Origin of the sequence: Klebsiella sp. KTE92 (genome assembly GCF_000398905.1) — a bacterium.
In the GTDB taxonomy this organism is placed as follows: Bacteria; Pseudomonadota; Gammaproteobacteria; order Enterobacterales; family Enterobacteriaceae; genus Klebsiella; species Klebsiella variicola.
On record NZ_KB976100.1, the window covers coordinates 2,651,241 to 2,707,877 of the forward strand.

The 56,637-nt window shown below is 57.0% G+C and carries 54 protein-coding genes, 1 pseudogene and 1 riboswitch (2 of these 56 running past the window's edge); of the genes and pseudogenes, 23 read left to right on the forward strand and 32 right to left on the reverse strand.

Annotation, left to right across the window (positions count from 1 at the left end; all coding sequences use genetic code 11):
- A protein-coding gene (locus A1WC_RS12900) for a DUF6904 family protein (RefSeq protein ID WP_001567369.1) crosses the window boundary here: on the reverse strand, positions 1-125 show its 5' end (the start). It extends 508 nt beyond the left edge of the window; 125 of the gene's 633 nt are visible here — the first part of the coding sequence; it begins with the start codon at positions 123-125; the stop codon falls past the left edge of the window.
- Positions 126-314: 189 nt separating this feature from the next.
- Between A1WC_RS12900 and A1WC_RS28525 the strand changes: the two are divergent.
- The 4 genes and pseudogenes from A1WC_RS28525 to A1WC_RS12885 all read left to right on the forward strand — a co-directional run.
- Positions 315-579: pseudogene (locus A1WC_RS28525) on the forward strand (ISNCY family transposase); the annotation flags it as partial.
- Positions 580-983: 404 nt separating this feature from the next.
- A complete protein-coding gene (locus A1WC_RS12895; protein ID WP_012541719.1) occupies positions 984-1,439 on the forward strand; it encodes a MarR family winged helix-turn-helix transcriptional regulator in 456 nt (151 codons plus the stop codon).
- A 15-nt stretch (positions 1,440-1,454) separates the two neighbouring features.
- Positions 1,455-2,633: an efflux RND transporter periplasmic adaptor subunit gene (locus A1WC_RS12890; RefSeq protein ID WP_016161038.1), complete on the forward strand. Its 1,179-nt coding sequence runs from the start codon at positions 1,455-1,457 to the stop codon at positions 2,631-2,633.
- A gap of 10 nt (positions 2,634-2,643) precedes the next feature.
- On the forward strand, positions 2,644-4,182 hold the full coding sequence (locus tag A1WC_RS12885; RefSeq protein WP_016161039.1) for a DHA2 family efflux MFS transporter permease subunit: 1,539 nt from the start codon (positions 2,644-2,646) through the stop codon (positions 4,180-4,182).
- Between the two features lie 183 nt (positions 4,183-4,365).
- On the opposite strand, the gene A1WC_RS12880 is transcribed toward A1WC_RS12885, so the two are convergent.
- The 6 genes from A1WC_RS12880 to A1WC_RS12855 all read right to left on the reverse strand — a co-directional run bounded on the left by A1WC_RS12880 (position 4,366) and on the right by A1WC_RS12855 (position 11,315).
- Complete coding sequence (locus tag A1WC_RS12880; protein WP_016161040.1) at positions 4,366-6,045, reverse strand: dipeptide ABC transporter ATP-binding protein; 1,680 nt, start codon at positions 6,043-6,045, stop codon at positions 4,366-4,368.
- Positions 6,042-6,905, reverse strand: a complete 864-nt coding sequence (locus A1WC_RS12875; RefSeq protein WP_012968221.1) for an ABC transporter permease — start codon at positions 6,903-6,905, stop codon at positions 6,042-6,044. The genes A1WC_RS12880 and A1WC_RS12875 overlap by 4 nt, the downstream gene beginning before the upstream one ends.
- Positions 6,898-7,860 carry an ABC transporter permease gene (locus A1WC_RS12870; protein WP_016161041.1) on the reverse strand — a complete coding sequence of 321 codons (963 nt, stop codon included), beginning with the start codon at positions 7,858-7,860 and terminating at the stop codon, positions 6,898-6,900. The genes A1WC_RS12875 and A1WC_RS12870 overlap by 8 nt, the downstream gene beginning before the upstream one ends.
- Positions 7,838-9,448 carry an ABC transporter substrate-binding protein gene (locus A1WC_RS12865; protein ID WP_016161042.1) on the reverse strand — a complete coding sequence of 537 codons (1,611 nt, stop codon included), beginning with the start codon at positions 9,446-9,448 and terminating at the stop codon, positions 7,838-7,840. Before A1WC_RS12865 ends, A1WC_RS12870 begins: the two co-directional genes overlap by 23 nt.
- Positions 9,449-9,825: 377 nt before the next feature.
- Positions 9,826-10,470, reverse strand: a complete 645-nt coding sequence (locus A1WC_RS12860; protein WP_016161043.1) for a TenA family protein — start codon at positions 10,468-10,470, stop codon at positions 9,826-9,828.
- Positions 10,470-11,315 carry a BtpA/SgcQ family protein gene (locus A1WC_RS12855; protein WP_004176161.1) on the reverse strand — a complete coding sequence of 282 codons (846 nt, stop codon included), beginning with the start codon at positions 11,313-11,315 and terminating at the stop codon, positions 10,470-10,472. The genes A1WC_RS12860 and A1WC_RS12855 overlap by 1 nt, the downstream gene beginning before the upstream one ends.
- 26 nt (positions 11,316-11,341) lie before the next feature.
- On the opposite strand from A1WC_RS12855, the gene A1WC_RS12850 reads away from it, so the two are divergent.
- The gene (locus tag A1WC_RS12850; RefSeq protein WP_016161044.1) at positions 11,342-12,214 is read left to right on the forward strand and encodes a PfkB family carbohydrate kinase; all 873 of its coding nucleotides are present in this window, start codon (positions 11,342-11,344) and stop codon (positions 12,212-12,214) included.
- 1 nt (position 12,215) lies between these two features.
- Here A1WC_RS12850 and A1WC_RS12845 read toward each other — a convergent pair whose 3' ends face one another.
- On the reverse strand, positions 12,216-13,169 hold the full coding sequence (locus A1WC_RS12845; RefSeq protein ID WP_012541714.1) for a substrate-binding domain-containing protein: 954 nt from the start codon (positions 13,167-13,169) through the stop codon (positions 12,216-12,218).
- 345 nt (positions 13,170-13,514) lie between these two features.
- On the opposite strand from A1WC_RS12845, the gene A1WC_RS12840 reads away from it, so the two are divergent.
- The 7 genes from A1WC_RS12840 to A1WC_RS12810 all read left to right on the forward strand — a co-directional run bounded on the left by A1WC_RS12840 (position 13,515) and on the right by A1WC_RS12810 (position 20,219).
- Positions 13,515-14,537, forward strand: a complete 1,023-nt coding sequence (locus tag A1WC_RS12840) for a LacI family DNA-binding transcriptional regulator (RefSeq protein ID WP_004190069.1) — start codon at positions 13,515-13,517, stop codon at positions 14,535-14,537.
- A 380-nt stretch (positions 14,538-14,917) separates the two neighbouring features.
- Positions 14,918-15,664 (forward strand): ATP-binding cassette domain-containing protein, encoded by a 747-nt coding sequence (locus A1WC_RS12835; protein ID WP_074186512.1) that lies wholly within the window; start codon positions 14,918-14,920, stop codon positions 15,662-15,664.
- A gap of 18 nt (positions 15,665-15,682) precedes the next feature.
- Positions 15,683-16,684, forward strand: coding sequence for an ABC transporter permease (locus A1WC_RS12830; RefSeq protein WP_016161045.1), 1,002 nt, complete (start codon positions 15,683-15,685; stop codon positions 16,682-16,684).
- 3 nt (positions 16,685-16,687) lie between these two features.
- Complete coding sequence (locus tag A1WC_RS12825) at positions 16,688-17,767, forward strand: phosphotriesterase family protein (protein ID WP_012541711.1); 1,080 nt, start codon at positions 16,688-16,690, stop codon at positions 17,765-17,767.
- A gap of 14 nt (positions 17,768-17,781) precedes the next feature.
- Positions 17,782-18,537, forward strand: a complete 756-nt coding sequence (locus tag A1WC_RS12820) for a glutamine amidotransferase (protein WP_008804865.1) — start codon at positions 17,782-17,784, stop codon at positions 18,535-18,537.
- The gene (locus A1WC_RS12815; RefSeq protein ID WP_016161046.1) at positions 18,537-19,679 is read left to right on the forward strand and encodes a M20 family metallopeptidase; all 1,143 of its coding nucleotides are present in this window, start codon (positions 18,537-18,539) and stop codon (positions 19,677-19,679) included. Before A1WC_RS12820 ends, A1WC_RS12815 begins: the two co-directional genes overlap by 1 nt.
- Positions 19,680-19,790: 111 nt before the next feature.
- Entirely contained in the window at positions 19,791-20,219 is a 429-nt protein-coding gene (locus A1WC_RS12810; protein WP_016161047.1) for a cell envelope integrity protein TolA, read from the forward strand.
- 104 nt (positions 20,220-20,323) lie between these two features.
- Here A1WC_RS12810 and ahlK read toward each other — a convergent pair whose 3' ends face one another.
- Entirely contained in the window at positions 20,324-21,118 is a 795-nt protein-coding gene (ahlK, locus tag A1WC_RS12805; protein ID WP_164481337.1) for an N-acyl homoserine lactonase AhlK, read from the reverse strand.
- Positions 21,119-21,278: 160 nt separating this feature from the next.
- Between ahlK and A1WC_RS12800 the strand changes: the two genes are divergently transcribed.
- The gene (locus tag A1WC_RS12800) at positions 21,279-22,166 is read left to right on the forward strand and encodes a LysR family transcriptional regulator (RefSeq protein ID WP_016161049.1); all 888 of its coding nucleotides are present in this window, start codon (positions 21,279-21,281) and stop codon (positions 22,164-22,166) included.
- Between the two features lie 41 nt (positions 22,167-22,207).
- Here A1WC_RS12800 and A1WC_RS12795 read toward each other — a convergent pair whose 3' ends face one another.
- Positions 22,208-23,110: a LysR family transcriptional regulator gene (locus A1WC_RS12795; protein WP_016161050.1), complete on the reverse strand. Its 903-nt coding sequence runs from the start codon at positions 23,108-23,110 to the stop codon at positions 22,208-22,210.
- A gap of 103 nt (positions 23,111-23,213) precedes the next feature.
- Between A1WC_RS12795 and A1WC_RS12790 the strand changes: the two genes are divergently transcribed.
- Complete coding sequence (locus tag A1WC_RS12790; protein ID WP_016161051.1) at positions 23,214-24,422, forward strand: MFS transporter; 1,209 nt, start codon at positions 23,214-23,216, stop codon at positions 24,420-24,422.
- A 57-nt stretch (positions 24,423-24,479) separates the two neighbouring features.
- Here the strand turns inward: A1WC_RS12790 and A1WC_RS12785 are convergent, their stop codons facing one another.
- From A1WC_RS12785 to A1WC_RS12750, 8 genes are all read right to left on the reverse strand, one after another.
- Positions 24,480-25,100 carry a LysE family translocator gene (locus A1WC_RS12785; RefSeq protein WP_016161052.1) on the reverse strand — a complete coding sequence of 207 codons (621 nt, stop codon included), beginning with the start codon at positions 25,098-25,100 and terminating at the stop codon, positions 24,480-24,482.
- A gap of 185 nt (positions 25,101-25,285) precedes the next feature.
- Positions 25,286-26,392, reverse strand: coding sequence for a PTS fructose transporter subunit IIC (locus A1WC_RS12780; RefSeq protein WP_016161053.1), 1,107 nt, complete (start codon positions 26,390-26,392; stop codon positions 25,286-25,288).
- Positions 26,393-26,434: 42 nt separating this feature from the next.
- Positions 26,435-26,746, reverse strand: coding sequence for a PTS fructose transporter subunit IIB (locus tag A1WC_RS12775; RefSeq protein ID WP_004179922.1), 312 nt, complete (start codon positions 26,744-26,746; stop codon positions 26,435-26,437).
- 56 nt (positions 26,747-26,802) lie between these two features.
- On the reverse strand, positions 26,803-27,273 hold the full coding sequence (locus tag A1WC_RS12770) for a PTS sugar transporter subunit IIA (protein WP_012968206.1): 471 nt from the start codon (positions 27,271-27,273) through the stop codon (positions 26,803-26,805).
- Between the two features lie 113 nt (positions 27,274-27,386).
- Positions 27,387-28,067 carry a D-allulose 6-phosphate 3-epimerase gene (alsE, locus tag A1WC_RS12765; protein WP_012968205.1) on the reverse strand — a complete coding sequence of 227 codons (681 nt, stop codon included), beginning with the start codon at positions 28,065-28,067 and terminating at the stop codon, positions 27,387-27,389.
- A 23-nt stretch (positions 28,068-28,090) separates the two neighbouring features.
- Positions 28,091-29,353, reverse strand: a complete 1,263-nt coding sequence (locus tag A1WC_RS12760; RefSeq protein ID WP_012968204.1) for a PTS ascorbate transporter subunit IIC — start codon at positions 29,351-29,353, stop codon at positions 28,091-28,093.
- Positions 29,354-29,383: 30 nt separating this feature from the next.
- A complete protein-coding gene (locus A1WC_RS12755; protein WP_012968203.1) occupies positions 29,384-29,650 on the reverse strand; it encodes a PTS sugar transporter subunit IIB in 267 nt (88 codons plus the stop codon).
- A gap of 11 nt (positions 29,651-29,661) precedes the next feature.
- Entirely contained in the window at positions 29,662-30,099 is a 438-nt protein-coding gene (locus A1WC_RS12750; protein ID WP_016161054.1) for a PTS sugar transporter subunit IIA, read from the reverse strand.
- 217 nt (positions 30,100-30,316) lie between these two features.
- On the opposite strand from A1WC_RS12750, the gene A1WC_RS12745 reads away from it, so the two are divergent.
- Positions 30,317-31,369 (forward strand): LacI family DNA-binding transcriptional regulator, encoded by a 1,053-nt coding sequence (locus A1WC_RS12745; RefSeq protein WP_032691394.1) that lies wholly within the window; start codon positions 30,317-30,319, stop codon positions 31,367-31,369.
- Between the two features lie 36 nt (positions 31,370-31,405).
- Here A1WC_RS12745 and A1WC_RS12740 read toward each other — a convergent pair whose 3' ends face one another.
- Positions 31,406-32,326 (reverse strand): LysR family transcriptional regulator, encoded by a 921-nt coding sequence (locus A1WC_RS12740; RefSeq protein ID WP_016161055.1) that lies wholly within the window; start codon positions 32,324-32,326, stop codon positions 31,406-31,408.
- 104 nt (positions 32,327-32,430) lie between these two features.
- Between A1WC_RS12740 and A1WC_RS12735 the strand changes: the two genes are divergently transcribed.
- Together A1WC_RS12735 and A1WC_RS12730 are read left to right on the forward strand one after the other, a co-directional pair.
- The gene (locus A1WC_RS12735) at positions 32,431-33,096 is read left to right on the forward strand and encodes an SDR family NAD(P)-dependent oxidoreductase (RefSeq protein ID WP_016161056.1); all 666 of its coding nucleotides are present in this window, start codon (positions 32,431-32,433) and stop codon (positions 33,094-33,096) included.
- A gap of 124 nt (positions 33,097-33,220) precedes the next feature.
- Complete coding sequence (locus tag A1WC_RS12730) at positions 33,221-33,859, forward strand: hypothetical protein (protein WP_016161057.1); 639 nt, start codon at positions 33,221-33,223, stop codon at positions 33,857-33,859.
- 42 nt (positions 33,860-33,901) lie between these two features.
- Here A1WC_RS12730 and atzF read toward each other — a convergent pair whose 3' ends face one another.
- From atzF to A1WC_RS12695, 7 genes are all read right to left on the reverse strand, one after another.
- On the reverse strand, positions 33,902-35,698 hold the full coding sequence (gene atzF / locus A1WC_RS12725; RefSeq protein ID WP_016161058.1) for an allophanate hydrolase: 1,797 nt from the start codon (positions 35,696-35,698) through the stop codon (positions 33,902-33,904).
- Positions 35,695-39,300, reverse strand: a complete 3,606-nt coding sequence (gene uca / locus A1WC_RS12720) for an urea carboxylase (protein ID WP_016161059.1) — start codon at positions 39,298-39,300, stop codon at positions 35,695-35,697. Before uca ends, atzF begins: the two co-directional genes overlap by 4 nt.
- 166 nt (positions 39,301-39,466) lie before the next feature.
- Positions 39,467-40,102 (reverse strand): urea amidolyase associated protein UAAP2, encoded by a 636-nt coding sequence (locus A1WC_RS12715; protein WP_008804848.1) that lies wholly within the window; start codon positions 40,100-40,102, stop codon positions 39,467-39,469.
- A gap of 10 nt (positions 40,103-40,112) precedes the next feature.
- Positions 40,113-40,841: an urea amidolyase associated protein UAAP1 gene (locus tag A1WC_RS12710; protein WP_016161060.1), complete on the reverse strand. Its 729-nt coding sequence runs from the start codon at positions 40,839-40,841 to the stop codon at positions 40,113-40,115.
- A gap of 4 nt (positions 40,842-40,845) precedes the next feature.
- The gene (locus A1WC_RS12705; protein WP_012541697.1) at positions 40,846-41,622 is read right to left on the reverse strand and encodes an ABC transporter ATP-binding protein; all 777 of its coding nucleotides are present in this window, start codon (positions 41,620-41,622) and stop codon (positions 40,846-40,848) included.
- On the reverse strand, positions 41,619-42,434 hold the full coding sequence (locus A1WC_RS12700; protein ID WP_008804845.1) for an ABC transporter permease: 816 nt from the start codon (positions 42,432-42,434) through the stop codon (positions 41,619-41,621). The genes A1WC_RS12705 and A1WC_RS12700 overlap by 4 nt, the downstream gene beginning before the upstream one ends.
- Before the next feature lie 24 nt (positions 42,435-42,458).
- On the reverse strand, positions 42,459-43,517 hold the full coding sequence (locus tag A1WC_RS12695; RefSeq protein WP_016161061.1) for a putative urea ABC transporter substrate-binding protein: 1,059 nt from the start codon (positions 43,515-43,517) through the stop codon (positions 42,459-42,461).
- Positions 43,518-43,573: 56 nt separating this feature from the next.
- Positions 43,574-43,672: riboswitch (guanidine-I (ykkC/yxkD leader) on the reverse strand.
- A 446-nt stretch (positions 43,673-44,118) separates the two neighbouring features.
- On the opposite strand from A1WC_RS12695, the gene oxlT reads away from it, so the two are divergent.
- The gene (gene oxlT, locus A1WC_RS12690; protein WP_012968194.1) at positions 44,119-45,417 is read left to right on the forward strand and encodes an oxalate/formate MFS antiporter; all 1,299 of its coding nucleotides are present in this window, start codon (positions 44,119-44,121) and stop codon (positions 45,415-45,417) included.
- Positions 45,418-45,454: 37 nt separating this feature from the next.
- On the opposite strand, the gene A1WC_RS12685 is transcribed toward oxlT, so the two are convergent.
- A complete protein-coding gene (locus A1WC_RS12685; RefSeq protein ID WP_172437973.1) occupies positions 45,455-46,033 on the reverse strand; it encodes a GNAT family N-acetyltransferase in 579 nt (192 codons plus the stop codon).
- Positions 46,034-46,063: 30 nt separating this feature from the next.
- Positions 46,064-46,666, reverse strand: a complete 603-nt coding sequence (locus tag A1WC_RS12680; RefSeq protein WP_016161063.1) for an HAD-IB family hydrolase — start codon at positions 46,664-46,666, stop codon at positions 46,064-46,066.
- A 153-nt stretch (positions 46,667-46,819) separates the two neighbouring features.
- On the opposite strand from A1WC_RS12680, the gene A1WC_RS12675 reads away from it, so the two are divergent.
- Positions 46,820-47,398, forward strand: coding sequence for a TetR/AcrR family transcriptional regulator (locus tag A1WC_RS12675; RefSeq protein ID WP_012541693.1), 579 nt, complete (start codon positions 46,820-46,822; stop codon positions 47,396-47,398).
- Here the strand turns inward: A1WC_RS12675 and A1WC_RS12670 are convergent.
- On the reverse strand, positions 47,374-48,474 hold the full coding sequence (locus tag A1WC_RS12670) for an iron-containing redox enzyme family protein (protein ID WP_016161064.1): 1,101 nt from the start codon (positions 48,472-48,474) through the stop codon (positions 47,374-47,376). The two genes, A1WC_RS12675 and A1WC_RS12670, sit on opposite strands and share 25 nt — an antisense overlap.
- Positions 48,475-48,677: 203 nt before the next feature.
- Here A1WC_RS12670 and A1WC_RS12665 point away from each other — a divergent pair, with 203 nt between their 5' ends.
- A complete protein-coding gene (locus A1WC_RS12665) occupies positions 48,678-49,592 on the forward strand; it encodes a DMT family transporter (protein WP_012968187.1) in 915 nt (304 codons plus the stop codon).
- 40 nt (positions 49,593-49,632) lie between these two features.
- On the opposite strand, the gene A1WC_RS12660 is transcribed toward A1WC_RS12665, so the two are convergent.
- Entirely contained in the window at positions 49,633-50,865 is a 1,233-nt protein-coding gene (locus A1WC_RS12660; RefSeq protein WP_016161065.1) for an MFS transporter, read from the reverse strand.
- Positions 50,866-51,141: 276 nt separating this feature from the next.
- Between A1WC_RS12660 and A1WC_RS12655 the strand changes: the two genes are divergently transcribed.
- A complete protein-coding gene (locus tag A1WC_RS12655; RefSeq protein WP_016161066.1) occupies positions 51,142-52,749 on the forward strand; it encodes an FAD-NAD(P)-binding protein in 1,608 nt (535 codons plus the stop codon).
- Positions 52,750-52,856: 107 nt separating this feature from the next.
- Entirely contained in the window at positions 52,857-53,957 is a 1,101-nt protein-coding gene (locus A1WC_RS12650; protein WP_012541688.1) for an NADH:flavin oxidoreductase/NADH oxidase, read from the forward strand.
- Between the two features lie 232 nt (positions 53,958-54,189).
- On the opposite strand, the gene A1WC_RS12645 is transcribed toward A1WC_RS12650, so the two are convergent.
- Together A1WC_RS12645 and A1WC_RS12640 are read right to left on the reverse strand one after the other, a co-directional pair.
- Positions 54,190-54,678, reverse strand: coding sequence for a hypothetical protein (locus A1WC_RS12645; protein WP_025712450.1), 489 nt, complete (start codon positions 54,676-54,678; stop codon positions 54,190-54,192).
- A gap of 87 nt (positions 54,679-54,765) precedes the next feature.
- Complete coding sequence (locus A1WC_RS12640) at positions 54,766-55,671, reverse strand: LysR family transcriptional regulator (protein WP_162493318.1); 906 nt, start codon at positions 55,669-55,671, stop codon at positions 54,766-54,768.
- Between the two features lie 174 nt (positions 55,672-55,845).
- Here A1WC_RS12640 and A1WC_RS12635 point away from each other — a divergent pair, with 174 nt between their 5' ends.
- Positions 55,846-56,637, forward strand: partial view of an NAD(P)H-dependent flavin oxidoreductase gene (locus A1WC_RS12635; RefSeq protein ID WP_008804833.1) — the 5' portion only. It continues 186 nt past the right edge of the window; the window shows 792 of its 978 coding nt (coding positions 1-792); the start codon lies at positions 55,846-55,848; its stop codon lies off the right edge, out of view.

Here is a 56,637-nt window from a genome sequence, read left to right on the forward strand (position 1 = left end):
TTAACTTTAATCAGTGGGCTTTCATCCACGATGTAATGAATGAGTTCATGTAATTCATTCAGGGCTTCTGAATCTCCCCACAGTATAAAACCTGCATTGTTCGGCGTTAACTCGTATCGAAGCATGGGCTCAATCATCCTGTTGTTTCAGTCGGAGGAAAGTCTATCAGTAAAGAGAATGAGAGATCAAAGTGGTCATTTTAATTGAGCTGGATAACGGACATTTCAATTGAGCCTTGACACATATTATGGTGGCTAAGTTGTAAGGTTTTCTCCTGGATAAGTTACTCGTAGATTCAGCATCGATAGATTCTGATGACGGCTCATGCGGCGGAGTTTTTTGCTTTGGATAAAGTTAACCGACTCAAAGTTATTAGGACGTTATCGTTCGGCGTCTGACTACACTTGATGGCCACACAGCGCCTGAGCATATCTGACAGCCTGTGCCGATGCCTTCTGTCGCGTTACCGTGAATCTGGCCCGCTGGGTATGGCTAGCCGTCGTCGTTGAAAACCCAGCAATAACCAACGACCTGATGGTCTTGCCCGGTACGCACTCAATATTATCCGCTTGAGATATCTGACAGACACTGCCGACGGTTGTTGGAGCGCTATCGTGAACATGGGCCGCTTTCACTTGTTAACCGTCGTCGTAGCCAGCCTGGCAACCGGCAACTGAGAACGTGTACTGCGTACTATCCGCGAACATTACGCTGATTTTGGTCCGACAGTACGCCAGCTGATGACACAGACTGCTTTATGGAACCCTGGCAAGTTACGGCCGCGCGTACATCAATCACGCCTGCGTCGGGCCTGTACCCCAGAGCGCATCCAAATTGATGTCTGCGGGCATCACGGGTTCGAGTGATCGTAATTCGCTTATCGCCCTCCTCCATTTGTCAATATGTGTGCTTTCTGTTGACCTAATTTGACAATTGGTGACCAGGCAGTAATTATCATGTTAATTACTGACCAGGCAGCTATCATGAATACCCCAATCGACTCTTCCCATAAAAACCTGCATCTGGGTTTGCTGTTCCATCTGGCAAACCAGTTTAAGGACCTGCTTATCGGCCATTACTTTGCCGACAGCGGCATTACCGCACCGCAATTTAAGGTATTGATTAATATATTTAAAGGTAACACCAGCCCGGCAGAAATCTGCAAGAGCCTGCAGATGGATACCGGGGCAATGAGCCGTATGGTTGCACGTATGGTGAAGAACGACCTGATCGAGCGCCGCCCGAATCCGCACGACAAGCGCCAGGTGATCCTGGCCCTGACGGCAAAAGGTCAGACGCTGTGCAATACGTTTCAGAATGAAGCACTGAATACCATCCTCGCGGACTTAACGGCGCGTCTGACGCCCGAAGAATCCCGGCAGCTCGCAGATATTCTTATCAAAATGCTGCCCGATGAATTCACGGCCCCCCATCGCTAATTAAGGTCACCGGTTATGTCTATGGAAAATAACGCGCCTCCCTCTGACAAGCGCCCAGGCAAGCGTACAAGAAACTTCGCCATTTTATTACTGATCCTGATCCTCGCGGCAGGAGGCTGTCTGGCCTGGTATCTGCTTTACGCCCGCTATTACGAGAGCACCGACGATGCTTACGTCAACGGAAATCAGGTCACCCTGACACCGCAAATCACCGGTACCGTGACTCAGGTGACCGTGGATGAAGGCGATTATGTCGAAAAAGGCCAGCCCCTGGTTCTGCTGGACCCAAGCGATACCGCCATCGCCCTGCAGCAGGCTGAAGCCAATCTCGCCAGCACAGTGCGTCAGGTGCGTGGCCTCTACAGCACCGCCGACAACTACCGTGCACAAGTAGCTGCCAAAAAAGTAGCCCTGCAAACAGCGAAAAGTGACTATGTGCGCCGGGAAAAAATTGTCAGTTCCGGTGCCATTGCGGTGGAAGATCTGGCGCACTACCGTGATGCCGTGACCAGCGCGCAAAGCGATTTACTGGCTGCCGAGCAAGCGCTCAAAACCAATCAGGCGATGGTTGATGACACCGTGGTGGATAACCATCCTGAAGTCAAAACCGCCGTTGCGACGCTGCGCCAACGCTATCTCGATAACTCCCGCAGCACCATTGTTGCGCCCGTCAGTGGTTACGTCGCTAAACGTGCTGTGCAGCTCGGGATGCGTGTCACCTCCGGCACCACGCTGCTTGCCATCGTGCCGCTGAATGAAGTGTGGGTGGATTCCAACTTTAAAGAGAGCCAAATGCAGGACATGCGCATTGGGCAAAAAGTAGAGCTGAATGCGGATCTCTATGGCGATAACGTGAAATATCACGGCACCATCGAAAGTCTCGGCATTGGTACCGGTAGCGCATTCTCACTGTTGCCAGCCCAGAACGCCAGCGGCAACTGGATCAAAATCGTCCAACGCCTGCCGGTACGCATCACGCTTGACCCACATGACATGCAGAAGCATCCGCTGCGTGTGGGTCTGTCGATGAACGCTGAGGTGGATATCCGCAATCAGGGTGGTCACCTTCTGCCACAAAAAACCGTCGAACAGCCGCGATTCCGTACCGATGTGTATGAAACGCCAATGGAAGCAGCCGATAAACTGGTGGCGAAAATCCTTCATGACAACACCAGCGCTGTAGCCCAGCGCTAAGAGAGAAGCTATGTCAGAGCCGAAGGCAGCCTTTACGCCCCCCAGCCTGTTCCTGGCGACGCTTGCCCTGTCGCTGGCGACCTTTATGCAGGTGCTGGACTCCACCATCGCCAACGTGGCGCTGCCGACTATCTCCGGCAACCTGGGCGTTAGCGCCGATCAGGGGACATGGGTTATCACCTCTTTTGCGGTGTGTAACGCTATTGCTCTACCGTTGACAGGCTGGTTTACCCGCCGATTCGGGCAGTTGCGGTTGTTTATCGCCTCGGTGATGTTCTTTACCCTGACGTCATTTCTGTGCGGCTTCGCCCACAGCATGACGGAGCTCATCATCTTCCGTGCGCTGCAGGGTTTTTTCGCCGGGCCGATGTTCCCGATGTGTCAGACGCTGTTGCTGGTTATCTTCCCGCCGATGAAACGCAGCATGGCGCTGGCGCTGCTGTCGATGGTGACCGTGGTGGCGCCTATCGTGGGACCCATCACCGGCGGCTGGCTTACCGATAACTACTCCTGGCCATGGATCTTCTACATCAACGTGCCGATTGGGATTTTCGCCTCCATCGTGGTCTGGTCGCAGCTGCGCATGCGTGAAGAAACAACGCAGTCATCGCCTGTCGACTATATTGGCATCGCGCTGTTGGTGCTTGGCGTGGGCCTGCTGCAGGTGGTGCTGGATAAGGGCAACGACGAAGACTGGTTCTCTTCTACGCCCATTATCGTGATGTCTATTGTCTCGGCGATCAGCCTGATTTGCTTTGTGATATGGGAGCTGGACGAACGTCACCCGATTGTGAACCTGCGGCTGTTCAAAGACCGCAACTTCGCCATCGGCACGTTGGCGCTGATGCTGGGCTATGCCGCGTTCTTTGCCATCAACATTATTCTGCCGCAGTGGTTGCAGACCCAGATGGGCTACACGGCTATCTGGGCCGGTCTCGCCGCTGCGCCGATGGGCTTCTTACCACTGGTGCTGACGCCAGTCATCGGACGTTACGCCACCAAAGTGGATTTACGAATTTTATGCTCAGTGTCATTCCTGACAATGGGGGCATCCTGTCTGATGCGCGCGCAGTTCAATACTGACGTGGATTTCCGCACCATCGCCAGCGTGCAGATGTTTATGGGGATTGGCGTGGCCTTCTTCTTCATGCCGCTGACCACCATTGTGCTGTCGAATCTGCACGGTAACGAAGTGGCGGAAGGCTCAGGACTGGCCACGTTCTTTCGCGTACTCGGCGGCTCCTTTGCCTCATCGTTAACCACATGGATCTGGCAGCGACGTGAAGTTTTCCACCACGCGAATCTGACCGAGAGCGTGACACAGTACAACCCAGCGGCTATGGATTACGTAAATAAGATGGGTGGCCCGACGCAGCAGCATCTTGCGATGATTGACCAGGTGGTTACCCAGCAGGCCTACATGATGTCGACAATCGACTATTTCTGGGTGCTCGGCTGGGGCTTTATGGCGCTGATTATCATTATCTGGTTCACCCGCCCGCCGTTCGTGAAATCGGGTATGTCAGGCGCCCCCGCAACAGGTCACTAAACTGAAATTCACACAGGCAAACTTCGCTACGAGCACTGCGTACGGATGGCTCTATCGAGCGCCGGGCCAGTGGCTCTTCCCTGCCCTCTATCACGCAAGACCGCCTGGAATGGGCTCTGGAGATGATAAGAGCGTTGAATAACATTGACCCCATTTCTGATAACGGTGTTTAACGTTTACTGCTCAGTTATATCGCAACGGCGTCTGCCCAACAGCTGATAACAATTGTCGAGTCCACGGGTGGCGTGGTGCCCGAAAAATTTGATCCACACTGCCGCTTTCGACTACCTCGCCGTCTTTCATCACTGCAATACGATGACTCATATGCTGCACCACGCCCAGATCATGAGAGATAAACAGCATTGACAGATGCAAACGGCGTTGCAGCGCTACCAGCAAATCCAACACTTGCGCCTGGGTGGTGACATCCAGCGCCGACACCGGCTCGTCGCAAATCAGAATATCCGGCTCGCAGGCCAGGGCCAGGGCCTGGGCGATGGCGATACGTTGCCGCTGCCCACCGGAAAGCGTGGCCGGACGTCGCGTCAGCAGATCGGGACTTAAACCAACCAGCGCCAGCAACGCCTGCGCACGTGACAACCGGTCCGCGGCTGTGAGCGTCGTATGCAGGCGCAGAGGCTGTTGCAGCAATTGCGCCACGTTATATTGCGGATTAAATGAACCCAGCGGATCCTGCACAATCGTCTGGATACGCGCCCGCAACGGCTGCCGCTGACGTTCTGTCAGCCTGCTCCATGGTTGCCCAGCGAGAAGGATCTCGCCCTGTTGCGGTGCCTGCAGCGCCAGCGCCAGTTTGCCTAGCGTGGTCTTGCCGCTACCGGATTCGCCCACAATGCCCAGCGTTTCGCCCTGCGCGACCTCTAACGTCACCTGATTGACGGCCTGCAAGCGACGGCCATCTGGCAGAACATACGCCAGTGATACGTTATCGGCAGCCAGCACGGGTGTGGTGCTGTCGGTACTGATGTTCTCCCGCACTACCGTTTGACCCAGCGGATCGTTTCCTGTTAACCACTTCCCACGCGTACCGGCAGAGGGAATGGCCGCCAGCAGACGGCGGGTATAAGGGTGTTGCGGCGCATGCAGCACCTGTCGCACCTTGCCGCTCTCCACCGCTTTGCCCTGCCGCATCACCACCACACGGTCGGCAATATCCGCCACCACCGACAAATCATGGGTGATCAGCAGCACGCCATGCCCGGCATCCGCCAGGGCCCTGAATACATTCAAAACTTGTTTTTGTACGGTGGCGTCCAGCGCGGTAGTAGGTTCATCGGCAATGAGTAATCGCGGCCCCGCCGCCAGCGCCGATGCGATGAGCGCACGTTGGCGCAGGCCACCGGAGAGTTCATGTGCATACTGCGCCATCCGGTTATGCGGATCGGGGATGCCGGTTTGCGTTAACAGCTCCGCCACGCGTTCGCGAACTGCCGTCCCCCGTTCCAGGCGGTGCGTCAACAACGGCTCCGCGACTTCCTGACCAATCCGGCGCAGCGGGTCAAGCGAGGTCAGTGCATCCTGCAAAACAAAACCAATTTCGCGCCCGCGTAGTTGCTGCCAACGGCGGGCATCGCACGCCAGTAAATTCTGCGACAGGCCATCGTGCCCCTGCAATATCAGGGACTCGGCGCGAACAGCCGCTCCGGCCCCCGCCAGCCCGACTAATGTCCGGGCCGTGACGGATTTACCCGAACCGGACTCGCCCACCAAAGCCAGGACTTCACCGGCATGCACGTCAAACGATAAGGCGTTAACCGCCTCAATCACCCCCTGCGACGAGGGGAAGCTGACGCTCAGTTGCGCCACCTGTAACAGCGGTTGCTGGAAGGTCTCTGTAGTCATGCGATCCCGCCTTTGGCAATAAGGGTTTGAACACGTCGGCCCAGCAGCGTAATGGCAATCACCGACAGCGCGACAACGCTGGCGGGCAGCAGGCTGACCCACGGGGCGCTATCGAGAAAATTACGTCCCTCAGAGAGCAATGCGCCCCACTCCGCCGTCGGCGGAGTCACCCCAAGTCCAAGGAAACTGAGGGCCGAGGCGGATAATATGGAATAGCCTATCCCCACCGTTGCCAGTACCAGCAGCGGGCGCAGCGTATTGGGCACAATATGGCGCAAAATAATCACCATTGGCGGCTCACCCAGCGCCACCGCATGCTGCACATACCCCGATAACCTGACCTGCAACACTTGCGCGCGCACCAGCCTGGCATAGCCAGCAATGCCGGCCAGTCCGACCGCCAGCAGGGTATTCTCTGGCCCACGCCCCAACACCGTGATAGCCAGCAGCGCCAACAGCAAATCGGGGAACGCCAGCATAATGTCCAGTAGCCGTACGAGTAACTGCCGTACCGCCCTGGGCGCAAGACCTGCCAGTGTCCCCAGCACAATACCGCCCGCGCTGGCAATCAGGGTCGCGCCGACCCCAATGCTCAGCGACAGCGAGGTGCCATACACCACGCGGGTAAACACATCACGCCCCAACTGGTCAGTACCGAACCAGTGTCTGAGGTCCGGCGGCTGCAAAATCGCGCTGAAATCCATCTGTTCGGGGGTGTACGGCGTGAATAGCGATGGAAAAAACACCGCCACCACGAGCAGTAGCACCAGTAACAACGGAATGCTGGTACCCGGCGCCAGCCACGGGTTACGATAGCGCCCCCCGTCGCGGCGGGCCACCCGCAGTAAAAGATCACTCATCAGCATGCCCTCGCAGACGTAGACGGGGATCGATCAGTAAATAAAGGGTATCAATCAGCAGGTTAATCACCACAAACAACAGCGCGGAGAACATCACCACCCCCAGCACCAAGGGCATGTCGCGGTTCTCAATCGCACCGAGAGTGATTTGTCCCAGTCCCGCCCGGCCAAATACCGTTTCGGTCAGAATTGAGCCGCCTAATACGCTGGCCAGCAGCGTCCCCGTCAGCGTCGACACCGCCAGCAAGGCATGGCGCAACGCATGCCGTAAGCGCAGCGCAGTTTCACTCACCCCACGCGTACGGACGGTCATGGCGAACGGCTGCGAAAGCGCCTCCTCCAGCCCATCACGCAGCACCTGGCTGAGTGTCGCAGCCAGCGGCAGGCTGAGCGTCACCACCGGCAGCACAAGGGCGATCCAGCCATCGTTACCGGTCACCGGAAACCATTGCAGTTTGAAACTGAAAATGCTCAACAACACGATGCCGATCCAGTACACCGGTGTGCTAAGCAGCATCAGCTCCAACCCGGCAAGCAGAGACCGCAGACGCGGATGACGTCCGGCTGTCAGTAATGCGTTAAATACCGCCAGTACCAGTGCCAGCGCCAGGGCGCTGACGGCCAGCGGCACCGTCTCTTTCAACGCTGCGCTAATCACCTGCACAACAGGCTGGCGATACTGGTAACTCACGCCAAGGTTGCCCGTCAGCGCCTCGCCACAGTAGCGCAAATATTGCCACCACAGTGGCTTATCCAGGCCGAACTGGCGGGTCAGCGTCTCGCGAAAACTATCATCCACAACGCTGTTGGCGCTGCCTATCAGAATTGCCACAGGATCGCCGGGGATCAGTTTTACCGCAACAAACGTCAGCGTTGCCGCGCCCCACAGCACGGCGAAAATGGTCAGCAGGCGCTTGCCTGCTGCCAGCAGCTTAGCGTTGGATCCAGACATCATAGAAATTCGGCTTCGCGTTCGTGGCCCAGCTAATGCCCTGCACCTGTTTGGCTTTCCCTAACTGATATGCCGGGATGTAAATTGGCACCGCCCAGGCCTGATCGATAATCTGGTGCTGGATGGCATAGTAGATGCGTTTACGCTCGGCTTCGCTGGCACCGACAGCGGTTTCCAGTTGGCTATCCAGCGCTTTAACGCGGCTGAAGTTGTTCCCCTTCGGCGGAATATAGTTGGAATGGAAAACGGTACGCAGGATGTCCGGCTCCGGGCGAACAAAATAGTTCGAGATAATGTCGTACTGGTTAGCCGCCGTGCGGCTGCTGAGAATGCCTGAATCCACCGGATCGAGTTTCAGTTCAAAACCGGCTTGTTTTACCTGGTATTGAATTGCCTGGAACAGCGTCACGTCAGCGGCTTCGACATCGTTTGAAGAGTAAGTAAATTGCACAGTAAGGCGTTTACCCTCCTTGACCCGGTAGCCTTCGCTATCGGTTTGCTGCCAGCCGGCTTCATCCAGAAGACGGCGGGCTTTTTGCAGATCAAACCCCCACTGGCTGGCAATAGCCGGATCGTAATCCAGCGTAGCGGGTCCAAGAATATTGTCGGCAGGTTTCAGGATGCCAAAGAACGCGGCTTTAACGGCAGTGGTGCGATCGATGGCGCTCTGGAAGGCCTGCCGTACTTTCAGGTCGCTGAAGATCCCTGTGTCGCTATTCAAATAAAGCACGCGTGGAACGCCTGGGTTTTCCCTGGTGATCACATCCAGCTTCGGGTTATTTTTTACCTGCGCATAATTCACCGGCGGAATGGCATCGATCACCTGTACCTGCCCGCTATTCAGCGCGCCAAGCCGCACCGCTGACTCCGGCAGGTACTTAAATTCGATCTTATCCAGCCATGCCGGGCCTTTGTGGGTGGCATAGCCCGGGCCCCAGTTGTAATCGGCGCGCTTGCTGAGTTTACTCCCGCTGCCTTTGACAAACGATTCGAGGATAAAGGGACCAGAACCGACCACGGTATTGCTGGTATTCGCCGTTTTCTGCAGATAAGTCGGTGACTGAATACCGAGATACGGCAAGCTCAGCCCCTGCAGCAGCGGTGCGAAAGGCGTTTTATAGCGGATCACCACGGTGTACTCATCTGGCGTAGTGATCGCGTCAATCGGCCCCAACAACGATTTGGAGTAACTGGAGGTGGTTTTCGGATCGAGTATGCGTTCAAAGTTATATTTTACCGCCGCAGCATCCAGTTTCGTGCCATCACTAAAAGTCACATCCTTGCGAAGATGGAAGGTGTATTCGCGGTTATTGTTTTTAATTTCCCAGCGTTCCGCCAGCCATGGTGTAAAGCTGTTATCTTCCGCCTGGCCGACCAAAGAATCCACCACGTTACGCGTAACCAGAGCGGTGACGGAATAAGCGGTAATAGAGGGGTCAATAATCGGGGTATCGCTGCCCAGAGCGACCGTCAGCACACCCCCCGCGACAGGTTTATCCTGTGCGTGAGTGGTGAAGCTGGCAGTAAGCGTTAGCGCGGAAAGCAGACTGATGCGCAATAAACTGTTCTGTGAATAAATGCTTCGTTTCATCCCTTTTCCTTGGCCTGGTTTTTGTTAAATATCTGGCAATTAAAGTCCATTGTAGGGGGAGAGCCGCCGTCGAGTAACGATGGATAATTTATATCTATTTCTGAAAATAGCTTTTTCTTCAGGTGGGAAGAAAAGAAAAAAGAGAGCCCCGAGCTACAGGCCCGAATAAAATAACATAAATGCTCGCCCTCTATAATTTCTCTCAAAAGAGTCAGAAGGCAGCTAAATTAACCCTCCGACTTTATTAAGATAAAAATGTGAAATAAGAATCGGCATTAACGGTAATGGTAAGTTTCGCCAACAAGACGCAGAACGTCGAGATATAACCCGTATTCAGGAGACGCCGCGTCCGGCGCCCCCTGTGATCCACCTCGCGGCTACTCCTCGTACGCCGCGTGATGGAAATCAATTTCCCACTGCAGCACCTCGCCGTAAAGCGCCGATAACGCCTGCTTTTCGTCTTCACTCAGCGCCATGGCGCAGCGGTCGAGTTCGTTTTTTAGCCAGAGAGCCTGCTGATAAAATTCGTCCTCCGCGTGCATTTCCACCCAGCGTCGTAAATCAGCATCGCTCTGATGATGTTCGCTCGCCCGTCGGCACCAGCAAGAGTACATCCATTCCGCACCGAACATCAGGGTCACAATCTGCTCATAGCTGCCCTCGCGGGCGGTCCGCAGCATACCGTCGCGAAAGCGCCGTACCCCGGGCAAATCATCCGGGTACTCAGCGGGATCGATCTGCCGCGCTGACAACACCTGTTCAAACCACGCGATCTGTATATCAACCAGGGCATTCAGCACGCCAATCAGCCAGCGCTGCTGTTGAATACCCGGCGCTTTGCTGACCCCGAGGGCAAAAATCGCGATTGCCGTCGCGACAAAGTTGCCCTCAAACACCAGATAGCGGTTGAAGACGACTGTCGGCAGACGATCCTGTTCGATATCAGTCACAAACGGGTGCTGCTGCATCGCCTGCCACGCCGGTTGATGTTCGCGCAGCAGGCGTTCGCTAAACGCTTCCATTAAGCCTCCTCCAGCGCGGCCTGCGCGACCGACATAAAATGTTTCACCCGGGCCAGCTCAACATCGTTCCACCAGACGCCATCGACCTTCATTGTACTGGCCACAATGACCCCCTGAGTCCGCCCGAGGATCTGCTTCACGTTAGCCGGTGTCACCCCGGAGCCCACCAGGAGCGGTAGTTCCGTCGCCGCGCGGATCTCGTCAATTTCCGCCATCGTGGCGCTATCGCCCGTACGCTGGCCGGTGGCGATCACCGCGTCAGCCTCGAAGAAATCGACATCGCGCGTCAGTTCCTGAATCGAACGATCGGCGACAATGGCATGGCTACCGTGCTTAACGTGGCTATCGGCAAAAACGCGAATATGTTCAGCGCGCAGCATACTGCGGTAGCGCAGCGCCTTAGCGGCCGCCCCTTCTATAAATCCTTCGTTGGCGATATAGGCGTTGGCCCACTGGTTTACGCGGACGAAATCGGCGCCTCCCGCCAGGGCGATCGCCATTGCCGGGATCGCCGCGTTAGCCAGAACGTTAATGCCCAGCGGCACAGCAAAACGTTCACGAACTTTCTCGGTAATGACCGCCATCAGCGCTGAGGTTTCATGGCCGATATCCTCAGGTTTAGAGAAAGGAATATCGCCATGGTTTTCAATAATCAGACCATGAACACCGCCTGAAATATAATTTTCAGCATCGCGAAGCGCACGTTCAACAATATCCGAGACTGATTTTCCTCGATATTTTGGCGAACCAGGAAATGGGTCGCAATGAATAACACCAATAACAGCCTTGCTTCGTGAAAAAATAGCTTGTATTGCATTCGTTTTTTCTGCTGAGATAGCAACCATCTTATCCATCCTGTTAAGGGAACACTATGCGTGTTTACGTTACTGGTAATATTGCCGTAGATGAAACCTGGTCCATTCCGGATATACCGAAAAAAGGAGCCTCCATTCACGGCGTTAAAATGTCGCAGGATATCGGCGGTAAAGGCGCGAACCAGGCGATTATATTATCCCGCTGCGGAATAGAGACGCGTTTAATTGCCGCCACGGGAAATGACAGCAACGGCGCGTGGATCCGCCAGCAGATAAAAAATGAACCACTGACGCTACTACCCGACGGCCATTTCAATCAACATAGCGATACCTCGATTATTTTAAATAGCGCTGATGGCGACAACGCCATCATTACCACTACGGCGGCGGCCGATACATTCAGCCTGGATGAAATTATTCCGCATATGGCGGATGCCGTCGCTGGCGATATTCTGCTACAGCAGGGCAATTTCTCCCTCGATAAAACGCGGGCGCTGTTCCAGTACGCCAGAAGCCGCGGCATGACGACGGTATTCAACCCCTCACCTGTCAATCCTGACTTTTGCCATCTGTGGCCGCTCATCGACATCGCGGTGGTCAATGAATCCGAGGCCGAACTGCTCCAGCCATACGGGGTGAAAACCTTAGTGATTACCCAGGGGGCCGCAGGCGCCTGGTTGGTCCAGGAGGGCCAGCGTCAGTTTTGTCCCGCCGTGCCCGCCGAGGCGCTTGATACTACCGGCGCGGGCGACACGTTCCTCGCCGTCATGTTGGCTTCCGCCCTGCTGCGCGGCGTCGCGCCGGATGCGCTGGCGCTGGCGCACGCCAGTCGCGCTGCCGCCATTACCGTTAGCCGCCGGGGGACGCTCAGCGCGTTTCCCGGCAGCCGTGAGCTCGCCGCCCTGTTAACCACGGACGGGGCGCGCTGACCTACTTAAACAGCGGACGGTATGAATCGACGTTCGCTTTGGTTACCACCGTCGCCGGAACCAGAATGGTTTTCGGCACGGTTTTACCCGACGTGATGCTGTTCAGCGCATTCAGGGCTTCGGCGCCCATCTTTTCCGGGTCCTGCTGCAGTACGGCGGTGACGTAGCCGCCGTCCATACCGGAAATCGCCTTCGCCGTCAGATCCCAGCCAAAGACTTTAATATCTTTCTGCCGCCCCTGGTTTTCTACGGCGGCGATAGCGCCGAGCAGCGCGGGTTCGCCGGTGGCATAAATCGCTGTCAGATCCGGGTTACCGGTGATCAGGTTTTCCGCCGCGGTCATCGCTTTATCCTGCACGTTCTGCCCGTCGACCACGTTAGCGATAGTAATCTTCGGATTGCTTTTCAGCGTCTCTTCGAACCCTTTCTGCCGCTGGTTCTGAATGGCCGAATTCAGCGCGCCGACAATACCCAGTCGCGCCTGGCCGCCCATCTCTTTCTGCACGTAGTCCACGAAGTATTGACCAATAATTCTGCCGCCTTCAATATTATCAACGCCGACCTGAGCTGCCTGTGGCCCGGCCGGTAATACGGCATCAATCGCAATCACCGGAATGTTTGCGGCGGCGGCTTCTTTAACCGCTGGCATGATCCCGTTAACGTCGATAGCAGCAACCAGAATGCCTTTAACGCCTTGCTGAATATAGTTTTCTATCGCGTCGTTTTGCGCCACGGGATTATCGTTAGAGTTAAAAATAACTAAATCCTTGCCACTGGCTTTGGCCGCATCCTGTGCGCCTTTATTCATCAGATTAAAGAACAGCGCCTGTTGGTTGATTTGTACCAGCGCATAAGTCGGACCGGCAGCGCTGGCGGCAGAAATAAAACTCATTGATGCCAGCATGGTCGTGGCGACAGCAAGTAAACGCAGTTTTCCGGTGTGAAATAACATCATCAGTATCCTCGTCGGGAATAGTTGATAGCCAGCAGAGTTCCGCGCCGCATGCGAACGCAGAAGGATTATTTTTTTGGCGGGCAAATATCGTCTATATCGCCAGAACTATCATTGAACGTTCGGCGGATACCTGCTTAATGTCATCCCGGCAACCGGTCCGTGTCGGTGCGCGACTGGAATAACTTAAACGGGGTTGGGAATGACTTCCCGGATGATGCGGTAAACTGCCTATACAATTCTCTGCTGATTAAAATTTGTCAAGCATTTATTTTTGGTGATTGTTCGCAGAGAAATTGCTGTATCCACCGCGCTTAACTATGTTACAGATAGCCGATTCTGGCAGAAATGGCGCAGGAAATGAGTATAAAACGCGTATTGTTATCCGATGTGGCAAAGCTGGCCGGGCTGTCGAAGGCGACCCTGTCGCGCTATATGAACAACAGTATTGTGCTGCCGCAGGACACCATCGACCGCATCGAAACCGCCATTCGCGAACTGGACTATCGCGGCAATAGCCTGGCACGCCGTCTTAGCAAAGGCGGCAGCGAAACGCTTGGCCTGGTGCTTCCCGATATTACCAACCCCTTCTTTGCCGAACTGGCCGACGCTGCCGAAGAGGCCGCTTCTGCAAGCGGCTACAGCCTGGTGCTGTGTATCACCCGCAACAACCCGGAAAAAGAGTGCCAGTTCATTCGCTGGCTGGATACCTGCCAGGTCGACGGTCTGCTGTTCACCACCAACCGCCCCGATAACGGCCTGCTGCGCAAGGAAGTCCAGCGTCACGAACGCATTGTCCTGCTGGATGAAGATATTCCCGGCAGTAAGGTACCGAAAGTGTTTGCTGATAACGTCCAGGGCGGGCGGATCGCCACCGAAAAACTGATCGCCGCCGGGCATCGCCATATCGCTTTCGTCGGTGGCCCGGACAAGCTGATGAGCGTCCGTGAGCGCTATCAGGGCTTTTGCACCGCGATGGAGCAAGCGGGCCTGAGCTGGCCGCCCGAATGGGTGATGTATGGCGACTACCAGCGCGAGTTTGGCCAGCAGGCGCTGCGGTACCTGTTCAGCCAACCGGTTCGCCCCACCGCCGTCTTCGCGGCCAGCGACTATCTGGTGCTCGGCCTGCTCGATGGCTTGCGCGCCAGCGGGCTCCAGGCGCCGGAGGCGCTTTCGTTAGTCGGCTTCGATGACGCCAACTACGCCGATTTTACCCAGCCGCGGATCTCCACTATCCGTCAGCCCGCCCGCGAACTGGGCCGTACCGCGGTGAACATCATGATGCGCCTGCTAAACGACGATCCGGACATCCCTGCGGAAACCCGCCTGCCGGTTGAATGGATTGGCCGCGACTCGATTAAGATCTGTTAAGCCCGTCCCAAAATGGCGCAAAAGTGCCCGCTTTTGGCGCAAAAAACGATCAATTAACAATTTATTCACTATAATCAGTAAACCGGTTTACCGGATTTTATTCAATTAAGTGTATTGAATACATAAGGTTAAGTTACAGGGCTGCTGTGTGGTTCCTGCCCTGGCACGGATGCTGCAACGTTCTTACTGGCGAACAAATATCTTACATAGCGTTTGTCCTGACTGCCCTGGCGAGTGCTCTATTCCGCAGGTAAACCGGTTTACTAGATTGTAAACCGTGTCGGATAGAGTCCCTCCCGCAGGATGGCGAACATTTTCCCGGCCACAGCGATGGGAGTTATCAGATGCAGCAGCCACAAACTACCCCGCCAAGGGTAGAGATGATCAATATCACCAAGACCTACGGGTCGATACGCTCATTGCGCGGAGTCAACCTTGAGCTGGCCCCGGGCGAAGTGCTGGGCTTAGTGGGCGATAACGGTGCGGGGAAATCCACCCTGACCAAAGTGCTCTCTGGCGCGGTGATCCCCTCCAGCGGCACGATTCGTATCGACGGTGAACAGCAACAGTTTACGAATCCGGCCGATTCGCGCCGTTGCCATATCGAGATGGTCTACCAGGATCTGTCGCTCTGCGACACGGTCGACGTCGCGGGCAATCTGTTTATGGGCCGTGAGCCGATGAAATCGGTCCTCGGCATCCCCTTTCTCGACGAGGCCAAAATGCACGCCGATGCCAGAGAGATGCTTAAAGGGCTCGGGATCTCCATTCCGGATACTCACCTGCTGGTGCGAAATCTCTCCGGCGGCCAGCGCCAGGCTATAGCCATCGCCCGCGCCGCGGCCTTTGACCCGAAAGTGCTGATTATGGATGAACCCACCGCCGCGCTGGCCGTCGCGGAAGTTGAAGCGGTTCTGGAGCTCATTCGCCGCGTTTCCGCTCGCGGGGTGAGCGTGATTCTGATTACCCACCGCCTGCAGGACCTGTTCCTGGTCTGCGACCGGATCATGGTGATGTATGAGGGTACTAACGTCGCCGACAGACGGGTGTCCGACACCAGCCTGAGCGATATCGTTAACCTGATTGTGGGCGAAAAATTCACCGCCCGCTCTGCGGCAGCACATTGAGGTAACAGGATGAGTATCATGAACTTAAGCAGCTCCCGCATGATCCAGCATTCGCTGCCGCGCCGCCTGCTGCATAACCACTCAGGCGTGGTCAGCATCGCGCTCTTTTTCGTCTTCTGCTGCGTGGTGTTTTCGCTGATCACCAGCAACTTTCTCACCGGCACCAACTGGCTCAACATTATCCGTCAGAGCGCCCCGCTGCTGATCGTCGCGACGGCTATGACTCTGGTCATTACCACCGGCGGTATCGATCTGTCGGTAGGCTCCACCCTGGCGCTGGTCGGCGCACTCTCCGCTATCGCTCTGAATAACTGGGGGCTGCCGTGGCCGGTGGTACTCCTCGGCGGCCTGCTGCTCGGCGGATTCGTTGGCGCCATCAACGGCTTCTTTATTGCCTATGAAGGCATTCCGGCGTTCATCGTCACGCTCGCCACCCTGGCCGTAGTTCGCGGCATCGCGCTGCTGGTCACCCAGGGCTACTCGATTCCGGTACCGGCTGACAGCCTGTTTACCTTTATCGGACGCGCGTGGGTAGTTGGTATCCCCATGCCCGCGCTGATCGGCATGATGATACTGGTGATCGGGCATATCGTTCTCAACCATATGCGCTTTGGCCGCTACGTGACCGCTATCGGCGCCAACGCCGAAGGCGCGCGGCGCAGCGGCATTAACACCAAAGCGGTGACCATGAAGGTCTATATCATCAGCGGAATGGCCGCCGCGCTGGCGGGGATGATCATTACCGCACGCCTCGGCAGCGGCTCTTCCAACCAGGGCGAAGGCTTTGAACTGCAGGTCATTGCTGCCGTTGTGCTAGGCAGCACCAGTCTGTTTGGCGGCTTCGGGACTATTATTGGCACGCTGCTGGGCGCGCTGTCGATTGCGGTCATTCAGAACGGGCTGATCCTGTCGCATATTTCGCCGTTTTACACCCAGATAGCCACCGGCACCATTATCCTGCTGGCTATCTGGCTGAACACCCGCATTCTCAACCCGACGCGCTCCGCGGCAAAAGGATAGCTGATGAAAGGATCAATTTTTCGCCATCCCTCCCCGCTGCCGGTTGGCGTCAGCAGCGGTTATGTAATGACTGTGCTTGGCCCACTACCGATTAACGAAATGGGCGTTACTCTGATGCATGAGCATATTCTGCTGGATGCCTCCGGCAAATGGGTGCCGCCCTGCTGCTGCAGCGATCGCCATCTTGCCGAAATGCCGGTGAAAATGGAAAACCTTGGCGAACTGTCGCTCAACCCGCTGATGAGCCGCGATAACTGTCAGCTGTTTGATGTCGACGTTGCGATTGACGAGCTGACTAAATTTCGCGCCCTTGGCGGAGAGACTGTGGTCGACCCGACCAATATCGGCATTGGCCGCGATCCGAAAGCGCTGGCGCGCATTGCGCGTCTGACCGGTCTGAACATCATTATGGGGACCGGGCTCTATCTGGAGCCTTCGCACCCCGAGTGGGTAAAAATCAGCAGCGTCGAACAACTGACCGAACGGCTGATTTACGATCTTGGCGGCGCGGAGGAGAAACCGGAGGTGCTCGCCGGACTCATCGGCGAAATCGGTATCTCCAGCCGCTTTACGCCGGATGAGGAGAAATCCCTGCGCGCTGCGGGTCGGGCCAGCGCCGCGACCGGCGTGCCGATCGAGGTCCATCTGCCCGGCTGGGAGCGGCTGGGCCATCGGGTGCTGGATATTCTCGAGCAGGAAGGCGCCGATTTACGCCATACCGTGCTGTGCCATATGAATCCCAGCTTTGCCGATAAGCGCTACCAGCGCGAACTGGCGCAGCGCGGGGCGTTTCTCGAATACGACATGATTGGCATGAGCTATTACTACGCCGACGAGTCGGCGCAGTCGCCCTCCGACGAGGAGAACGCCCGCGCGATCCGCGAGCTGATTGACGACGGCTACATCCAGCAAATTCTGCTGTCGCAGGACGTCTTCCTGAAAACCATGCTCACCCGCTACGGCGGCCACGGTTATGGCTACATACTCAAGCATTTTGTTCCCCGTCTGCGGCGCCACGGCGTCAGCGGCGAACAACTTGAAACCTTAATGATTGGAAACCCCCAGCGGGTCTTTGGCGGATAAAAGGAAACGTCATCATGCAGAAAAAAATCTTACTGGTCGGTGAGTCCTGGACCAGCACGTCAACGCACGTTAAAGGCTTCGACCAGTTTGCCACCGCCACCTGGCACACCGGCGCAACGGACTTTCTGGCCGCGCTCGCCGACAGTCCCTATGCCATTACCTATATGCCCGCCCACGCGGCGGCGACCGACTTTCCGCTGACGCTGGAAGCGCTGCAGGAGTGGGATGCGATTATTCTCTCGGACATTGGCGCCAATACGCTGCTGCTGCATCCGGACACCTGGCTGAAGAGCCGCCGAACCGCCAACCGTTTAACGCTCCTGCATGATTACGTGGCCGGCGGGGGGGCGCTGATGATGATCGGCGGCTATTACAGCTTCCAGGGAATCAACGGCGGCGCGCGCTACCGCCATACCGCGGTGGAGAAAGTGCTGCCGGTACGCTGCCTGGCCTGGGACGACCGCATTGAAACCCCGGAAGGCTGCTATGCCGAAGTGACGGAGTCTCACCCCCTGTTTAACGATATTCCGGGCGAATGGCCGTGGCTGCTGGGCTATAACGAAGTTGAAATGCACCCGGAAGGCAAACTGCTGGCGACCGTGGCCGGTACCGGTCATCCGCTACTGGCTGTTCGCGAATATCAGCAGGGTCGTTCGCTGGTGTGGACCAGCGACATGTCGGCGCACTGGCTGCCGGAAGAGTTTGCCAAATGGCCCGGCTATCGCCAGCTATGGATTAACTGCCTCGACTGGCTGACGGAACGCCGCTGATGACCACGACCCTTGAGCTCGCCCGGCAGCTGCTGGGCTTTAACACCATCAACCCGCCAGGCAGCGAAGCCGACTGCATGCGGTTCTTCGCCGACTGGCTTGACGAGAGCGGTTTTGAGGTTTCGCTGTCGTCGTTCGGCGAGGGACGCTGCAATCTTATTGCCAGCCTGCCCGGGGCGAAGAGCGGTAAACCGCTGGCCTTTACCGGACATCTGGATACCGTCCCGCTGGGAAATGCCCGCTGGCAGTACGATCCTTTTGGCTCGCAGATGGAAGACGGGCGTCTTTATGGCCGCGGATCCAGCGATATGAAAGCGGCGATAGCGGCGTTTGCCGTCGCCTGCGTTCATCAGCGGGAAGCGATCCTCGCCGGACGCGGCGCGGTATTGCTGATAACCGGCGGAGAAGAGACCGGCTGCGACGGCGCGCGGGCGCTGATCGCCTCCGCAACGTTGCCGGAGGTGGGCGCGCTGATCGTCGGTGAACCCACCACCAACTATCCGGTTATCGGCCATAAAGGCGCGCTCTGGCTACGCTGCGAAACGCGGGGGAAAACCGCCCACGGCGCGATGCCGGAGCTGGGGATCAATGCTATCTATCTTGCGGCGGATGCGTTGGGTAAGATTCAGCATTTTTCGCCAGGCGCGCCGCATCCGCTAATGAAGCAACCCACCCTCAACGTCGGACGCATAGAAGGCGGACTCAATATTAATTCCGTACCGGACCGCACGCGTTTTGATGTCGATATCCGCAGCGCGCCCAATTTACAGCACGCCACTATCCGGGAGCGCTTGACGACGCTGCTTGGCGAAAGCGTCACCGTCTCCACGCTGGTCGACCTGCCCGCCGTCCTCAGCCGGGAGGATCACGCGTGGATTAAGCAGGTTTACCAACGCTGTCAGCCGCTGCACGCTGAGCCGATTGCGCCGCGCGTGGTGCCCTACTTTACCGACGCCTCGCTGCTGCTGCCTGCATTGGGCGATCCGCCCTGTATTATTCTCGGCCCCGGCGAGCCGTCGATGGCGCATCAAACCGACGAGTACTGCCTGCTCAGCCGACTGGCGGAGGCAGAACAGCTATACGGTGACATTATTCGCGACTGGATGGCATCACCGCCCGCGACGAAAGTAAAAAATGAGTGACACTGTCACTGAAAGCGCGTGCCATGCATTCAGCGTTTGAATAATTTCGCGGAATAACAGAGGATAACCGCCTAGTACACGACGGTATCCCCACCAGCAAGGAGGCTTAGCATGTCCGTGAAAACCAACGCTGTGCTCGTTTGCACCCTCTCTTTACTTCTTTCCGCCTGCTCGGGTGGTGCTTCTGCGCCGGACAGCGCCGAAGACGCTAAAATATCGGCTGAAGTGGATAAGATACTTCGCGATTATCAAACGGGTTCCGATACTTCACCCCAGGCCAATGCCTCACGCTATCTGGCGCGGATCCAGGCGGCTATCTTCGCTAACATAGACCAGCCGGCCTCCTGGCAAGGGCAAAAATGCTCGGTGCGCTTTATGCTGCAGCGTGACGGGACGGTGCAGGATCCAACGGTCGAGAGCGGCGATCGGCCATTCTGCGCGCAGGTGATGTCCGCGCTGAAAAAAGCCAACATCCCGCCCGCGCCGGACGAAAAAACCTATCAAACCTTCAGTCATGTCGTGCTGGACGTGAAGCCCTGAGCTTGCCGGCAGAAATGGCCCCGGCCATCACCAGGGCCATTTCGAACAAGATAAGCTGACAGCCCTTCTTAACAGACGCTTTTTGGCGATCAGCGAGGAATGATTCAATAGTAACAGGCTGGCGCAAGCCTGTTTTTTTTCCATTCTTCAGGATCGTGGCCGGGTATGAATACCGCATGATATCGCTCGGTAAGCTGACGCAGCTTTCGCACTGACTGAGCGACATCAGTAGCAGACGTCATTAGCCCCGGGAGCGCCTTCTCATGGTAATGATCTAAGGTATAAGCCGCATCAATCGCTAGCGTAAAATTTGTACCACCCGGTAAGCGGATAAGAAAAGATTGATGGCCCGGTGAATGCCCTGGGGTGAAAATACATTGGAACGTGCCATCACCGTAAAGGTCATAGTGATCATCGGACAACCCGTTCAGAAATAGCCAGTTAAGTTGGGGACGATCGAAATCGCGTCGGCAATAGGCTCCCGAAGTAAACCAGTCAGGGGCAAAGGCATATTCATACTCTTGCCTCTGGACAACATGCGTAGCATGGGGGAAGCGACCAATTGCTCCCGTATGATCAGAGTGCAAATGGGACAGGACCACATAGCGGATATCCTCAGGAGCAATGCCAATCCTCTTAAGTTGTTCCACGCAACCCTGTTCTTCTGACATCACCGGTTTAAACTGCTCTACAGTACTTCCCCAATAACCGCTGGGATCTTTCAATCCTTCGACAGCCAGACCGCCGTCAATCAGCGTAAACCCATCCGGATGGGTCAGCAGAAACCAGGGAACAGGGATCTGATAATGCTCTCCCACGCCCTGATTCATCCGGATATGCTGATATCGACAATGCTGTGTTCCTGACTGGAACATGAAAAGCTTTATCTCTGGCATCATTATTTTCCACCAATAAATCAATTAAATAGATTGAAATTTAGCCTGGCTCAGGCCTTGAGTCTGGATTTTTCATCATTTCGCAGGAAAGCAGTAGATGCCTGTCCCCACTTACATTTATCGGTAAAGCCAATATAATTGGTGAATGGATCTCTTCTCAGCAATGCGCATATTTATCAGGGTGGTTGAACGGGGCAGCATGTCGGCTGCAGCCCGCGATCTCGGCATTGGCCAGCCCGCCGTGAGTGAAAGAATAGAAAAACTGGAAGCACATCTTGGGACACGTTTGCTTAGGCGCAACACGCGTAACATGTCTCTAACGCACAGCGGTAACGTGTTTTATGAGCGAAGCAAAACGGCCGTTCAGGCGGCAGAGCATGCTCTTTCTGTGAATGAGGAAAATCAGGGGCTGCAAGGCAAAATCCGTATTGCCGCGCCCTATTCCGCCGGAGAAAGCCTGCTGATGCCTGCATTGTTGCAGCTTCAGAACGAGCATCCGGAGCTGCAGGTCGATGTCATTTTTAACGACCGCGTCATCGATCCCGTCACCGAGGGGGTCGATTTATCACTGAGGTTAGGTGATGTCTCCGAAGGCTTTTTTGTCGCACGTCCGCTTGGCGCCGTGCGCAGAGTGCTAGTGGCCTCTCCGGCTCTGCTGGCGAAAATGGGTCATCCTGACACGCCGGAAGCGCTGACAGATTATCCATTTGCTGCTGTTTCCGGTGTATTCGCCAGTAATCGCATTCAATTGATCGCTTCCGAAGATCAACTCATTAATGTTCCCGTCAATATTCAATTTCAGTCCACGCACTGGCGGAGTGTCCTCTCCTGGTTATTAGCGGGACATGCCATTGGTGTTTTGCAAAGTCCGGTTTGCAGAAAAGAAATGGAAGACGGCGCGCTCATCCCCCTCTTAAGCCACTATCCGATCCCGCCATTTAGTGCCTGGTTGCTCCATCCACCAGCTGGGATGATGTCGTATGAAACGCGAATTTGTGCCTCCATACTGGAGGGCTATCTCAGAGATTTGTTGCTTGAGCCGGCCGGCTGAATAGAACAGCGCCGCCCTGGCGCGCTGAAGATGGCCTCTTGTTAATGACTCAATCTCTGATGCATGAAATCAATAAGCGCTCTTGTTTTTGCCGGCAAGTAACGCCGATCTGAATACAGAGCGAACAATTGCAAGGGGGCTGCCGATTGTTCAAATTCAATCTCGATTAACCGCCCATCATCAATATAGGGTTGGCAGGCTTGTTTCGACAGGATGGCAAAACCGGCACCTGAGATGGCCGCCCGCCCTGCCATCTCTCCGCTGTTGACCCGATAACGACCGTTAACCTTGATCGTCTCGAATCCGCCCTTTTTATTCACAAACTGCCAGGGAGCGCCTTTAAGCGCATTCACTGTTGTAATACAGGGTAACTCTTCAAATTGCTGTATTCGAGAAGGCGTGCCATAACGCTGGATGACGGAGGGGGCCGCAACGATGGTGCAAGGGATCGTCACCAGATGACGGGCGATGTAGTCACTGTCATCCATCTGACCACGGCTAACAATGACAGCTAAATCCAGATCATCTCGCAGGGATTCATAACCCGACAAATTTGTGACGCAACTTATCTCCAGGTCCGGATGCTGACAGGCGAAATCAGCAACAACAGAGCCCAGCAATACAGGACCGATTTCATTGGGAATACAGATACGTAATGGCCCCTTGAATTGCATTTGTCGCAACGTTAATTCGGTTTCAGTTTGCTCAAGTGCTTCCAGTAATGGCTTCGCCCGGGTATAGAGTAGATGCCCCGCCTGTGTGAGTTTCATATGTCGGGTACTGCGCTCAATGAGCTGAAGGTTCAGTTTGTCTTCTAACTGAGAAATGCAACGGCTCACATTTGATGTCGGCATTTCCAGGGCTTTCGATGCCCCGACAAAACTGTCTCTTTCCACCACAGCAATGAAGATTTTCAGCGCATTAAAGTCAAGAACTGGCCGCATCAACTATCCCACATATGATAATAATGAGTGCCATTTTTACCATCTAATCGACAAGTTTGATAGCAGTTAAGCTAGGATATCTTTCATCCACAGGTCGCTTGCTATGCCACTGGTCGCCACAACATTTAATCAAAAGACGCTCATTCGGATTGCTATGGTAATCGCTTTTGTCCAGTTTACTAATGCGCTGGAATATATGATGTTCAGCCCTGTTTTTACATTTATGGCTGCAGATTTCGCTGTTCCCGTCACCTTCTCAGGCTATGTATCCGGTATGTACACATCTGGAGCCGTCCTGTCGGGAATTATCGCCTTTTACTGGGTTGACCGTTGCAATAAGAAACGTTTTTTAATCGCTAATATGGTACTGCTAGCCATGGCGACACTGTTGACGACATTGACCACCAGTTTCCCTCTTCTTCTTACATTGCGCTTTTTCGCAGGACTGGTTGGCGGTACGACAATGGGGGTGGGGATCACTATTTTGATAAACCACACGCCGGCTGACTCGCGCGGAAAAATGTTGGCGACGGTGATTGCGTCATTTTCGATGGTCAGCATCGTGGGGATGCCCGCTGTATTATTTTTGTGTACTCATTACGGTTGGCATGTCGCGTTGTGGTTAATCTGCACACTGTGTTGGTTGGCATTGCCGCTGATCGTCTCCATCATCCCTCAGGATCCCGTCACTTTCGACACATCCCACGCGCTGCCCCTCGATGTAGATACTTTACTGTTTGCTTCCGGTAATGCGCTGGTACAGTTTAGTCCAATGCTGATCATTCCTGTCCTGGCGCCATTAATGACGCAGCTGTTGGGGGCTTCTCAAGGTCTGCTGCCCTGGTTGTTCTTCGGCGGGGGTCTGGCGGGGTATCTGTCTACCAGAATGACAGGCGCATTAACCTCTCGTTTTTCTGCTTTGAGTTTGGCGACCGGGTCGACCCTCGTTTTTATCCTGAGCTTGCTGATACCCCTCCTGGGCTATCCGTATCCGGCGCTATTTATTACGTTATTTCTCGGCGCAGCTTACAGTCGTCTGGTGTCATCGTCGGCGGTGACGATTCAGTTTCCTGATAACAACCAACGAGCGGGATTCTCTTCATTACAGACATCCATGATGTATCTGATGACGACTGCCGCATTTTTCCTGTCTGCTTTTTTGTTACCCGACCATCGCATGGCGCTACAAAATATGGACACGCTGTTGGCGGTATGTGCAATTACCGCATCAGGAACCCCAATTATTGTCATCGTTTTGCAAAAGAAACTGGCTAAACGTACGTTCGAGCCCGATCGTTACAGCACTGAGTAGTACTCCACGGGTTGCTCATTTTTTAAGACAAAAACAGGGGCATACGCCCCTGCGTGACTACCGGCGGCTCATGGCCAGCTTCGCGGCAAATAGCAGAAACAGGCAGCCGGTTGTCCGGTCCATCCATTTCACCACGGCTGGTTTTTTCAGGATGCCGGCGGCATAGCGAGTGGCGGTAATCAGCGTTAATGACCACAGCGTCCCAATCAATACATGGATGGTGACCAGGAGAAAGGTCCAGCTGACGGGTGAATGCCCGGCGGGGATAAACTGGGGCAAAAACGAAACGTAGAAGACGCCCATTTTGGGGTTAAGCACATTTCCCAGCATCCCACGCAGGAACCAGTTACTCGTGGAATCTGATTCGGCCGGGTGGGTGTTAAATTGCTGGCGTGGGCGCAGGAGCAACTGGATGCCCAGCCAGCAAAGGTATCCTGCTCCGCACCATTTCAATAAGGTATAAGCCAACTCAGAAACCGCCAGTAGCGCACCTAAACCAAAGGCCACCAGCGCGCCCCAGATAAAGCATCCAAGATCAATGCCTAACGCGGCATGTAAGGCTTTGCGTCCCCCTTCAGCGGTCGCCGTGCGGAGGATAAGAGCAGTATCAAGACCTGGCGTCAGGGTAAGCAGTGTGGCAGCGAGGGTGTAAGCAAGAAGTGAATCAGTGACGAGCATTTCCTGTCTCCGAAAGAGACAAGGCTACTGAAGCGTTCACATTTTTGCAACAACAATGTTCACCCTGCTCCACTTTTACCCAGCCGTCTACCTGACGCAACTCAGCCCATAACTAAGGACCCCTCGGTTATGGGCTGAGTTGCAGGACTAGCTCAACGCCATTGATAAAATAATACAGGGGTAAGTTAGCTCACTTTAATATCATTAAGGTCGATATCCTCTTCTTCGTGATCATGAGTAACCAGCACATCACGCGGAATATCTTTTTTGATGACAGCATAAACCGTGGCGGTAACAACAATATTCACCAGCAGGGCCATAATGCCAGCCATCGGGTGTGACATGGTGGGGATCATCAGTACCCCACCAAAAGGCACCGTGGCATCCGCACCATACACCATGGTGACTGCGCCACCGCACGCGCCACCGATGGCCGCGGCGGCGATACCGCGGACGATATCGTTCATGACGATCGGGATAGAGCCTTCAACGATATTAACAATCCCCATTGGAACCGCCGATTTTAAGGTTTCCACTTCTTCACTTTTATAGATGTTCTTACGCAGAAGCTTAGCAATGAAGAAAGCCAGGCCGAAACCAATAGGCGTTGCGGTGTTAACTAACTGAAGCGCGGTAATCGGCTCATTTATTCCCTGCGCCTGCAGCGTGAGAACGAAGGCAAAGCATGTCTTATTAAGCGGGCCGCCAAAGTCAACAATACACAGAGCGCCTATCACTGCGCCCAACACAAGATTCGATGACGTGCCCATACTTCTCAGGAAAGATGTCAGCGCTTCCGTAAAGATACCGATAGGCGTACCAATGATATAGACCATAATCAGGCAGCTGATAATGGAGGCAAAAAAAGGCACGATCAACGTTGGCATCAAACCGCGAGCCCAGTCAGGCACCTTGACGTTTTTAATGATCGCCAGCGCGATATAGCCGGCAATGTAGCCACCGATCATCCCGCCGATAAAGCCTGCGCTGATGGTGTTCGCCGCCAGCCCGACGACAAATCCTGGTGCGATGCCCGGCTTGCCAGCAATCGAGCCGGAAATACCCACCGCAATGACCACCGGCAACAGCCCAAGCGCCTTAGCGCCCAGAGTGGCCATCGCCTGCCATAAATCAAATTGCCCCGGCGTTAACGTGTCCTGCACCGTTCCACCAAGCCCCATGCCGATGGCAATAATAAACCCAGCACCACAGACAATGGGGATCAGAAATGAGATAGCGGTCAGCAGATGTCCTTTAGGATTTGCTGCTTGCCATATTTGTTTTAGAGACATAAATTACGCCCTTAAGTATAGAGTCAGCAGGCCGAAATAAAATTATGAATTGACTATTTCACTGAGTTTTTCAATCAGTTTATTGGGGGATTTCACTGCCGTTTCCGTGGCGACTTTGACCACTTTCTTACCCGCAAACCGTTCTTCTCCCGTCACTTTAACATCCGCGGCAAGCAGAACAATATCTGCCATGGCAATCTCATCAGCGGTTAACTGATTCTCAATGCCGATGGTCCCTTGGGTCTCGATTTTAACGTTATGACCGGCTTTTTTGGCGGCTGTTTCAATTTTCTTTTGAGCAATATAGGTGTGTGCAATCCCCACCGTACAGGCGGTAACTCCGACAATATTCATCACGATTCTCCGTTAATTCATTTAATAAGATATAAAAGAATGTTAACAACTACATATTACGCTTCGGTGCTTTCAGTTTCTGAATTGAAAAGCGCAATGATTTTATATGGATCAGATTCAACCAGTAATTTAGCGATAATGTCTTCGTCGGCCAGTGACCCGGATACTTGCGCTAACAGGCGAATATGAGTGGCATTTTGATCCACCAGGCAAACCGCAAATAAAATAATACAGCGAACATCGCTGCCATCCATGGTCTCCCAGGGAATGGTATGTTGCGTGCGTCCGATGGCTAATGCGGTACGGGAAACACCGGAAGATTTGCCATGCGGGATCGCAATATGATTTTCAAAACCGGTAGAGCCTTGCTCCTCACGTAACCAGACATCACGAATAAAGTCCTCCTTATTAGTCACCGCACCATCCTGTACTAGTAAATCGGTGAGTTCTTCTATCACCTCTTCTTTCGTTCTGGCGGTCATATTTAACTTGATGTTTTTAACATTAAGCACTGTCGAAATATCCATAATTCACCCGCATTCATATAGAGTGGTCGTTGAATAACAGAGCAGGCATCGCTGGCGTGATGCAGGTCTTTTAATTTTTTTTAAATATATGCTGTGGTTCGTAAAAAAATTAATTAGGCAGCGACGGTTTCACGCTGGAAAATCTCGATCATTCTGTCCCATGCCTGGCTGACATCCTCATGGAGAGAAAACAGACCCGATGTCCCTACGATAAAGACATCCACACCGGATTCGGCAATCTGGCCAAACGTTTTTGCATTGCAGGAGCCATCAATTTCTGTCAGATAGTGATAGCCATTATTTTTGCGCATACTGATGAGCTTTCTTATCTTGTTCAGCGATTCAGGAATAAACTTTTGTCCGGCATAGCCCGGATCAACTGACATGACCGTCACTTTATCCAACAGGTGCGCATATTCAGCAATACTTTCAGCCGGTGTCGCCGGGTTCAACACCACCCCGCATTGCTTGCCTGCATCCTTGATCTGATTCAGCAGGCGGAAAATTTTGTTATTCGCCGTCTCGGGATGAAAGCTAATGATATCGGCGCCGGCCTCGAGACACATGGGAATAATATCTTCCGGATGGTTCACCATCAGATGGACATCGATGGGAACGGTAGTGATTTTTTTCAGGTTCTCAATAAAAAAGGGAGACAGTGTGATATTGCGGACGTAATTACCATCCATTATATCAACGTGATAAAAATCCGCTTTTTTATTCATTGCCGTGATCTGTTCTTTGAACTGCGTTAAATCCATGCACATCAGTGAGGGTGAAAATTTCGCGCTCATAAACCATCTCCGATAATAAACAGTTAGTTAAACATTGCGATAATATGCCCCAGAACGATGCCGACAACGCCAAAGTCTGCATCGCCAAAGGTTGTAGAACCCAGGCCCATATCTCCCATCATTGGCAAAAGGATGGCCGGCAGGAACGAAATGAGCAGGCCGTGGGCAAATGCCCCCACCACTGCCCCGCGACGTCCGCCAGTGATGTTGCCGTAAACGCCAGCCGTTGCCCCGCAGAAGAAATGTGGCACCAGCCCCGGGACGATGACGCTCAAGCCGAACAGCGGGCAGAGGAACATGCTGACCAGGCCTGCAACAAAGCTTGCGAGAAACCCGACGATGACGGCATTTGGAGCAAAGGGAAACACCGTCGGGCAGTCGAGCGCCGGCTTCGCATCTTTCACTAATTTGTCTGCAATACCTTTAAACGCTGGCACAATTTCGGCAATCACCATCCGCACACCGGCGAGGATGATATAAACCCCCGCAGCAAAAGTGAGGGACTGAATAATGGCGAAGATAATAAAATTCTGACCGGCACTCAGTGTCTCCTCGACAAAGGTTTTGCCCGCGACGACCACCAACACCAGGAACAGAATCATCATAGTGAGAGAGATGGCCACCGACGAGTCGCGAAGAAAATTGAGTGACTTAGGCACTTTAATTTCTTCAATCGAGGGGCTACCTTTCCCGACGACTTTGCCCACCAGCGCGGAAAGCAGATAACCAATAGAGCCAAAATGGCCGAGAGCCAGATCGTCGGTATTGGTAATTTTACGGGTAAACGGCTGCAAGATCGCCGGAGAGATCACCATCATCGCGCCGAGAATCACCGCCCCGATGGCCACCACCCACCCCCCCGACAATCCCCCGACTGACAAGATCACCGCCAGCATCGCTGCCATATAGAGCGTGTGGTGGCCCGTTAAAAAGATGTACTTTAATGGCGTCAGACGCGCCAGGGCGATATTGATCAACATGCCCAACACCATGATTGTGGCGGTTTCCGTGCCATAATTCTTCTGCGCCAGCGCGGCCATCGCGTCGGTGTTAGGGACCACCCCCTGAATATGAAATGAATGTTCAAACAGCTGGCTAAAAATGGTTAATGTATAGGCAATGATACCGGCGCCTGCCGTTAAAATAACAAAGCCCATGATGGTTTTCAGTGTTCCTGAAATAACATCTGAAATTCCTTTTTTTTGCAACAGCAGACCGATCAGAGAAAACAATCCAACCAGAATTGCCGGTGTCCCTAACACATCATAAATAAGGAAATGAAGCATATTAAACTCCACGGTTCAGAAAGCCGTTGCTTAAATGTGTTCTGCTAAAATCTCTTTGATTTTATTGTTGTCGAGTAAATTACTTAATCCAACAACCTTTGCGGAATGACCAACTAAATGTTCGGCAATATCGTTGGCGCTCAGAATAAGGTCCGCCGTTTCGCTTTTCGCTGACGTCAGGTCGGTATGCGCGACTTCAGCCTCTTTATTCATTTCGGCAAGAATTTTTTTGACATTCATTTCAACGATAAAGCTGCTGCCTAAACCATTGCCGCAGACGATGAGTACTTTTTTCATTCTCTTTTCCTTCAGTCAATAACAGCCTGAATTGCCTTAATATCCTCGGCTTTTAACAATCGTTCTAGCTTTTGCTGATCGCTAAAGAGTTCTGCCAGTTCACCGATCATCGTGATATGTTCATTCCCGGAACGAGCGCATAGCATAATAATCACGTATACCGGGTCGTTCTCCGTTGAGCCAAATGATATGCCCTCTTTAATATGAAGGAGCGATAATCCATTCCTCAATGCACCTTGTTCAGGGCGGGCATGGGGCATTGCTAATCCCGGGGCTAATAGATAATAAGGCCCAAGTTCTTCATGGCTTTTCAAAATCGCCTCAATATAGTGCTCTGCCATATACCCCTGCGCCAGCAAAGGTTCTGCTGAGAGTCGAACGGCATTTTTCCAGTTATCTATTGAGTTAATGACATTAATTTTATCCGGGGTTAACCAGTCTCTAATCATATGCACTCCCGAGGGGTCCCATGTGCTGAACTATAAACAGCTAAATAAAATGCAACTGTGATACACCTCCCAAAGTTAGCGCTAACAAGCAAAAATGTTAAAAAATGAGTTACCGCTAACACTGGTTATAATGTGCTTTCCCCCTCGCTGTGGTAAGTTATAATGTGTATCAACGATTTACTTTTGTTACTTTTTATTTTTCAAACGGTTGGTGATCCTGGTGAAGAGTCTAGACGCAGACAATAGCCCGAAAGAAAAACGTCGTAAGGGAACTGGGAAGATAACCCTGACCGAAGTGGCTGAGTTTGTCGGCGTGAGCGCCATGACCGTCTCGCGTGCGCTGAGAATGCCTGAAAAAGTCAACCCTGACCTTCGCGACCGTATTGATGCGGCAGTAAGCCAACTCGGCTATGTCCCCAATCTCCAGGCGCGTAATCTGGCGTCGGTCCATTCCGATCTCATTCTGGCCGTCGTCCCCACCTTCTCTTCGCCAGGTTTTTTGCCGGTGTCGGAGGCGTTACAAAAGATCCTGACTGAACGCGGCTATACCATGATGTTTATGGAATCCGGTCATGACGGCCAAAGCGAACAAAAAACGTTTGAAAAAATGCTCGCCTATAACCCGGCAGCGATTATTCAGTTTAATATCGACACCATTGAGAGCTGTACCCAGCTGCTGGCCAACGTAGATGTGCCTATCCTGGAAATTGGCGCGTTAAATACGCAGTCTGTTGGCATGTGCATCGGTGTGGATTACGGTAAGGCTGTGAAACAGATCGTGACCCACCTGGCGGACGCCTCATTAAAAAATATCGCGTTACTGTGTACCCCGGCCAACAATACAATGTTTCGCCAGCTCCTGAGCGGCTGGAATACGGCGATGCTGGCCCTTAACCGTTCTCCGCATCGGGTAGTGACCACTCATTTGCCTTCCACCATTGCCACAGGGGTGAATATTTTCAAGGATATGATGATCACCTGGGGCGATCTGGATGCGCTAATTTGCACATCGGATGAAATGGCGTGTGGATGCATGATGGCCTGCCACAGCGCCGGGATCAAAGTGCCCAATACCGTAGCCATTGCGAGTTTAGGCGGCGGGGTATTATCGACAGTCTGTTCCCCTGCCCTGACAACCGTTGAATTTCACTGGCATGACATTGGGGTGAAGGCCGGGAAAGCGCTTCTCGACCTGCTCAACGATAAACCTTGTGAAAAGTTTATTGAAATTCCGTCAGTACTCAAAGTCCGGGCCAGTACCGCGGTATAACCGCCATCCGTGGCTTGCTCTATCGGCACCCCCCGTTTATCGCTTCAACTCGTCCTGCCACAGCGGGGATGACGCCAGCTGCTGGCATACCGCGTCGATAAATACCCGGGTCTTGGCGGGAACCAGCGTGCCGGGCGGCATCAGGGCATAAACGCTAACCCGCGCCGCGCTGCGCCAGTCGGGCAGCACGCGGACCAGTTCCCCGCGCTGCACCGCCTGATTAACCATCCATCCCGGCAGCAGTGCGATCCCGGTTGCGCGAATGACCGCCGTCAGCAGCGCTTCACTGATATTGGTGGTGAGGGGGCCAACTGGCGTCACCTGGATATGCTCCCGACCATTCTCGAGGATCCAGTAGGGCCAGTCCGGATGGTGGGTAAAGCCGAGACACCGATGGGCTGCCAGTTGCTCAGGATGAGTTGGTTCACCGTAGCGTTGCAGATAGGCCGGCGAAGCAATCAGCTGGCTGCGAAACGCCCCCAGCTCGCGCCCGGTTAAGGTACTGTCCCGCAGGTTTCCCAGGCGGATCACCGCATCAAACCCCTCCGCGACAATATCGACTCGTCGATCGAGAAAATGGGCATCAAGGCGAATATCCGGATACGCCTGCAGGAAATCAGGAAACATCGGGGCAATCAGCTCCCGGCCAAAGGTCACCGGCAGTGAGACCCGCAACGTTCCCTGCGGGGTGGCAGCAAAGTCGCCTACTTCCCGGCTGGCGGCGCTGAGCTCATCCAGCGCCGTGCGGGCGCGCTGCAAAAACCAGATTCCGGCTTCAGTCAGCGTTACGCTACGGGTGGTACGCACCAGCAACCGGACACCCAGTTTTTTCTCGAGGTGGCTGACCCGGCGGGAAATCACCGACGCATCCCGCTCCAGCCTGAGGCTGGCCCCGATAAAACTCCCTGCCTCAGCCACACAGACAAACGCCATCAGCTCATCAAAATCATCGAACATGATTCCTGCACCCTGCACATTAATCATTTGCAAATAAGGCTAATTATCAGCGATCTGTTGGTCTATTAACATAGCGGCTCTTCAACCTACAGTGAGAGCAGCCTATGAAAACGTTTTTGAGTATTGGGTCCGGTCCTGGGATGGGAATGGCGACGGCCTCACGGTTTGCCGGTGAGGGATTCCGGGTGGTGCTGTCCTCTCGCAGTAAAAGCAATGTGGCGGCACAGGCCGACCAGCTGAGAGCGGCAGGATTTGCCGCGGAAGGCCGCGTGGCGGACGCCAGCGATATCACCAGTATCGCGGAACTCATTCGTGAGGTAGAGGTGGAAACCGGCGGTGTGGATGTGCTGCATTTCAACGCCGCGGCCATGCATGACGGTAATCTGGAGACCCAGTCGGTGGCAGGCTTCATTCAGGATCTCACCACCAATATTGGCGCGGTATATGCCGCCATCAAAGCGGTCACTCCGCGGATGGCCGCGCGTGGAGAAGGCGCGATCCTGCTGACTGGCGGGATGTTTGCCACTCAGCCCCACCCGGAGTATCTGACGCTGAGCGTCGGCAAAGCCGGGCTGCTTAACCTGACGCATGGCCTTTTCCCGGTATTGAAAGCGCAAAATATTCATCTTTCCATCGTGACGGTGGGGGCCTACGTCACGCCGGGTTCCGCCGAAGCCCGGGAGATTGCCGATCTGTTCTGGCAGCAATACCGCCAGCCATCCGCGCAATGGACAGCGGAAGCGTTTTATCCCGTCCCACACCATCAGTAACCTTCCCCGGCCGTCGCCTGGCGTCCGGGAGCCATCGCCTGGACGTGCGGAAGAAACGTCATCCATCGCTTGCTTTCCCTGTCACCTCGGATCAGGATACGACGATATTCATGGAGGCTATGTGATGAAATATTTTATCGGTATGGCGGTGACGTTATTGTTAAACACGCCGGTGCTGGCGGCGGGCGAGCTTGAGATTAACCAGTCTCCCCTGACGCTGGTGTTGAGCGATCAGAATCAGGCACGGGTCTCTTCCTGTGCCGATTTCATTGCGCTGCGTAAAGCGGGAGAGACCGTCGATGCGCTGCCCGGGCTTTCCGACCCGGATGGCCGTGCGGCGGAAGCGGCGTTATTCTCCTGCTGGCTACAGGCCTACACCATCGATCATACGTTATTCCCCTCTGCTGCGCCGAAACCAACCCTGGCTGAGGTGGTTCAGCACTTTCCTGCCAGTGCGGCGTTTATCGTCAGCGATGACGAAAAGCAGGACGTCGCCAAAAACTATGTGGGGAAAACCATCGCCGACTATACCCCGGACCTGAAAGCCAGGGACGATCGTCTGGAATCAGCGGCCAGCGCCAGCGGTTATGTGCTGGATGAGTATTATGCGTTTACCGATAAGCAAGGGCATCAGCTCAACATCGTCGCTCTGGTGGGCTACGCCATCGGCGGTACGGCGAGCGTGAAAAGCTACTATCGCATCGATGACACGCACGCCCGCGTCTGGAGCATCACCCTGCTCGATGAGAACAGCCCGTTATAAGCGAGGGTTCCCTCTGCGGCGCTACCGCAGAGGATGTTCCGTTTACCTGGCCAGCCACTGACGCCAGCCGCCCCAGGCAGTGATCTCCGTGGCATCCCCCAGCCCGGCGGCTTCGCAAATAAAGCCCGTCACCCATCGGCCGTTGGCCAGCTCAACCTGTCCCAGCCCCAGCGGCGCGGGAATAGCGGCCAGCAGCGACCCCACCTCGGCGCTGGGTATCTCCCAGACTTCCACCGCTATCGCCGCGCCGTCGCGCTCGTCACGCACCATCGCCGGGCGCTTGCCATCCGCGAGAGCGTACAAACGATAGCGTGGCGCGCTGTGGGTCGCCTGCAGCAACCGACCGCCCCGCGCCAGCAATTGACCGTTTAAGGGCAGACCGGCCAGATGCGCACCGCATACCGCCAGTGCCATCCGGTCATGGCCTGCGGAATGCGCAGGCGGCGGGCTCTCCAGCCGCGCGCCGCCTGCCAGCGGCAGCCGCTCCGCGCGCTGGAAGGCGTCGGCCAGGCTCAGCAAATACTGATCGGTAAACGCCCGACCAAACAGCGTGACGCCGGAGGGCAATCCGTCAGGCATAAACCCGCACGGCACACTCACCGCCGCATAGTCCAGCAGGTTCATAAAGTTGGTGTAGTAGCCCAGATCGGCGTTGCGGGCGATCGGCTCCGCCGCCAGCTCGTCGAGCGTTACCGGGCGCGGAAAGGTTGGCGTCAGCACGCAGTCCAGCGTATCAAGGATGGCATCGCACTGCGCTTTATACCCCTGCAACTGATACATCGCCTTAAAGGTCGCCGTCGCGTCGATATCAGGCGCTTTCGCCAGCACGTCGCGAATCACCGACAGCACGGCATCCGGCTGCTGCTCAATCAGCGGTCCGGCCACCGCATAGCGTTCAGCAACCCACGGTCCGTCATACAGCAGGCGGGCGGCGGCCAGAAATGGCGCGAAATCGATCGCTACCGGCACGCCGCCGAGCGCCGTCAGCCGCTGCACGGCCTGGGCGAACAGCGCTTCGCTGGCGCGGCAACCGAGGAAGTTCAGCGTCTGCGGAACGCCAAAGCGAAACCCGGCGGACGGCCTGCCAAAGGCCTGCCGGCTGTTCCACTGGGGATTGCGGCGGCTGTAGCTATCCTGCGGATCGGTCCGGGCAACCAGCGCCAGCAGTTGGCTGGCCTCGTCGGCGGTAGCGCTGAAAAAGGTCACACAGTCCAGCGTGCGACAGGCAGGGACGACCCCGGCGGTGGAGATCACCCCTTTCGTCGCTTTCAGCCCCACCAGGTTATTCAGCCCGGCCGGAACGCGACCGCTGCCGGCGGTGTCGGTCCCCAGCGCGAAGCTGGCGACACCCAGGGCTACCGCCAGCGCGGAGCCGGCGCTGGAGCCACCGGAGGGGTAAGCCGGGTGGTACGCGTTGCGGCAACGTCCGTACGGCGAACGGGTTCCGTTCAGGCCGGTGGCAAACTGGTCGAGATTGGTTTTGCCCACCGGCACGGCTCCCAGCGCAATCAGCTGCGCGACAATGGTCGCGCTTTGCGTCGGCCGGTATGCAAACGCCGGGCAGGCAGCGGTCGTGACGATCTCCGCAAGGTCAATATTGTCTTTGATCGCGAACGGCACGCCGTACAGCGGAAGCGTCTCTGGCGAATGGCCTTCCAGCGCCGCGAGAAACGGCGCCTGCTCCGCTTCGCTCAGGAGATGGATAAACAGATTAAATTCGGGATTCAGCGTTTCCGCCCGCTGGCGGATCGCTGCCAACAGCGCCCGCGGGGTGGTGTTGGCGTTACGATAGTTCGCCGCCAGGGTCGCCAGGCGTAAATCAAACGTCTGCTGCATCATGCCTTCTCCTCAATAATCACTGCCACCCGTTGCCCGGCACGCACCGCGCTGCCTGGCTGCACATTGACCTGCTGAACCCTGCCATCGCACGGCGCCAGCAGCGGGATCTCCATTTTCATCGACTCAAGCACCACCAGCACATCACCGGCGCGCACCAGACGACCGGCCTCGGTCTGTACCTGCCACAAATTACCGGATACCGGGCTTTCCACCCCCTGCTCGCCCGGCTGCAGCGGCGCATCGCCCGCTTCTTCTGCGGCGCTCTCCTGGCTGTCGAAATGGGCCTGGCCGCTGGCGATCCAGCGATCGCGTTCGGCGTTAAACGCCCGCTGCTGATGGTCGCGAAACGCGTCAATGCTCTGCGTCTCGCGAGCGAGAAATTGCTGGTATTCCGCCAGCCGCAGCGTGCTGTGTTCGATGCGCAGCGGATAGCGACCGAGCGGGAAATCGCGGCGAATCTCCAGCAGTTCATCGGCCGAAACCGGATAGAAACGCAGCTGATCGAAAAAGCGCAGCAGCCACGGCTTGCCGGCAAAATCGGCCACCTCGTGATAGCGATTCCACATCTGCAGAGTGCGGCCGACAAACTGATAGCCGCCCGGGCCTTCCATGCCGTAGACGCACAGATACGCCCCGCCGATGCCCACCGAGTTTTCCGCCGTCCAGGTTCGCGCCGGGTTGTACTTGGTGGTGACCAGCCGATGGCGCGGATCAAGGGGCGTGGCCACCGGCGCGCCGAGATAGACATCGCCGAGGCCCATCACCAGATAGCTGGCGTCAAACACCGTGTTCCATACGGCCTGCTCATCCGGCAGATCGTTTATCCGGCGAATAAACTCGAGGTTGCTTGGGCACCACGGGGCGTCCGGGCGGACGGTGGTCATATATTTGTCGATCGCCTTGCGGCAGGCCGGATCGTCCCAGGAGAGCGGGAGATGCACGACCCGCGTTGGAACCTGCAGATCATCGCTCATGCAGACCGTAGCCCACTCCCCGCTGACCCACGCCAGCAGGGTCTCCAGCGCCAGCGTTTCCGGCTGGAAATGCAGTTGCAGCGAGCGGATCCCCGGCGTGATATCGATGATCCCATCCCGGGCTTGCCCTTCAAGGGCCTGCATCAGGGCATGGATGCGAAAGCGCAGCACCAGATCCAGCTCCGCCTCACCGGCCTCCAGCAGCAGATGGGTATCACCGGAGAGGCGCGCCACCAGGCGTTTATCGGCGTCACCGCAGGTCATCACCACCGGCGAGGTGAGCGGCGCAGGCTGCCAGGAAACGTCCTGCGCCTGCAGGGTCGCCAGCTCCGCACGACGACCTGCCGCCAGCCGCCGGGCGGTGGGGACGTCCACCGCCACAAAGCGCACTTTATCCCCCGCCTTAAGCTGGCCCAGTTGCCAGAGATCGGCTTCGATAACCGTGACCGGGCAGACGAAGCCTCCGAGGCTTGGGCCGTCCGGCCCGAGGATCACCGGCATATCGCCGGTAAAATCCACGGCCCCCACGGCATAGGGGTTGTCATGAATATTCGACGGATGCAGCCCGGCTTCGCCGCCGCTGTCACGGGTCCAGACCGGCTTAGGCCCGATCAGGCGCACGCCGGTGCGGCTGGAGTTAAAATGCACTTCCCAGTCGGTGGCAAAAAAGGTCGCCATATACGCCGGGGCAAAGAACTCCGGCGCGCCGTGGGGACCATAAATCACCCGCAGCGTACGGACGTCCGTCAGCGCGGTGCGCAGCCCTGCGGGAAGCGCCGCGCCTTCCCCTGTCTCAACCAAAGGCGCAAGATGCAGCACGTCGCCAGCGCGTAGCGCCCGTCCGCCGTGGCCGCCAAACTGGCCGAGGGTAAAGGTGCTTTTACTGCCCAAATAATCCGGTACCTGAATACCGCCGCGCAGGCAGAGATAGCTTCTGACGCCTGGTCCGTTTATTGCCCCCAGCCTGAGGGTCGCCCCCGCCGGAATAGTGAATACGCAGTTCATGTCCTGCCCGGCGCCATCGAGCGTGACGGCGAGCGGCGCGCCGCAGACCACCGCCTGTACGGCGGTATTAAATTTCAGGGTGGGTCCGCTAAGGGTGATCTCCAGCGCGGCGTCACCCTCGGCATTGCCCAGCAGACGGTTGCCCAGGCGCAGCGCCCGGTCATCCATCGGGCCCGAGGGCGGGACGCCCACCGCCCAGTACCCCAGACGTCCCGGATAGTCCTGGACGCTGGTCTGGGTGCCGGCGCTCAGAACCTCCACGGTATCGGACCGGTAGCGCAACTGATCCAGGCAGCGGGTCCAGGGTTCTCCGGCGGTAAACGGCGCAAAGCCGAGGATCTGCTGCAGGTATAAGCGGTTGGTTTCGACGCCATACAGGCGGGTCTCCGCCAGGGCCTGCGCCAGGCCGGCGATTGCCTCATCGCGGCTGGGGCGCCAGACGATAGCTTTCGCCAGCAAGGGGTCGAAAAACGGCGGCACTTCACATCCGGCTTCCACCCAGCGGTCGATGCGCAGCGTGGCGCCGTCCGGCGGCGGAAACCAGACGTCGGTTAACAGTCCAGGCGAAGGCTGAAACTGGCGGCCAGGATCTTCGGCGTAAATTCGCGCCTGAATGGCATGGCCCCGGGGCTGTAGCCCGGCGGCCAGCTCGCTCAGCGGCGGTAAATCCCCTGCGGCCAGGGCGATCATCCAGCGTACCAGATCCACGCCCCACACCTGCTCCGTCACGCCGTGCTCCACCTGCAGGCGGGTATTGACCTCAAGGAAATAGAAGCGCTGCGCCGCGCTGTCGTAGACAAACTCCACCGTCCCGGCGCTTCGGTAGTTCACCGCTTTCCCGAGAGCAATGGCCGCGCTACACAGCGCCTGCGCCATCCCTTCCGGCAGATTCGGCGCCGGGGTCTCTTCAATCACTTTCTGGTTACGCCGCTGCAGCGAGCAGTCGCGCACGCCGAGGGCGATAACCTCCCCCTCACCGTCGCCGAAGATCTGCACCTCCAGGTGACGGGCGCGTTCGATATATTTTTCGAGAAACACCCCGGCGTCGCTGAAGTTGTTTTGCCCCAGTCGCTGCACCGTGGCAAACGCCTCGCTCAGTTCGCGGGCGTCGCGGCAGACGCGCATGCCAATTCCCCCGCCGCCCGCCGTACTCTTGAGCATCACCGGGTAGCCCACCGCCTCGGCCGCCCGGCAGGCTTCCTCGCTGTCGGCCAGCAGTTCACTGCCTTCCAGCAGCGGCACGCCCTCCGCTTTCGCCAGCGCGCGAGCGGTATGTTTCAGGCCAAAGGTACGCAGCTGTTGCGGGGTCGGGCCAACAAACGCCAGTCCCGCCGCCTCACAGGCTTCGGCGAAGGCGGCGTTTTCCGACAGAAAGCCGTAGCCGGGATGGATAGCGCGGGCGCCGCTCTGCAGCGCGGCGGCAATGATCTTCTCTACCACCAGATAAGTTTGCGCTGCCGGGCCCTCGCCAAGGCTGAGCGCTTCATCCGCTTCGCGGACGTGCAGACTGCTCAGGTCGGCTTCGGCGTAAACGGCAACCCCCTTCACCTGCATGGCGCGCAGGGTACGTAAAATGCGGCAGGCTATCGCCCCGCGGTTGGCAATCAGTAAGGTATCAAACATAAGCGGAACTCACAGCGTAGCGGGTCGTCCCGCAACAATTCGTCTTTCCCTGAGGTCGTCCCCGGGGGAACCGGCGCTTAAACGTGGCGCGTCGGCGTGTGATTCAGGCGGTCGGCGCGAACGGCGAACAGCCGAAAGGCCAGCAAACGCCAGCGCTGCCAGCGGGTCAGTTCCATACCAGCACCTCGGCGGGGGTCGGGTTCCAGCCATTGCAGGGATTGTTGAGCTGCGGACAGTTGGAGATCAGCACCATGGCGTTACACTCCGCGCGCAGTTCAACGTATTTTCCTGCCGCCGAGATGCCGTCCGCAAAGGTCAGACCGCCCTCCGGCGTCACCGGCACGTTCATAAAGAAGTTAATGTTGGCGCCGATATCGCGCTTATGCAGGCGGCCATCGTGCAGACAGGCGCAGAGAAAATTGTCCCGGCAGCTGTGCATATAGCGCTTGTCGAGGGCGTAGCGCACGGTGTTGCTCTCCTGGGCGCAAGCGCCGCCGAGGGTATCGTGCCGCCCGCAGGTATCGGCCACGATGGTCATCAGCGGATGGCCGAGGTTGGAATAGAGCACGCTGCCGGCGGTCAGGTAGGCGTTCCCCTGGCGACGCAGCGTGCGCTGCGCATCGTAGCGCTCGCGCGGGTTGTCGGCGTTGTAAAACAGGGTATCAATCGCCTGATTGCCTTCGAGATCAAGCAGGCGCAAGGTTTGCCCTTTTTTAACCTCAAACAGCCAGGGTTCCCCGGCCGGGATCACATGGCGATAGACGGCCTCTTCCGGGCGTCGGTTACTGGTGATAACGGTCATGAACGCCTCCTTACAGGGCAAAAAGTTGGGTATTACGGAACGCGCGCTGATTCTCATCGCGAGTCAGGAGCGCCTGGATGGCCGCGTCCTCATCGTCGGCCTGATACCAGCTCAACTGCACCGGACGGGGCGCATATTCTGTGGCCGGATCCTGGGGATGCGGCAGCGCGGTGAGCACCAGCAGGACGTCCATCGGGGCAAACAGCTCAACGTAATCCCCGGCGCGACTGTTGCCGGCAACAAACTGGAAACGGCCCTCGTCATCGACGGTGACTTTGCTGAAGAAGTTGACCACCATCAGCAGATCTTCCAGGCCGAGATCCCATTTGCCCATCTCCACCAGCAGGTTATCGACGCCGTTGCGGTAGAAGCCATTGCGTAATTCCTGGTAGCGTCCGGCGCCATATTTGTCGTGTGTCTCTTCGGCGTTAAGGACCCCGCCGAACGGATCGTGCCAGCCGCAGCTGTCGGCGACGATCCCGGCCAGCACCCGGCCCATATCGGAGTAGAAACAGTGTCCGGCGGTCAGGCGCGCGGTATGCTGGCCCTTGAGGGTATCCGGCAGGTTCAGGCGCTCACTTTTCTCATGGGGGTTGAGCATCATCATGCTGACGTTCGCCCCGCCGTCGATATCGGTCAGGCGCAGGATCTGCCCTTTGCGCAAAATCAGCGAGGTATGCGCCCCGCCGGGAAGCCGCTCTTCGCGCAGGCTGGGAGTGGCGTGAAAAGGTACGGTCATCAATTTATCTCCTTAATGCGTAAACGTTGGTGTCGCTACCGGTGGCCAGCTGCGCCATCCGCGCCTCATTGAGCGGGATATCGTAGGTAATGCGCGCTCCCCAGGCGTTAGGCGCCTGCGGATCGATGCGCACTTTGTCGAACACCAGCAGCCGGGTGCCCAGGTTGAAGCCTTCGGCCAGATCGTGGGTGACCATAAACACCGTCATGCGCGTTTCGCTCCATAGCTGGAGCAGCAGCGCATGCATATCTTTGCGAATGCCAGGATCCAGCGCGCCGAAGGGCTCATCGAGCAGCAGCACCCGCGGCTGCATCACGAACGCCTGGGCGATGGCCAGCCGCTGTTGCATCCCCCCGGACAACTGCGCCGGATATTTATCCAGAGCGTGCCCCAGCCCCACTTTCTCCAGCATGTGCTGGGCCTGTTGCCGGGCCTCGCGTTTTCTGCCGCCAAACAGGCGCCCCAGCAACGGGGACGCCGGCAGCTCCAGGCCGATGGCGACGTTATCCAGCACGTTGAGATGCGGAAACACCGAATAGCGCTGGAAGACCACGCCGCGGCTGCGATCCGGCTCCGCCGCCAGCGGCTGGCCATCGAGCAGGATGTCGCCACGGGTCGGTTTTTCCTGACCGAGCAGCAGGCGTAAAAAGGTCGATTTACCACAACCGGACGCGCCGACCATCGAGCAAAACTCGCCCTCTTTCACCTGCAGATTGATGCGCTCCAGCACCACGTGGTCGCCGTACTCCTGCCAGATGTTTTTGATGTCGATAAAACTCATCCCCGGCCTCCTTCCGCCCACGGGAAACAGGCTTTGTGCAGCTGGCGCAGCGCCAGATCCATCAGCCATGCCAGCAAGGTGATCCAGATGACATAGGGAATAATCACGTCCATCGCCATATAGCGCCGCACCAGGAAAATGCGGTACCCCAGCCCGGCGGTAGCGGAGATGGCCTCGGCGGAGATCAAGAACAGCCATGCTGAGCCCAGCAGCAGGCGCAGAGAGGTGATCAGCCGCGACAGCAGCTGGGGAAGCACTACCCGCAGCACCAGGGTCCAGCTATTGGCGCCGAGGGTCTGCGCCTTAATAAACAGCTCCGCCGGGATCTCCTTCGCCCGCTGCTCCAGGTCGCGCGCCAGCATTGGCGTAATGCCGATGACGATCAGCATCACTTTCGACAGCTCATCGAGGCCGAAGACGATAAACAGCACCGGCAGGATCGCCAGCGGCGGGATCATTGACACCACCGTCATCAGCGGCGACAGCGCCGCGCGGTACATTGGGAAGACGCCGGCGGCGATGCCGATACCGAGGCCGATCAGCGACGAGACGGCCAGGCCCGTCAACAGACGGCTCAGGCTGATCAGCGTATCGGCCCACAGCAGATACTCACCGCTGCGTTTGTCCGGGGTGAACGCCATCCGGTCAATGGCTGCCACCATCTGCGACAGGCCTGGTAACAATTTGTCCTGCGGATTGGCTTCCAGCCGCACCGCTGAACCAATAAACCAGGCGGCGATCAGCACGACAAAAGGCAGCAGCATCAGCGTCAGGCGCATCCCCTTTTGGGGATAACGGTTAATGTGGCGCATGGCGTGGTCTCCCGGCGATAATCATTACAGCTGGCCCGCGGCGGCCAGCTTCAGGTAGCTGTCGTCAAAGCGCAGTTTGCGGTTGGCGGCATCGCCGAGGGTGACATTTCCCGGGAAGGTCATACCGATAAAGTCCGCGCTCTGCGCCCCTTCACCCAGCAGGCCTTTATCGAACGAGAACTGCGCCACTCGCTGCATCGTTTTCGCCAGATCCGGCGAGGAGATAAACGCCAGGGTGTCGCCAGGTGTCCAGAACAGATGGGTTGTTTTCAGCTGTGCCTGGTAGCCGGCAAGATCGGTGCCGGAGTCGGCGGCCATGGCGCTCAACGCCTGGCTATCCCCGGCCTTCATTTTGGCCATCATTTCAAACCAGGCGCCGGTCAGGGCTTTGCCCAGCGCGGGGTTATCTTTCAGGGTCTGGGTATTCACCACCATCATGTCGATAAGCTCGCCCGGCACCTGCGAGGAGCTAAACACTTCGCTGGTTTGTGGGGTCTTTTTGATAACCGACAGCTGTGGATTCCAGGCCACCGCCGCCCGCACGCCGCTGGTGCCGAAGGCCGAGACGATATCGGCATCCGAGGTATTCACCACCTTGACGTCTTTTTCCTGCAGCCCGGCTTTTTCCAGGCCGCGCACCAGCAGATAGTGGGATACCGACAGCTCCGGGAGATACACCGACATCCCTTTCAGGTCGCTGAGCTTTTTATCCGCCCCTTTCAGGACCACCCCGTCGTTACCGTCGGAGTAGCTGCCGGTGATCAGCGCTGTGCTGTCGACACCGCCCGCCGCCGGGATCGTCAACGCGTCCATGTTGGTCATCGTGCAGCCGTCAAACTGGCCGGCGGTGTACTGGTTGATGGATTCGATGTAATCGTTGAGCTGGACGATATTGATCTTGATGCCGTATTTGCTGGCCCATTTATCAATTATCTTTTCGTTACTGATGGTTCCCCAGGGCATCCAGCCGGCGTAGATGGTCCAGCAGACGTTGAACTCTTTTTTGACGGCGGCAAACGACGGAACGCTGGTCAGCAGCGTCAGCGACAGGACAAGTGAGCGGAGGAGCGGCGATGTTTTCATGGTGGACCTCTGGTTAGCACGAGAAACGGAGCAGCGCGACACCCAACGGTGCTGCTGTCTCCCGGGCTTTTATCCCGCCGTGTAACCTCGCCGAGGTCGCCAGCTCTCGGACCAGACGTTCACCGCGGTGAACCGGAACCCTAGCCAGCTATTGTGTGATCTGAATTGTCTGTTGCGCTGCTTTCTGCCGATGTTCTTGCAAGCGCCATGCCAGGAGCCAGAGGCCGCTCACCGCCGCGTTTCGCCGCCAGCGGACGCATCGATTCCCAAAAATGGGGAGTGATGTTGGGGCATTGCATGGCTTTGGTGCAGGAAAACGCAGAGCGCATGCGCCGACATTCTGTGGATTTGCCACGAACATTTCCCACGCACCGCGATGACCCATTTGCACCGCCTCAGTGCCGCTCCTTCACCATGTCGCATCCCGTTAGTCACCACCTAATTACATTAACCTGCTGAATATAAATGATTATTTTATATGGCACGTTTAATGCTGTGCGCTTGTATACCGCGATGTGGACAAGATCGTATGCCGTATGGCCACAACACGTCGTCACTCTGCGGTCGCCACCTTCCCCTTTCCGTGAGGCATCCAGGGTGGATGCGTTTCACGGAAGCCTGCTTACTGAAAACGGAGAACAACATGACGACACTCAGTGAACCGTTGGTTACCCCGAAATATGGCAAATGGCGCCAGCTGGTGCTGGGTTTGATCTGTATGGCCGCCATTTCCAGTCCGCAATATGTCTGGACGCTGCTGACAAAACCTCTGGCCGCCAAGCTTGGCGTGGGTTTGCCAGAATTGCAGGTCACCTTCTCGCTGCTGATCATCCTGCAGACCTTCTTTTCCCCTTTTCAGGGGCGGTTAGTGGAAAAGTTTGGCCCACGGCGGCTGATCGCTATTGGCACGGTGATGGCGGGAATGAGCTGGGTGCTTTCCGCGCAGGTGAATGGCCTGGCAACGCTCTGGCTGGTTTATGGCTGCATGGGCGGCCTCGGGACCGGGATCGTCTACATCGGCGTTGTCGGCCTGATGGTCAAATGGTTCCCACAGCAGCGGGGATTTGCCGCCGGCGCGGTGGCGGCGGGCTACGGGATGGGGGCCATCATAACCACCTTCCCCATCTCCCTGTCGCTGACCACTAACGGCCTTGAACACACGATGACGACTTTCGGGATCCTTTTCGCCCTCGTCGGCTTCCTCGCCAGTCAGGGGCTGAAGCTGCCGCCGCCCGCTGTCTCCCAGCCCGTCAGTCAGACGGTGGCGCAGAGCAGCAGATCGTTTACTTCCCGGGAAATGCTGCGCCAGCCGCTGTTCTGGCTGATGTTCGCCATGATGGCGATGATGTCGACTTCCGGGCTGATGGTCACTTCGCAGATGGCGGTGTTCGCCGAGGATTTCGGCATTAGCCAGGCGGTGGTGTTTGGCATGGCGGCGCTGCCGCTGGCGTTAACGATAGACCGCTTCACCAACGGCTTAACCCGGCCGCTGTTTGGCTTTATTTCCGACCGCTTCGGCCGCGAGCAAACCATGTTTATCGCCTTTGCGCTGGAAGGCGTGGCGATGATGCTCTGGCTGGCGTGCCGGGAAGATCCGCTGCTGTTTGTCCTGCTCTCCGGGGTGGTGTTCTTTGGCTGGGGGGAGATCTTCTCTCTCTTCCCGTCGACACTCACCGATACGTTCGGCAGCGAGCATGCCGCCACCAACTATGGCTGGCTGTATATTTCTCAGGGCATCGGGTCAATCTTCGGCGGCCCGCTGGCGGCACTGCTCTATCAGTACACCCACGGCTGGCATGTGGTCTTCAGCTGCGCGATTGGCCTTGATTTTGTCACCGCCGCCCTCGCGCTGTGGGTGCTAAAACCGTGGCGCGCGCGCTTTATCCGCCAGCACAGCTAACTGCAGCGCTGACAGAAGTGACGGCTCGCCCGTCACTTCACTGATATTCGCTGCGCAGCAGCGCGTACAGGTACTCATCGCCCCACTCGCCTTTAAAAAAGATATTCTGCCGGTAATGCGCCTCGCGACGAAAGCCCAGCCCTTCAAGGAGTTTGATCGCACCGGTATTGCGAGTGTCTACCACGGCTATCAGCCGATGATGGGCTAACTGTTCAAAGAGTAAGGCCATCACCGCCCGCATGGCTTCTCTGGCATAACCCTGGTGCTGATATGCCGGGGAAAAGGTCATCCCCAGCTCGGCCTGTCTGCCTTGATCGAAAAAATGGATCCCCACATCTCCCGCCAGCGCACCGTTGGCCTGGATCTCTACGGCAAGCTGGAACCAGCTCTCATCCTCAGCAAAGGCCAGCGAACGCTGTTGTTCATAGAAGGCTCTCGCCTCTGTCATACCATATTGGGTCCAGCTCTGAAAACGGGCCACCTCCGGCAGGTTGCGATAATGGCTGAAAGACGGCAGATCTTCCGTTCTGAACCGGCGCAGCAGCAGCCGGGGCGTGGTCAGGGGTAACATCATCTCTTCTCTTCTTCTCAATGAGACAGGCAATCGCGGGGCCATCTTAACCTGCGCAGCCTGACGCTGCCAGGCTCATGGCGGAGCCTCATCCCAGCGATAGATTTTAGTGGTGGCCAGCGCCAGCATGGCGAAATCTTCCGGCGTATCGCCGTAGGCGAAGATCTCCTCGTAATCGGCCAGGGGGTAGCTCGCCAGGATACGCGCCTTTTTCGCCAGGCCGCTGCAGTCTCCGCCCTGATACTTTCCGGTCGCTGCCCCGTTTTGAAATTCAACTTCGCTGCACAGCAGTTCGAGATGGTGCTGCTGGCACCACGGACGAAGATAGACATCCAGCGAGGCTGAGACCACCACCACGGTGTCTCCTCGCGCCTGATGCCAGGCTATACGCTGCATCGCGTTCTCCCGCAGCGTGCGGGGAATAAACACTTGGCTATGATCGTTGCCACGCTGCAGGATCTCAGGCTGAGATTTTCCAGCAAAAGCATAATGAAAGACTTTTTGCCGGATAGCAGAGGCTGAGAGCCAGCCCATTTTCCAGGCGAGAATATGCGGTAACAGACGCAGCCTGCCCCGACGAATGGCTTTCGCATCGAGGGACTGATAAATGAAAGGGGTAAAAGTATCTTCGTGGGTTATCGTGCCATCGAAGTCAAAAAAGGCAATGTTCTTCTTCATCCTTGTAACCTTATTCAAAAACACCGACGCCGCTTAAACCGCGGCTGATTTACTTTTTGCCCGTCTGGCGGCAAGATCCGGCATAATGCACCGCTGTCGCAGGACGGCCGTGTCACCGGCAGTCGTGACAGCGAACATTCGACAGGAAAACGCATGAAGCCAAAACAAGCGGACATTCTCCGCCACGCCAGCGCACTGTTTAATCGCGAAGGATATCAGTCGCCCAGCATCGAGCGGATTGCTGAACATGCCGGCATCTCCAAAATGACCTTCTACCGCTATTACGCCGATAAAGAGGCGCTCATTCTGGCTATCCTCAAGCAGAAAGAGAGCGAATTTATGCAGGATTTGGCGCAGATCACGGCGGATAAAGCCAGCGCGCGGGAGAAGCTGTTTGCCGTGTTCGACTACTACCATCGCTGGTTTACCTGCGACACGTTCCACGGCTGCATGTTTACCCGCGCGCTGTTTGAATATGGCGCGTCATCGCCGGCGATCCGGGAGCAGTGCTCCCGATTCAAGTCGCTCCTCTGGCAGTTCTTCCGCGATATCCTCCTGCAGGTGTTAAAACCGGAACCTGCCGAGCGGGTCGCCATGATGATGGTGATGCTCATCGATGGCGCTATCGCCGCTCAGCAGGCCGAGTCCGTCGAATGCCGGGAGATCCCACCGGGGATCACCGCCTGGAGCGCAGCCAAAGCGCTTATTTACTCAGAAGGCGGAACGCTGTGAGATAATGCGCTGCCGTCCAGCGACTGCAGGGCCGCCAGCAGGCAATCATAGTAATCGTTGCAGGTTTGCAGGCGCAGCGCGGCGCCAAAGTAGACCTCCTCCATCGCCGCCGGATGTTTTTTGCCAATCGGCACAATCACATTGTTCAGCCAGCCGTCCGCATGACCGATATCGACGGTGATATGTTCGGCATAGTAATGCACGTCGCGATCGGAAAGCCCAATCCGCCGGCAGCCCGCCACCAGTTTTTCATACTGCGGTGGGTCGAGCAGCTCGGTCATCGCCATGACCCCCAGCGATTTGTAATAATGCTGACGGTTTACGCCGCCCAGCATAAAGGCGTTATACCCGGCCAGACCCTGCCACTCGTACAAATGGGCAAAATGATTGTCCGGCAACGCGATATTCCGCCGCTTCAGTAAATCCTTATACAGATTGACGTGGGTGATCTCAGTGCTGCCCTGACCTATCTCATCCCACAGATTTTGCGCAATCTCGGCGCGGGTTTCCGGCAGCGAACCGACCAGCCCCATCGCCACAAGATCGAAGAACAGCAGATTCAGCGCGCTGTCGCTTTTGAAGAAATAGTCGATCTGCGCCGCGGAGGCCTCGCTGGCAAGGAAATCGAACAGCGGATGATGAGACGCCGGGTGCTGCTGGCATAAGGCGCGCAGTTCGTCGACGATATTGCCGGCGTTAAGCACCGGTCTCTGGCGGTGGAAACGTTTGCTTTCCGCCCGCAGCCACTCAGACTCAATGTAGTTTCTGATCCCGGAGAGTAGCGGATGAAACTGATTGGCTGCCGCTGGCGAGAGCGGGTCGGCAAGCCAGGACTGATAGAGGATGAACAGCGCATGGTGAGCCCGCTTTTTGGCCTGTGGATCGTCAGCGGAGAAGGCGCGGATGCAGGTATTCTCAGTCAGATGCCAGGCTCTGTCGGCCACCAGCGGGTTGGCCGTCAGCTTCAGCGACAGCGCGTTGCTGTGCAGAAGCTGGTCAATTAACTCATCCAGTGCCAGCCTGGCCATCACCGCGGTCTGGTCACTACCAATGACCCCATTTTCTGTGTTACGCATGGATTTGTCCCTGTTAAATGCATGGCAAATATACGGTATAGTACCGTTCGCAACGCGGCAACGAAAATTTAGGAATAACAAATATCATATTGTAAAATAAATACTTTTAATAAATAACAGAAAAGACCACTATAAAAATATTGATATTATAAAATTATTAAAGTTACCATCTAGTACAGTGATAAGCGACGCAAGGAATCAGCATGCCCTATCTGTTACTGACGCTGGCCGCCCTGTTCTGGGGGGGAAATTACGTGGTCGGTCACGTGCTGGTTCAGGGCGTGGATCCGATCCTGATGACCGAAGCGCGATGGGCGTTGACGGCGCTGCTGCTGGGCCTGCTCTACCGCCGGCAGATCGCCGCCAGCCGCCACCTGCTGCGGGAAAATGCGCCGGCGGTGCTGGTGCTAACGCTCTGTGGCCAGGTCAGCTTCCCGCTCACGCTCTATATTGGCCTGCAAACCACCTCCGCCCTCAACGCCGCCATCTATATGTCCGCCACGCCAAGCATGGTGCTGCTGATTAACCGGCTGATTTTTCGTGACCCGGTATCGGCCCGCAACTGGCTGGGGGTCATCTTCAGCACCCTTGGCGTGATGATCCTGTTATTCCAGGGGAACCCACTGCATGCCACCTCGCTGCATACCTTTTCCGTCGGCGATCTGTGGGCCATGGGGTCGGCGCTGAGCTGGGCGCTCTACTGCTCGCTATTACGTCTGAAGGACCGCCGGATCCCGGCGAATGGCTTTGTCGCCGTCAGCTCGCTGCTCGGCGCCCTGATCCTGCTGCCCATCGTCATCTTCTGGCTGATGCGCCACCCGGCGCAGGACTGGGCCGCCTGGCGCGAGCCGTTTTTCCTCAGCGGCCTGGCGTATCTGGTGATTTTCCCGTCGTGGCTGGCCTATCTGTTCTGGAACAAAGGTATCGCCGCGATTGGCGCCACCCGGGGAGAAATTTACACCCATATCATCCCGCTCTCCGGCGGGGTGTTGAGCATCCTCTTCCTGCATACCCAGCCGCATGCCTGGCATCTGTTCAGCGCCCTGTTTATCATGGTGGGGATTGGGATCTGCTCGCTGGAGAAACGCCAGGCGGCGGCAATTCGTCTGCGCGGCTAACGTACGCTACCGGGCGCCTGACGACGCCCGGTAGCAGAAGTTAACGGCTGGTGGAGAGCGGCTGGCGATGTCCCGCTCCTGCGGGCTGGATCACCCGTCCCTCGCGACCAAAGAAGGTCAGGACGGTAATGACAATCGCCACCGTACCGGCCACCAGGGCCATCGCCAGACCGTAGTTATGCCCATGATGCTGGGCGATTGACGCCTGGAGAGTGGCATTCACCGAAGCCAGCAGATTACCCAGCTGATAGACGAAGCCAGGCAGCACCGCCCGGGTGTTGGCCGGGACCAGTTCATTGAGCCAGGTGGGGATCACTCCCCAGGCCCCCTGCACCATAAACTGCATCAGAAACGCCCCCGCCCCCAGCGCCAGCGAGCCGCTGGCGAACGCCCACAGTGGAATGACCGGCAGCGCCAGCAGGGCGGCGATCATAATCGCTTTGCGTCGGCCAATCTTCTCCGACAGCGAACCGAAGAACACTCCACCAATAATCGAGGCGATGTTGTAGCAGACCGCGATGATGCTGACCGTTTTAGGCTCGAAGCCGTGCTGGACTTTCAAAAAGACCGGGTAGAGATCCTGCGTCCCGTGGGAGAAAAAGTTGAAGGCCGCCATCAGCACCACCAGGTACAGGCACAGCTTCCAGTGACTACGCAGTACCGGCAGCAGCGCCGTGCTCGCTTTACTTTGCCGGGCCGCCAGCCAAACCGGGGACTCCTCGACGCAGAAATAGATAAACGGCAGCAGCAGCACCGGCGCGGCGCCAATCACAAACATCCCGCGCCAGCCGAGTTGTTCAAACAGCAGGCCGTAGGCGACGGCCGCCAGCAAATAGCCGAAGGGATATCCCGCCTGGAACAGGCCGGACATCAGGCCACGCGAGCGGTCGGGGATCGTCTCCATCGCCAGCGACGAGGCCACGCCCCAGATCCCGCCCATCGCCACGCCATACAGCACCCGCAGCAGAAAAAACAGCAGCAACGACGGCGCGGCGGCGGAGAGCAGCTCAAAGGCGGAGAAGAAGACGATATTCAGCATCAGAATGGGTTTGCGACCATACTTTTCCGCTGCCCTGCCGAAAATCAGCGCGCCTATCGGCCGCACGGCCAGGGTAAGCAGAATCGCCAGGGTGACCTCTTCAAGGTCGACGTGAAACGAGTGGGCGATATCGCTCAGTAAAAAGACCAACAGAAAGAAATCGAAAGCATCGAGCGTCCAGCTTAAAAAACTGGCAATCGCCGCGTTGCGCTGTCGTGAAGTCCAGCCATGCATCTTGTCATCCCTATCCCGACGGCGTTGCCGGGAGCTTGCGCGGCGTCCGGCAGAGCAAGCTGGTGTCACCGCTTATGTAAATTGTTTGTATAGAAAGTTGCTCTTTTGTTAATTACACCCTTTTTCCGGCCGTCGGCAAGTTTATTAGCCTGCTAATTTGTTTCAAATTGCGTGTAACGGCCCACCGGATCGGCAATTTTCGACCAGAATTAAGGACAGGCTGGCGACAGTGAACCGCTGTCCATGCCGCATCCGCCCACAGGAAGGGAGAGAATCATGAAGAGAGTTGCCATCGTCGGCGTGGGGCCGACGGGGATTTACACGTTCTATGAACTGGTGAAGCGTGGCGAGCCGCTGGCGATCACCCTGTTTGAAAAAGAGGCGCAGGCCGGGGTGGGTATGCCCTACAGTGACGATAATACGGCGGCGCAAATGCTGGCTAACATCGCCAGCATTGAGATCCCCCCTATCGACCTGACCTATCTGCAATGGCTGCAGCAGCACAGCGACGCCTGGCTGGCGGCGCGCGGCCTCGAGCGGCACACGCTGCATGAGCGCCAGTTCCTGCCGCGAGTGATCCTCGGCGAGTACTATCGCGACCGTTTTCTGTATCTCACAGAGCGGGCCCGGGACGCCGGCTTCATCGTTAGCGTTTGTGAATCCTGTGAAGTGACGGATATTGCCGTCCAGCCCGCCGGGATCGCCATCCACACTGATAGCGCGGCAGAACCGGTTATCGTCGACCTGGTGGCGATTGCCACCGGCCATCTGTGGCCTGAGGAAGAGCGCGCCAGTCGACAGTATTTCCCCAGTCCGTGGACCGGACTGATGGACGCCCGGATCGCGCCCTGTCGGGTCGGGATCCTCGGGACCTCTTTAAGCGCCATTGATGCCGCCATCGCCGTGGTGGCCCAGCATGGTGTTTTCCATACTGAGAACGACAAAACGACCCATTTTACCCTCCATCCTGGCAGCGAGGCGCTGGAGATCACCCTGCTGTCGCGCAATGGGGTGCTCCCGGAAGCCGATTTTTACTGTCCGATCCCATGGGAGCCGCTGGAGATCGCCACCCCTGCCGCCCTTGAGGCTGCCGTCGCGCAGGGCAGTGACGGGCTACTGGATCGGGTATTCGAGCTGGTCGTGCAGGAGCTGGAATATGCCGCCCCAGCCTGGTGCGAGGCGACTGGGCTGCGCCAGCTAACGCCTGACAGCATCGCCGACGCCTGGTTTGCCGACCGTCTCACCCATGACCCGTTCCAGTGGGCGCAACGCAATCTGCAGGAGGTGGAGCGCAATAAGCGCGAACACCACACGGTGCCCTGGCGCTATGCCATTCTCCGCCTGCACGAGGCGATTGAAAGCGTGGTGCCGGAACTCAACGACGAGGACAGCCGCCGCTTCCGGCGCGGGCTCGCCCGGGTGTTTATCGATAACTATGCCGCCATCCCGCCGGAATCCATTCGCCGGCTGCTGGCCCTGCACCAGGCCGGTATTCTGCGTATTGTGGCGCTCGGCGAGGATTATGACCTGCAGCGCGAGTCTCACCGAACGCTGATTGTCCATCATCAGCAGCGCTGTGAATTCGATGTGTTTATCGATGCCCGCGGGCAACAAGCGTTGAAAACCCGGGACCTGCCCTTCCCATCGCTGCGCCAGCAGCTGCTGGCCTGCGGCGACGACATTCCGGACGTCGGCGATGACTACACGCTGCAGGCGCCCGAGACGCTGCGCGGCCGGGTCGCTTTCGGCGCCCTTCCCTGGCTGATGCACGATCGTCCCTTTGTGCAGGGGCTGACGGCCAGCGCCGAAATTGGCAGCGCGATGGCCCGTGCCGTGTCGCAGCAGGCGACGGGCCGCCGGCGCCGCCTGTGGTTTATCGAATAGCGGGCTGCTTAAACGCAATATCCGAATAAAGGAGGGCAAACAGGCGTGCTATAAACAGTGACTGTTTGCCCCCATGCAAGACCCTGTCTAACTTTTACGAGGTACTCATGAGCCATCTTTTTAGCGCGACGCGTATTGGTCAGCTGGCGCTGGATAACCGCATCGTTATTGCCCCCATGTGTCAGTACTCTGCCGACGAGGGTAAAGCCACCTCCTGGCACCGGATCCATCTTGGTCAGTTGGCTTTCTCCGGCGCTGGCCTGTTAATTCTGGAAGCCACGGCGGTAGAGCCAGCGGGACGTATCTCGCCGGGGGATCTGGGTTTGTGGGATGATGAAACCGAAAACGCGCTGCGCGCGGTGGTAGAGGATATTCGGGCCTGGTCGCCGATCCGCCTGGGGATCCAGCTGGGGCACGCCGGACGCAAAGCCTCTTGCGCGGCCCCGTGGCAGGGTGGTCATCAGCTGGCTCTTAATGAGGGTGGCTGGCAAACCGTTGCCCCCTCCGCCGTGGCGTTTCACGATGGCGACCGCGCCCCCGCCGAGCTGAGCCTTGCCGATATGGCGCGCATCAAAGCGGCGTTTGTCGCCAGCGCGTTGCGCGCCCAGCGTCTGGGCTTTGAGCTGATTGAACTGCACGCCGCCCACGGCTATCTGCTGCACCAGTTTCTCTCGCCGCTCAGCAATCAGCGCCGTGATGAGTACGGCGGTTCTCTGGAAAACCGTCTGCGCTATCCGCTGGAAGTGTTTAACGCGATCCGCGAGGCGGTGGGCAACACCATGGCGGTGGGCGTCAGGCTGTCGGCTACCGACTGGGTCGAAGGCGGCTGGGACTGCGAGCAGTCCATTCAGTTCAGCCAGCAGCTGGAAGCGCTGGGCAGCGACTATATTCACGTCTCCAGCGGCGGATTGTCGCCGCAGCAGTCGATCACCGTCGGACCGGGTTATCAGTTGCCATTCGCCCACGACATTCGCCAGCAGGTTGCCATCCCGGTGATTGGCGTGGGGCTGATCACCGATCCGCAGCAGGCGGAAGCGGCGCTGGAGGATGGCGATGCCGACCTGATCGCCCTCGCCCGCGCGGTACTCTACGATCCGCACTGGCCGTGGCACGCCGCCGCCAGCCTCGGCGCCCAGGTTCGCGTCCCTTCGCAGTACCTGCGCTCCGAGCCGCACGGCCTGAAAGGCACCCTGCTGCCAAACCGTTGAACCCGCAGCGCGCATAAAAAAGGGGTATCGTAAGATACCCCTGAGCAGGATGTTATTGCGGTCCACGTGCCGGGCGACGACGACGCCTTGCCCGGCCTACACAAGGGTGATGCCCGGTCATTGCGCAGCCAACCCACCCCCTGCGTAGGCCCGCGCAAGCGCAGCGCCGCCGGGCAATCTATCAGGCTCCGCTCCCTATATTTCCTGGCGCGGGTCAGGCAAACAGCGCAGGTTACTGCTGGGCGGGCGGTGGCGTGGTGTTCTGTTTGTCCGCCGCGATACTGTCCTGGATGGCCTTGGTTTTGCTCGCCGCCTCCGCCGAGAGCTGATTGGCGTCGCCGATGGCATTGTCTTTGATTTGACCCGCCTCTTTGACTATGCGGTCACTTTCCTGCTTTGCGTTCTGCTTCACGGCATCGGCCTGGGCTTTCGCCTGCTGGGCGATGGCATCCGCTTTCTTGTCCGCCTCCGCCTTGATGGCGCTGGCCTGATCCTTCAGGCGGTCGGCCTCGGCGTCGGCCTGGCTTTTCAGCGTATCGATTTGCTTATCCGCATCCTGTTTAATCGCCTGCGCTTTGTCCGCCGCGGCATCCTTCATCTGCTCCGCATTATCTTTGGCCTTATCCAGTTTGTTATCCACTTTCGACGCATCGTCGCAGCCAAACAGGGTCAGACACAGGGCGGAAGCAAGTAGTGTTTTATTCCAGAGTTTCATCAGCATTCCCTTACAGGTTAAGTCGTTATCCAGCTTTGTGATTCATTGCTTAATAGCATTCACATTTTATATATAATCGCTCAGTCGGCAGAGTCAAGCCGACACCGATCGATCCAGCGTCGCTACCAGCCCCTGCAACCAGTCGGCAAAGACCCGCACCTTATGCGACAGATGCCGGTGCGGATAGAGCAGCGACAACGGTCGACGCGGCGCCGGAAAGTCCGGCAAAATTTCCACCAGTTGCCCGCTGTCGATATAAGGTTGCAAAAAGAAACGCATCCCCTGCAGCATCCCCAGCCCCGCCAGCCCGGCGGCAGTAAAGACTTCAGAGTTGTCCAGCACCAGTTTACCGGGGATGGCGATCTGCCTGATGCCCTCCGGGGTCTGGAATCGCCAGGGCATAATCTGCCGGCTGCTGCTGTTCACCCAGTTCACCGCCAGATGCGACTGCAGGTCCTCCAGCGTCGCGGGCGCCCCATAGCGCGCCAGATAGCCCGGACTGGCGCAGGTGGTTAACGCCACCTCCCCCAGCGAACGCGCCACATAGTCGCCATCCTCAAGATCCCCCACCCGCAGCAGGCAATCCAGACCATCGCGCAGCATATCCCGGCGTACGTCGGAGCTGCTGAGGACAATCTCCACCTCCGGATGGGCCTGATAAAAATCCGGCAGATGCGGGATCACCAGCAGCCGGGCAAAGGCGATCGGCATATCAACGCGCAGCTGACCGCGGATCGGCCGGTCCGGCGCGAACGACTCCAGCAGATCGTCGGCCTGGGAGAGCAACGGTTTGCTGCGGCGATAAAACTCTTCCCCCTCCGGCGTAAGATACAGACGCCGGGTGGTGCGCTGCAGCAGCCGGACCCCGCTCTCCTGCTCCAGCTGCTGCAGCGCTTTGGTCACCGCCGGTCGGTGGATCTGCAAATTTTCCGCCGCCTGGGCAAAGCTGCCGGCATCGACGATTTCAATAAAAATTTTAATATTTTCAAACAGATTCATTTGCATGATGGCCCGCCTCCCACCTCTTCATCAGTTCACATTATTACTAATTTAATAATAGTGTTGAAAGTTTTTGCTCATTTTTTAAAACAATAAAGACGCCTACACTGCCCTCATTGCCGCATCGCTGGGGCGAAGAAATTTATAACTTATTAACATACAAGGAAAAATATCATGCAATCCAACCGCGTCGCCCGCATTCTGGGTATTGAAAAACCGGTGGTCCAGGGGCCGCTCTCCTGGCTAACCGATGCTCGTCTGGTGGCGGCCGTCGGCAACGCCGGTGGGCTTGGCGTGCTGGGCCCGAACGCCGGACTGACGGCGGCAACCGCCGTCTCCACCCCGGAGGCCACCGCCGAGAAAATGCGCGAAGAGATCCGCAAAACCAAACAGCTGACGGAGAAACCCTTTGGCGTCAACCTGATCCCGACGGCGGAAAATGACATCTGGACGCCGGCGATCCTCCCGGTGATCAAAGAGGAAGGGGTTAAGGTGGTGGTCTACACCGGCTACGGCGATGGTTCGTTAAAACCGGCGCTGTTCGACGAACTGAAAGCCGCCGGGATCACCATTATCTATCGTGACATCAACCCGACGCCGGAGAACAGCCGCCGCGCGGAGCAGGCCGGAGCGGATATTATTGTCGCCACCGGCTTTGACGAAGGCGGCACGCTGCCGGGTACCGCCCTCGGGACCTTCACCATCGTCCCGCTGATCGTTGACGCGGTACAGCGGGTTCCGGTGATGGCCGCCGGGGGGATCACCGACGCCCGGGGCGCGCGCGCCGTCCACGCCCTCGGTGCGGAAGGGGTTTTCGCCGGCTCGGTATTTATCAGCACCATCGAAAGCCGGGTTCCCGACTCGGTGAAAGCGAAAATTGTGGCCGCCAACGGTCTGGATCTGCGCCTGTTCCGTACCCTGCCGGACTACTACCGCGCGCTGCCCGGCAAACTGAGCGACACACTG

Bases quoted from the DNA above. Each gene is read 5' to 3' on its own strand.
- A1WC_RS12835 (WP_074186512.1), top strand. From the start codon at position 14,918: ATGATCAATATCACCAAGACCTACGGGTCGATACGCTCATTGCGCGGA.
- A1WC_RS12740 (WP_016161055.1), bottom strand. From the start codon at position 32,326: ATGTTCGATGATTTTGATGAGCTGATGGCGTTTGTCTGTGTGGCTGAG.
- A1WC_RS12665 (WP_012968187.1), top strand. From the start codon at position 48,678: ATGCCCTATCTGTTACTGACGCTGGCCGCCCTGTTCTGGGGGGGAAAT.
- uca (WP_016161059.1), bottom strand. From the start codon at position 39,300: ATGTTTGATACCTTACTGATTGCCAACCGCGGGGCGATAGCCTGCCGC.
- A1WC_RS12890 (WP_016161038.1), top strand. From the start codon at position 1,455: ATGTCTATGGAAAATAACGCGCCTCCCTCTGACAAGCGCCCAGGCAAG.
- A1WC_RS12735 (WP_016161056.1), top strand. From the start codon at position 32,431: ATGAAAACGTTTTTGAGTATTGGGTCCGGTCCTGGGATGGGAATGGCG.
- A1WC_RS12865 (WP_016161042.1), bottom strand. From the start codon at position 9,448: ATGAAACGAAGCATTTATTCACAGAACAGTTTATTGCGCATCAGTCTG.
- A1WC_RS12670 (WP_016161064.1), bottom strand. From the start codon at position 48,474: ATGCGTAACACAGAAAATGGGGTCATTGGTAGTGACCAGACCGCGGTG.
- A1WC_RS12645 (WP_025712450.1), bottom strand. From the start codon at position 54,678: ATGCTGATGAAACTCTGGAATAAAACACTACTTGCTTCCGCCCTGTGT.
- A1WC_RS12875 (WP_012968221.1), bottom strand. From the start codon at position 6,905: ATGAGTGATCTTTTACTGCGGGTGGCCCGCCGCGACGGGGGGCGCTAT.
- A1WC_RS12695 (WP_016161061.1), bottom strand. From the start codon at position 43,517: ATGAAAACATCGCCGCTCCTCCGCTCACTTGTCCTGTCGCTGACGCTG.
- A1WC_RS12700 (WP_008804845.1), bottom strand. From the start codon at position 42,434: ATGCGCCACATTAACCGTTATCCCCAAAAGGGGATGCGCCTGACGCTG.
- A1WC_RS12870 (WP_016161041.1), bottom strand. From the start codon at position 7,860: ATGATGTCTGGATCCAACGCTAAGCTGCTGGCAGCAGGCAAGCGCCTG.
- A1WC_RS12800 (WP_016161049.1), top strand. From the start codon at position 21,279: ATGCGCATATTTATCAGGGTGGTTGAACGGGGCAGCATGTCGGCTGCA.
- A1WC_RS12650 (WP_012541688.1), top strand. From the start codon at position 52,857: ATGAGCCATCTTTTTAGCGCGACGCGTATTGGTCAGCTGGCGCTGGAT.
- A1WC_RS12705 (WP_012541697.1), bottom strand. From the start codon at position 41,622: ATGAGTTTTATCGACATCAAAAACATCTGGCAGGAGTACGGCGACCAC.
- A1WC_RS12830 (WP_016161045.1), top strand. From the start codon at position 15,683: ATGAACTTAAGCAGCTCCCGCATGATCCAGCATTCGCTGCCGCGCCGC.
- A1WC_RS12840 (WP_004190069.1), top strand. From the start codon at position 13,515: ATGGCGCAGGAAATGAGTATAAAACGCGTATTGTTATCCGATGTGGCA.
- A1WC_RS12755 (WP_012968203.1), bottom strand. From the start codon at position 29,650: ATGAAAAAAGTACTCATCGTCTGCGGCAATGGTTTAGGCAGCAGCTTT.
- A1WC_RS12680 (WP_016161063.1), bottom strand. From the start codon at position 46,666: ATGAAGAAGAACATTGCCTTTTTTGACTTCGATGGCACGATAACCCAC.
- A1WC_RS12820 (WP_008804865.1), top strand. From the start codon at position 17,782: ATGCAGAAAAAAATCTTACTGGTCGGTGAGTCCTGGACCAGCACGTCA.
- A1WC_RS12850 (WP_016161044.1), top strand. From the start codon at position 11,342: ATGCGTGTTTACGTTACTGGTAATATTGCCGTAGATGAAACCTGGTCC.
- A1WC_RS12710 (WP_016161060.1), bottom strand. From the start codon at position 40,841: ATGACCGTACCTTTTCACGCCACTCCCAGCCTGCGCGAAGAGCGGCTT.
- A1WC_RS12790 (WP_016161051.1), top strand. From the start codon at position 23,214: ATGCCACTGGTCGCCACAACATTTAATCAAAAGACGCTCATTCGGATT.
- A1WC_RS12750 (WP_016161054.1), bottom strand. From the start codon at position 30,099: ATGATTAGAGACTGGTTAACCCCGGATAAAATTAATGTCATTAACTCA.
- A1WC_RS12770 (WP_012968206.1), bottom strand. From the start codon at position 27,273: ATGGATATTTCGACAGTGCTTAATGTTAAAAACATCAAGTTAAATATG.
- A1WC_RS12825 (WP_012541711.1), top strand. From the start codon at position 16,688: ATGAAAGGATCAATTTTTCGCCATCCCTCCCCGCTGCCGGTTGGCGTC.
- A1WC_RS12775 (WP_004179922.1), bottom strand. From the start codon at position 26,746: ATGAATATTGTCGGAGTTACCGCCTGTACGGTGGGGATTGCACACACC.
- A1WC_RS12660 (WP_016161065.1), bottom strand. From the start codon at position 50,865: ATGCATGGCTGGACTTCACGACAGCGCAACGCGGCGATTGCCAGTTTT.
- A1WC_RS12675 (WP_012541693.1), top strand. From the start codon at position 46,820: ATGAAGCCAAAACAAGCGGACATTCTCCGCCACGCCAGCGCACTGTTT.
- A1WC_RS12780 (WP_016161053.1), bottom strand. From the start codon at position 26,392: ATGTCTCTAAAACAAATATGGCAAGCAGCAAATCCTAAAGGACATCTG.
- A1WC_RS12655 (WP_016161066.1), top strand. From the start codon at position 51,142: ATGAAGAGAGTTGCCATCGTCGGCGTGGGGCCGACGGGGATTTACACG.
- A1WC_RS12895 (WP_012541719.1), top strand. From the start codon at position 984: ATGAATACCCCAATCGACTCTTCCCATAAAAACCTGCATCTGGGTTTG.
- ahlK (WP_164481337.1), bottom strand. From the start codon at position 21,118: ATGATGCCAGAGATAAAGCTTTTCATGTTCCAGTCAGGAACACAGCAT.
- alsE (WP_012968205.1), bottom strand. From the start codon at position 28,067: ATGAGCGCGAAATTTTCACCCTCACTGATGTGCATGGATTTAACGCAG.
- A1WC_RS12885 (WP_016161039.1), top strand. From the start codon at position 2,644: ATGTCAGAGCCGAAGGCAGCCTTTACGCCCCCCAGCCTGTTCCTGGCG.
- A1WC_RS12640 (WP_162493318.1), bottom strand. From the start codon at position 55,671: ATGAATCTGTTTGAAAATATTAAAATTTTTATTGAAATCGTCGATGCC.
- A1WC_RS12860 (WP_016161043.1), bottom strand. From the start codon at position 10,470: ATGGAAGCGTTTAGCGAACGCCTGCTGCGCGAACATCAACCGGCGTGG.
- A1WC_RS12880 (WP_016161040.1), bottom strand. From the start codon at position 6,045: ATGACTACAGAGACCTTCCAGCAACCGCTGTTACAGGTGGCGCAACTG.
- A1WC_RS12795 (WP_016161050.1), bottom strand. From the start codon at position 23,110: ATGCGGCCAGTTCTTGACTTTAATGCGCTGAAAATCTTCATTGCTGTG.
- A1WC_RS12855 (WP_004176161.1), bottom strand. From the start codon at position 11,315: ATGGTTGCTATCTCAGCAGAAAAAACGAATGCAATACAAGCTATTTTT.
- A1WC_RS12730 (WP_016161057.1), top strand. From the start codon at position 33,221: ATGAAATATTTTATCGGTATGGCGGTGACGTTATTGTTAAACACGCCG.
- A1WC_RS12715 (WP_008804848.1), bottom strand. From the start codon at position 40,102: ATGACCGTTATCACCAGTAACCGACGCCCGGAAGAGGCCGTCTATCGC.
- A1WC_RS12785 (WP_016161052.1), bottom strand. From the start codon at position 25,100: ATGCTCGTCACTGATTCACTTCTTGCTTACACCCTCGCTGCCACACTG.
- atzF (WP_016161058.1), bottom strand. From the start codon at position 35,698: ATGATGCAGCAGACGTTTGATTTACGCCTGGCGACCCTGGCGGCGAAC.
- A1WC_RS12810 (WP_016161047.1), top strand. From the start codon at position 19,791: ATGTCCGTGAAAACCAACGCTGTGCTCGTTTGCACCCTCTCTTTACTT.
- oxlT (WP_012968194.1), top strand. From the start codon at position 44,119: ATGCGTTTCACGGAAGCCTGCTTACTGAAAACGGAGAACAACATGACG.
- A1WC_RS12845 (WP_012541714.1), bottom strand. From the start codon at position 13,169: ATGATGTTATTTCACACCGGAAAACTGCGTTTACTTGCTGTCGCCACG.
- A1WC_RS12685 (WP_172437973.1), bottom strand. From the start codon at position 46,033: ATGGCCCCGCGATTGCCTGTCTCATTGAGAAGAAGAGAAGAGATGATG.
- A1WC_RS12760 (WP_012968204.1), bottom strand. From the start codon at position 29,353: ATGCTTCATTTCCTTATTTATGATGTGTTAGGGACACCGGCAATTCTG.
- A1WC_RS12815 (WP_016161046.1), top strand. From the start codon at position 18,537: ATGACCACGACCCTTGAGCTCGCCCGGCAGCTGCTGGGCTTTAACACC.